At 42.7% G+C, this 43,938-nt stretch carries 35 protein-coding genes and 2 pseudogenes; 30 read left to right on the top strand and 7 right to left on the bottom strand.

Annotated elements, in window-relative coordinates:
* Nucleotides 1-504 (bottom strand): IS110 family transposase (locus tag BM210_RS32220; protein WP_143101139.1); only part of this gene is annotated, 504 nt, incomplete at its 3' end.
* Between the two features lie 437 nt (nucleotides 505-941).
* On the opposite strand from BM210_RS32220, the gene BM210_RS32215 reads away from it, so the two are divergent.
* Nucleotides 942-2,522: a multicopper oxidase family protein gene (locus BM210_RS32215; RefSeq protein WP_091176782.1), complete on the top strand. Its 1,581-nt coding sequence runs from the start codon at nucleotides 942-944 to the stop codon at nucleotides 2,520-2,522.
* Nucleotides 2,523-2,977: 455 nt separating this feature from the next.
* Here the strand turns inward: BM210_RS32215 and BM210_RS32210 are convergent, their stop codons facing one another.
* Nucleotides 2,978-3,409, bottom strand: coding sequence for a hypothetical protein (locus BM210_RS32210; protein WP_091176781.1), 432 nt, complete (start codon nucleotides 3,407-3,409; stop codon nucleotides 2,978-2,980).
* Nucleotides 3,410-4,125: 716 nt separating this feature from the next.
* On the opposite strand from BM210_RS32210, the gene BM210_RS32205 reads away from it, so the two are divergent.
* The 6 genes from BM210_RS32205 (at nucleotide 4,126) to BM210_RS32180 (ending at nucleotide 11,145) form a co-directional block, all read left to right on the top strand.
* A protein-coding gene (locus tag BM210_RS32205) for an IS3 family transposase (protein WP_091176780.1) occupies nucleotides 4,126-5,246 on the top strand; the annotation gives its coding sequence in 2 pieces (ribosomal slippage) (nucleotides 4,126-4,375 and nucleotides 4,375-5,246; 1,122 coding nt in all).
* Between the two features lie 575 nt (nucleotides 5,247-5,821).
* Complete coding sequence (locus BM210_RS32200; RefSeq protein ID WP_091176779.1) at nucleotides 5,822-8,149, top strand: xanthine dehydrogenase family protein molybdopterin-binding subunit; 2,328 nt, start codon at nucleotides 5,822-5,824, stop codon at nucleotides 8,147-8,149.
* Nucleotides 8,136-8,969: an FAD binding domain-containing protein gene (locus BM210_RS32195; RefSeq protein WP_091176778.1), complete on the top strand. Its 834-nt coding sequence runs from the start codon at nucleotides 8,136-8,138 to the stop codon at nucleotides 8,967-8,969. The genes BM210_RS32200 and BM210_RS32195 overlap by 14 nt, the downstream gene beginning before the upstream one ends.
* 3 nt (nucleotides 8,970-8,972) lie before the next feature.
* Nucleotides 8,973-9,437, top strand: coding sequence for a (2Fe-2S)-binding protein (locus BM210_RS32190; RefSeq protein ID WP_091176777.1), 465 nt, complete (start codon nucleotides 8,973-8,975; stop codon nucleotides 9,435-9,437).
* A 48-nt stretch (nucleotides 9,438-9,485) separates the two neighbouring features.
* Nucleotides 9,486-10,529: an XdhC family protein gene (locus BM210_RS32185; RefSeq protein ID WP_091176776.1), complete on the top strand. Its 1,044-nt coding sequence runs from the start codon at nucleotides 9,486-9,488 to the stop codon at nucleotides 10,527-10,529.
* Nucleotides 10,516-11,145, top strand: a complete 630-nt coding sequence (locus BM210_RS32180) for a nucleotidyltransferase family protein (protein WP_091176775.1) — start codon at nucleotides 10,516-10,518, stop codon at nucleotides 11,143-11,145. The genes BM210_RS32185 and BM210_RS32180 overlap by 14 nt, the downstream gene beginning before the upstream one ends.
* On the opposite strand, the gene BM210_RS32175 is transcribed toward BM210_RS32180, so the two are convergent.
* A complete protein-coding gene (locus BM210_RS32175) occupies nucleotides 11,103-12,134 on the bottom strand; it encodes an FUSC family protein (protein WP_091176774.1) in 1,032 nt (343 codons plus the stop codon). The genes BM210_RS32180 and BM210_RS32175 overlap by 43 nt on opposite strands.
* Nucleotides 12,135-12,155: 21 nt before the next feature.
* Nucleotides 12,156-12,377 carry an SDR family oxidoreductase gene (locus BM210_RS32170; protein WP_256224190.1) on the bottom strand — a complete coding sequence of 74 codons (222 nt, stop codon included), beginning with the start codon at nucleotides 12,375-12,377 and terminating at the stop codon, nucleotides 12,156-12,158.
* A 989-nt stretch (nucleotides 12,378-13,366) separates the two neighbouring features.
* Between BM210_RS32170 and BM210_RS32165 the strand changes: the two genes are divergently transcribed.
* Complete coding sequence (locus BM210_RS32165; protein ID WP_091176773.1) at nucleotides 13,367-13,930, top strand: RNA polymerase sigma factor; 564 nt, start codon at nucleotides 13,367-13,369, stop codon at nucleotides 13,928-13,930.
* Between the two features lie 177 nt (nucleotides 13,931-14,107).
* Complete coding sequence (gene spoIIP / locus BM210_RS32160; RefSeq protein WP_143101138.1) at nucleotides 14,108-14,863, top strand: stage II sporulation protein P; 756 nt, start codon at nucleotides 14,108-14,110, stop codon at nucleotides 14,861-14,863.
* Nucleotides 14,864-15,219: 356 nt separating this feature from the next.
* On the opposite strand, the gene BM210_RS32155 is transcribed toward spoIIP, so the two are convergent.
* On the bottom strand, nucleotides 15,220-15,477 hold the full coding sequence (locus BM210_RS32155; RefSeq protein WP_091176771.1) for a hypothetical protein: 258 nt from the start codon (nucleotides 15,475-15,477) through the stop codon (nucleotides 15,220-15,222).
* Between the two features lie 1,061 nt (nucleotides 15,478-16,538).
* Between BM210_RS32155 and BM210_RS32150 the strand changes: the two genes are divergently transcribed.
* The 17 genes and pseudogenes from BM210_RS32150 (at nucleotide 16,539) to BM210_RS32060 (ending at nucleotide 38,153) form a co-directional block, all read left to right on the top strand.
* The gene (locus tag BM210_RS32150; protein ID WP_091176770.1) at nucleotides 16,539-18,326 is read left to right on the top strand and encodes a sensor histidine kinase; all 1,788 of its coding nucleotides are present in this window, start codon (nucleotides 16,539-16,541) and stop codon (nucleotides 18,324-18,326) included.
* 4 nt (nucleotides 18,327-18,330) lie between these two features.
* A complete protein-coding gene (locus tag BM210_RS32145) occupies nucleotides 18,331-19,830 on the top strand; it encodes a response regulator (RefSeq protein ID WP_091176769.1) in 1,500 nt (499 codons plus the stop codon).
* Between the two features lie 15 nt (nucleotides 19,831-19,845).
* A complete protein-coding gene (locus tag BM210_RS32140) occupies nucleotides 19,846-21,090 on the top strand; it encodes an ABC transporter substrate-binding protein (RefSeq protein ID WP_091176768.1) in 1,245 nt (414 codons plus the stop codon).
* 180 nt (nucleotides 21,091-21,270) lie between these two features.
* Nucleotides 21,271-22,548, top strand: a complete 1,278-nt coding sequence (locus BM210_RS32135; RefSeq protein WP_091176767.1) for an ABC transporter substrate-binding protein — start codon at nucleotides 21,271-21,273, stop codon at nucleotides 22,546-22,548.
* Between the two features lie 36 nt (nucleotides 22,549-22,584).
* The gene (locus BM210_RS32130) at nucleotides 22,585-23,511 is read left to right on the top strand and encodes a carbohydrate ABC transporter permease (protein ID WP_256224189.1); all 927 of its coding nucleotides are present in this window, start codon (nucleotides 22,585-22,587) and stop codon (nucleotides 23,509-23,511) included.
* Nucleotides 23,508-24,332: a carbohydrate ABC transporter permease gene (locus BM210_RS32125; protein WP_091176766.1), complete on the top strand. Its 825-nt coding sequence runs from the start codon at nucleotides 23,508-23,510 to the stop codon at nucleotides 24,330-24,332. Before BM210_RS32130 ends, BM210_RS32125 begins: the two co-directional genes overlap by 4 nt.
* A 23-nt stretch (nucleotides 24,333-24,355) precedes the next feature.
* Nucleotides 24,356-25,816 carry a serine hydrolase domain-containing protein gene (locus BM210_RS32120; protein WP_177238133.1) on the top strand — a complete coding sequence of 487 codons (1,461 nt, stop codon included), beginning with the start codon at nucleotides 24,356-24,358 and terminating at the stop codon, nucleotides 25,814-25,816.
* A 133-nt stretch (nucleotides 25,817-25,949) separates the two neighbouring features.
* Nucleotides 25,950-27,353, top strand: coding sequence for an NAD-dependent malic enzyme (locus BM210_RS32115; protein WP_091176764.1), 1,404 nt, complete (start codon nucleotides 25,950-25,952; stop codon nucleotides 27,351-27,353).
* A gap of 227 nt (nucleotides 27,354-27,580) precedes the next feature.
* Complete coding sequence (locus tag BM210_RS32110; protein ID WP_143101137.1) at nucleotides 27,581-28,363, top strand: hypothetical protein; 783 nt, start codon at nucleotides 27,581-27,583, stop codon at nucleotides 28,361-28,363.
* A 65-nt stretch (nucleotides 28,364-28,428) separates the two neighbouring features.
* Nucleotides 28,429-28,632, top strand: a complete 204-nt coding sequence (locus tag BM210_RS36435) for a transposase family protein (RefSeq protein ID WP_371263575.1) — start codon at nucleotides 28,429-28,431, stop codon at nucleotides 28,630-28,632.
* 235 nt (nucleotides 28,633-28,867) lie between these two features.
* Complete coding sequence (locus tag BM210_RS32100; RefSeq protein ID WP_091176762.1) at nucleotides 28,868-30,073, top strand: stalk domain-containing protein; 1,206 nt, start codon at nucleotides 28,868-28,870, stop codon at nucleotides 30,071-30,073.
* A 1,267-nt stretch (nucleotides 30,074-31,340) separates the two neighbouring features.
* A pseudogene (locus BM210_RS32085) lies at nucleotides 31,341-31,484 on the top strand (sigma factor-like helix-turn-helix DNA-binding protein); the annotation flags it as partial.
* Between the two features lie 593 nt (nucleotides 31,485-32,077).
* Complete coding sequence (locus BM210_RS32080) at nucleotides 32,078-33,094, top strand: LacI family DNA-binding transcriptional regulator (RefSeq protein WP_091176759.1); 1,017 nt, start codon at nucleotides 32,078-32,080, stop codon at nucleotides 33,092-33,094.
* Between the two features lie 125 nt (nucleotides 33,095-33,219).
* Nucleotides 33,220-34,533 carry an ABC transporter substrate-binding protein gene (locus BM210_RS32075; RefSeq protein WP_091176758.1) on the top strand — a complete coding sequence of 438 codons (1,314 nt, stop codon included), beginning with the start codon at nucleotides 33,220-33,222 and terminating at the stop codon, nucleotides 34,531-34,533.
* 102 nt (nucleotides 34,534-34,635) lie between these two features.
* A complete protein-coding gene (locus tag BM210_RS32070; RefSeq protein ID WP_091176757.1) occupies nucleotides 34,636-35,937 on the top strand; it encodes a carbohydrate ABC transporter permease in 1,302 nt (433 codons plus the stop codon).
* A gap of 12 nt (nucleotides 35,938-35,949) precedes the next feature.
* Nucleotides 35,950-36,777, top strand: a complete 828-nt coding sequence (locus BM210_RS32065) for a carbohydrate ABC transporter permease (protein ID WP_091176756.1) — start codon at nucleotides 35,950-35,952, stop codon at nucleotides 36,775-36,777.
* Nucleotides 36,778-36,809: 32 nt separating this feature from the next.
* Nucleotides 36,810-38,153, top strand: a complete 1,344-nt coding sequence (locus BM210_RS32060; RefSeq protein WP_091176755.1) for a sulfatase family protein — start codon at nucleotides 36,810-36,812, stop codon at nucleotides 38,151-38,153.
* 308 nt (nucleotides 38,154-38,461) lie between these two features.
* Here BM210_RS32060 and BM210_RS32050 read toward each other — a convergent pair whose 3' ends face one another.
* Together BM210_RS32050 and BM210_RS35190 are read right to left on the bottom strand one after the other, a co-directional pair.
* Nucleotides 38,462-39,055 carry a recombinase family protein gene (locus tag BM210_RS32050; RefSeq protein WP_091176753.1) on the bottom strand — a complete coding sequence of 198 codons (594 nt, stop codon included), beginning with the start codon at nucleotides 39,053-39,055 and terminating at the stop codon, nucleotides 38,462-38,464.
* Nucleotides 39,052-39,210, bottom strand: a complete 159-nt coding sequence (locus BM210_RS35190) for a hypothetical protein (RefSeq protein ID WP_177238131.1) — start codon at nucleotides 39,208-39,210, stop codon at nucleotides 39,052-39,054. Before BM210_RS35190 ends, BM210_RS32050 begins: the two co-directional genes overlap by 4 nt.
* A 187-nt stretch (nucleotides 39,211-39,397) precedes the next feature.
* On the opposite strand from BM210_RS35190, the gene BM210_RS32045 reads away from it, so the two are divergent.
* From BM210_RS32045 to BM210_RS35990, 4 genes and pseudogenes are all read left to right on the top strand, one after another.
* Entirely contained in the window at nucleotides 39,398-40,012 is a 615-nt protein-coding gene (locus tag BM210_RS32045; protein ID WP_091176752.1) for a helix-turn-helix domain-containing protein, read from the top strand.
* Nucleotides 40,013-40,925: 913 nt separating this feature from the next.
* Entirely contained in the window at nucleotides 40,926-41,279 is a 354-nt protein-coding gene (locus BM210_RS32040) for a BlaI/MecI/CopY family transcriptional regulator (protein ID WP_256224187.1), read from the top strand.
* A gap of 9 nt (nucleotides 41,280-41,288) precedes the next feature.
* On the top strand, nucleotides 41,289-42,953 hold the full coding sequence (locus BM210_RS32035; protein ID WP_091176750.1) for a M56 family metallopeptidase: 1,665 nt from the start codon (nucleotides 41,289-41,291) through the stop codon (nucleotides 42,951-42,953).
* A gap of 543 nt (nucleotides 42,954-43,496) precedes the next feature.
* A pseudogene (locus BM210_RS35990) lies at nucleotides 43,497-43,901 on the top strand (glycoside hydrolase family 95-like protein); the annotation flags it as partial.
* Between the last annotated feature and the right edge of the window lie 37 nt (nucleotides 43,902-43,938).

The raw sequence follows: 43,938 nt of genomic DNA, 5'->3' as shown, positions 1-43,938 counted from the left end.
CACCCCATGATACTCCGGAAAAACCTGATCCAGCACTGCTTGGAATTGTAACTTTGCTTGAACGTACATATTCGTTAGAGACTCGTGTTGCCTTGTCAGGTAACGCAAATTCATCAGATATTGACCACGTTTTTTGTAAGGCTCCAGCTCTTCTTTGTAGAACATTTCTCCCAACTGGTATGCATCAGCGGTATCCGTTTTTACCTTGCGTAAATTAGCCTTTTTCGCTTGGTGTGAAAGTAACGGATTTATGACGATATGCAGAAACTGATGCTCATCCAAGAATTGAACAACTGGACTATGATAATGACCCGTTGCTTCTAATACGACGGTCGCACGCTTCCCCGTAAAGGATTCTAAATTTTGAGCATAACGAAGAAAAGACGCAAGTCCATCAAGATCATGTTTAAAACGGAAAATCTTTCCATGTGGCGTTCCTCTGTCTGCAAAAGCTTTTGCATGACTTTCCCCCTTGGATACATCCAAACCAATGACAGGATTCACACAATCACTCCCTATATATTTTCACCGGTAACCCCTGACCTTCTTGTTGTCCACATTATCGCATGTGATTCGGGATCATCGTCCCAACCAGCCTAATCATGGTATAACAAGCAGGGGGGATGAACTGTATAGCTCTCGGGATCCAACTCCCACGGGCAGAAACGTTCGATCCCCGGCTACCGTTATCTTACGACCACACAAAAATGAGGTCTACCAGAAAGATCTGGTGACCTCATAATACGAACGGGCAGGATACTTTCATGGTTTCCGCGAAGAATATTCCAAAACTACGGAATGTAGAAAATGATGCATCTATAAAATTATTAATTGTTAGGGAATGGATTAAGGAAAAATCCAAATCCACAATTAAACATAGTTGGACATCTGTCGTTCATATGCTTTCTTAAGGTATTAAACGTGAGGAGGTCTCCACTCATATGCCCGCAAAAGTAAAACTACAGAAATTCGTCGATAAACTGCCGATTCCCAAAACCATTTCCCCGATCAAGCGATACAAGAAAGGTTCGTATTATGAAGTGACCATGAGGGAATTTACCCAAAAACTACATCGTGATCTAGGGCATACCCGTTTATGGGGCTACAACGGTATGTACCCGGGCCCTACTTTCGACGTAATGAAGGGTGAAAAGACATATGTCAAATGGATGAATGATCTGCCCAAAAAGCATTTTCTCCCCATCGATACGACCATTCATGGTGCAGAAAAAACACTCCCACAGGTTAGGACTGTGGTTCATTTACACGGTGGAAAACAGCATGACCATAGTGATGGCTACCCTGATGCTTGGTTTACGAGAAATTTTAAAAAAACAGGACCTATGTTTCAAAGAAAAGTATGCGAGTATCCCAACCTTGAAGCCACAATGTTATTTTATCATGACCACACAATGGGTATTACTAGATTGAACAATTATGCGGGACTTGGAGGTTTTTTTATTATTCGTGATGAGCATGAACAATCCCTGAATCTACCATCGGGAAAATATGAAATCCCTCTTATGATTCAGGATCGCTCGTTTCACCCGGACGGTTCCCTCTTTTACCCCGCTACTCCGGATAAAAACAATCATCGTCTTCCTTATCCTTCAATCGTCACACCGTTTGACGCAGATTACATTTTGGTAAACGGCAAAGTATCCCCCTATCTTGAATTAGAACCAAGAAAATACCGATTTCGTATGTTAAATTACTGTAATAGTCGAGCCATTACATTCAAACTGGACTCTGGACAACCATTTTATCAAATTGGAACCGATCGCGGATTACTGGAGAAACCCGTGAAAATGAATGAGATCCTCCTTCTAACGACCGAACGTGCGGATGTGATCATTGACTTTTCTCGATCTTTTGGCAAGACGATCATTCTTAAAAATGTATTCAAGGGTGCCTCCCCCGAAACAACCGAAGTCATGCAGTTTAAAGTAACCACTCCGTTAAAAGGCAAAGATACCAGTTCCCTTCCGGATCAATTAACGAAAATTGATTTTCTTTCTAGAGAGATGGCAACAAGAACAAGAGATCTCACACTCGTTAGGGTGGAGGATGAATATGGAAGATCGCTGAATTTACTTAACGGTAAAATGTGGAATGATCCTATATCCGAGAAAATGGACTTAGGAACTATTGAGATCTGGCGGTTAATCAATCTGTCTGCGGATGACCACCCCATTCATCTACATGTCGTTGACATGCAAATTCTTGAGCGCCAGCCTTTTGACGTTGCTCATTACCAAGCCACAGGAGTACTCAAGTTTACAGGACAGGTGACTCCTCCTGATCCGAATGAAAGGGGATTTAAAGATACGATTCGTGCTCCCGCTGGTTACGTTACCTCTTTTATCGCGAGTTTCGATCCTTTCGCCGGTCTTTTTGTATGGCATTGTCACATGCTCGAACATGAAGATTACGAGATGATGCGACCATTTGAAATCCTGAAGAAAAAAAACAAACTTAGTAATATACTAATGAAAATGATTTACCCCTCACGGTTCAAATGAATTGTTGTGGTTTTCATGGCTTCTTTTAATGCATGAGCAATGATTACTAAGACTCAGGTGAGATTGAACTACCATGAAAGAACGGACTAACTTTCATGCGCTGTGGTGCAACGCAGGGAATGCATGGGAGACTAACGGGCAACGATAGTTCAATGAAACCAGCGGCAGTCTAAGACTTTTTTCAAGTCTTGGTCCGCCGCTGTTTAAAAAAGGATCAACCAGTAAGTTCTGGCTGATCTCATAATACGAACGGGCAGATTAGTTGAACAAGGATTTTTCAAAAATGCAAAGAAGATGTCCGATTTTAGTGGGTATCCTGGAAGATGAAAGGGGTAATTCAGCACATAAAAGAAGCCCTCAAATTATATAAATCTGAGGACTTCTTTGAGTACCAGTATGAACGATTATATTAACTCTACTAGCATGGGATGTAAATTAGGAAGATCCATCTCTGTTCAATTCCCAACTCCCCCATGAAGTAAATTTGATGTTAAAAAGACTCCAACAGGAGGCAAGGCATTACTAATAATGGGAGATCCAGTGAGACCTGTATCGGTTGTAGCAAGCCAAGTTCCATACTCACCTGCTTGTAAAGAGGGGGGCTTCATAATAAGCCGTCCACTTAAAATAAAATGTCGAATTCTAATCGAGGGATCATCGGATATAGTTAAATTACCAGAATACGAGGCATAAGGTGAATCCACTCTTATTTGTTTGGTGCTTTCTTCCCAATATCCATTAATTGGAATATATCTACCACGAAAATTAATTGAGCCAGCTACCCTGTTACCTGTTACAGAGTTGATGTTGAATGTGCCATAAACGACGGGTCTACCACCTACAGAAGCGTGGATACCCCACTGTGAGGGGAATGGTACACTAACCATTTTAATCTTCTTCTTATATTTAAATAATTAGAAGTACACAAAATTGGAATGATGGATAAGATAATTCAGATGTTTATTTACTACCCTGTTGAAAGGACCAATAAAGTATATGCATTTAGTATCAAATTGGGAATACAGAAATGTTTAAAGATAAAAACTCCTTCACAATAGTTGGTACATCCATATTTCGGTAATTAATCAATGGTCGATGTTATTCAACTAATGGCGAACTATAGCTTAATATACAACCAAGACGCGGCTGCTTAAATGGATCGGCAGCCGCGTTATGCTAACGGGCGGGATAATTAGAACATATAACCAATATCGAAGGTGATAAATAGGTGAATATAGATAAAGAGTTTCTAACCCAAGTAATTAATGACTGGGACCCTGTAGGTCTTTTAGCGGGAGGTGCTCCAGAAAACGAATATAGCATTGAAGTAAGAGAAATCTCTTAGAAACCCTCGTCGTGTAAGTCTGAAACAGACTTAGCGATACTTATTTACAGTGTGTTCAACGAAAAAATGGGGGTAAAATTAGATCAACTTGCTTGCTTAAAGCAGGCATTTAAAATAACTGAATACGGAAAATAAGTGCAACAAGCGATTAAACTCCCATGAAAATTAAAAAGCTCTATGGATCGGCTACACTAAGTTGGACAGAAAAAATAAGGGCTTGTAGAATAAACCTATCATGCAAAGGAGCGGATCTCTACAATGCCTGAAAAACAACGACGCACGTTTACAACCGAATTCAAAAAGCAAATGGTGCAGCTCTATGAAAATGGGAAATCCAGATCAGCCCTTGTGGAGGAATATGACCTCACAGCTTCTGCTTTAGACCGCTGGATCAACCAAGCTCAGACAACGGGCTCCTTTAAGGAGAAGGATAATCGCTCATCAGAAGAAGAGGAATTGATTGCTTTACGAAAAGAGAACCAGCGTTTGAAAATGGAGGTGGATATTTTAAAGCAAGCCGCGCTGATCATGGGACGAAAGTAGCTATCATCCAGAATAACCGTGATAAATACTCGGTATCAGCAATGTGCGACGTCCTGCAAATGGCAAGAAGTACATTTTATTACGACGCCCAAGAACGAGCCACTGAAGATGATGTCACTGCAGCTATTGTAGACATCTTTCTCAAGAACCGAAAAGCCTACGGCACACGCAAGATTAAAGTGAAGCTTCACGAGCGCGGGTTCATCGTCTCCAGACGTCGCATTGGACGCATTATGAAAGAGCAAGGGCTTGTTTCCACTTACACGGTGGCACAATATAAGCCCCATAAAAGGGCGTGTAACGAAGCGACAACGGCGAATGTTCTAAAACGGGAGTTTGAGCAAACGGAAGCTAAACGCTTCGTCGTCAGTGATTTGACGTATGTGAAAGTCCAGAACCGATGGCATTACATTTGTGTGCTGGTAGATCTGTTTAATCGAGAAATCATTGGCCATAGTGCAGGACCGAACAAGGACGCTGCTCTGATTACCCATGCCTTCGCGACCGTTAAGAGTGATTTACGCCAGATTCAATGGTTTCATACCGACCGTGGCAGCGAGTTCAAAAACCAAAAGATGGACGAGCTCTTGGAGACGTTTGAAATCGGTCGATCGCTAAGTATGAAAGGCTGTCCGTACGACAACGCTGTGGCTGAAGCCACTTACAAGATCATGAAAACAGAGTTTGTGAACCAGGTGAACTTCCAGAGCCTTCGCCATCTGGAATTGGAATTATACGATTACGTCAACTGGTTCAACAAGCATCGCATCCATGGAACTTTAGACTATATGACGCCTGTTCAGTATCGACAAGAAGCCCTTAAAAAAGTTGTCTGATTTACTGTTGACAATCCACTAAACCTTAAAAAAGAGCAAATCAAAGTAGACCCTGGGTAACACTTTTTTTAAAAAACAGAGTCTCTGATTGAGTATTATGGAGTTGAATTGGTAGCAATCGACTTTCTTCTAAATATAAAGGTAAGGCTGGTGCAACCAGTCAATAAGGATTAATCTCCCACAAGTGCTACCCGTAATGGGTGCGACAGTCTGTGATGCACCGAGATGGTTGGAGTCAGACTAATGGTTGGGCTCAATGGCACCATAGTTCATAGACCTTCATCTCCCAGCCTCAGTAGAAGTATGGACAGATTTTATCCATTTTCATCCTCTGTGGTGCAGCGCTGGTCTTGCGCTGTATGAATGACTAACGAGGAACGATAGTGGAGGAGCTTGCTTGATGGCAGTTTCTCTTTTTGTTTACTGAAGTAACGATCTGTTAAGTTACATTGTAGGATGTCCCCATGATGGAAGATCATTCATTAATTTAAATAATACAGACAACATATCTTGTATATACATAGGCTATGAAGTAGTTGAACGTTGTAAGGCTTTTTTTGAAATAGGAGGGGGTCATGATCATTAACTCGGTTGGTAAAAGCATTCCGAGAAAGGAAACATGGGAGAAAGTTACAGGGACAACCAAATATGTAAATGATATTTCAACACCAGGGCTATTACATGTAAAAATAGCTATCAGCCCCCATGCTCACGCTAAAATAAAAACGATCGATTCGTCCGAAGCAATGAAAATTCCGGGTGTAAGGGCGGTCGTAACAGGACAATATTACCCGATGTTGACCGGGTCACCTCTGGCGGATCGGCCACCAATCGCAATTGACAAAGTAAGATATTATGGTGAGCCCGTCGCCCTTGTTGTTGCAGAACAAGAATATATTGCAGAGATGGCGGCAACCCGCATCAAAGTGGATTACGAGCTTTTACCGGCCGTCCTTTCTCCAAGGGAAGCTTTTCAGAAAAATGCTCCGCTCGTACATGAGGGTCTTGCCGAGTACAAGAGGCATGAAGAGGTTTACCCGGAGCCGGGAACCAACATCGCGAACCGAACAAAAATACGCAAGGGGAATATGGAGGAAGGATGGAGGAATAGTGATCATACCGTTGAAGTCGAGGTCACTTTACCGCAATCGGATCACGCTGCAATGGAAATGCGGTGCAGTACAGCAGAGATTATGCCAGACGGCAAAGTGATCATCCATTCCGCTTCACAATCGCCTTATGTTATTCGAAGTGCAATCAGCCAATTATTTCATATTCCGCTTCATAAAGTGATTGTTCACACGCCATTGGTCGGAGGCAGTTTCGGTGGAAAAGCCGCGATTCAGATGGAATTTCTTGCTTATTTGGCTTCCCGTGCTGTTGGAGGAAGAGCTGTGAAATTGGTAAACTCCCGGGAGGTGGATATGATCTCTTCTCCAGTCCATATCGGATTGGATGCCAAAATCAAGCTTGGCTGTACCCGTGAAGGGAAAATGATGGCAGCCGAAATTTTGCATCTGTACGATGGTGGTGCGTACTCGGATCGGGGTGTGGTCATGAGCCGGGCGGGAGCCGTCGATTGCACGGGGCCTTATCGGATCGATAACGTTCATTGCGATTCTTTATGCATGTATACGAATCACCCATATTCCACTTCATTTCGAGGATTCGGACATCCTGAACTAACGTTCGCCATAGAAAGAACGATCGATTTATTGGCGAATCGGGTGGGCATGGACCCTTTGGAATTTCGTTTTTATAATGCTATAGGGCCGGGGGATACGTCCCCGACACAAACTTTACTGGATAAGAGTAATTTGGGGGATTTGCCCATGTGCATTGCAAAGTTGAAAACATTAATCGATTGGGGCGACCACCCGCTGCGGGAAACCGATGCCCATCTCATTAAGGCAATAGGGGTATGCTGTTTTTGGAAAAATTCGAGTACGCCGACTGATGCTGGAGCGGGAGCTGTTATCGTATTTAATCCCGACGGAAGCGTTAATTTGTTGTGCGGCGCTGTTGAAATTGGTCAAGGAACGAGGACGGCACTGACTCAACTATTGGCCGAAAGGTTACGTATGGATGACCAGATGATACATATCTCTACGGAAGTCAACACCGAGACCGATCCCCATCATTGGAAAACAGTGGCGAGCCGCAGCACCTTTTTAGTGGGCAATGCGATTCTGAATGCTGCCGACGATGCCATCGTACAATTAAAAAACATAACTGCTATTGTATTGCAATGCTTACCGACAGACTTAGAAGTCGGAGCGGGCAAGGTTTTTTTAAAAGATCGCCCCGATATGGGGATAGCAATTGAAAAAATCGCAAACGGCTACAAATTCCCAAACGGGAATACGATCGGCGGTCAAGTCATCGGACGCGGGAGCTATGCGATGCGGAACTTAACTTTATTGGACCCTGAAACCGGTAAAGGAAATCCCGGTCCGGAATGGACGGTAGGCGCTCAAGCGGTAGAAGTTGAATTGAATACGAAAGAATACACGTACAAAATCGTTAAGGCGGCAACGGTTATCGATGCTGGCAAGGTGATCAATCCGAAATTTGCCCGCAGCCAAATCACAGGCGCTATGAGCATGGGCTTAAGTTTTGCCAGCCGGGAAGCTTTCCTCTTCAATGATAAAGGCGCCATATTGAATTCGCAATTTCGAACCTATAAGTTAATTCGTTACGGAGAGCAGCCACAATACTTCGTTGATTTCGTCGAGACGCCTCATTTGGAAGCGCCTTACGGATTGCGAGGAATCGGCGAACATGGCTTGATTGGCATGCCCGCCGCATTGGCGAATAGCCTGACCATCGCCGCCGGGGTAGATCTGAATCATTTGCCTCTGACGCCCGAGATGATCTGGAGGACGATCCATGATTCCGTTTGACTTTGAATACTACAAACCATCTTCCGTTCAGATAGCTGTGGAATGGTTTCAGTTTCTGCAAAAGCAGGGGAAGAACCCGATATATTACGCCGGAGGGACGGAAATCATCACATGGGCTCGAACAAATTCCATTCATCCGGGAGCTGTTATCGATTTGAAGGCCATTCCGGAATGCAATGTATTGGAAATGCGGAGTGATGAGCTGATTATTGGTGCTTGTGTCTCGTTATCGGCATTATCAGCGGCGAATCCGTTCCCCCTGCTCAGTGAAACGGCTCAGGGAGTCGCCGACCAAACCGCCCGGAACCAAATCACGCTCGGTGGAAACATTTGCGGCAAAATTTATTACCGGGAGGCTGTGCTGCCGCTTTTGTTGGCAAACAGCCGTATGGTTATAGCAGGAATGAAAGGGATAAGAGAAGCTTCCATTAACCAAGTTTTCTCACAACAAATGAGATTGGACAATGGTGAATTTCTAGTGCAGACATCAACAGACCGAGGTTATTTTTCATTGCCGTTCGTTCATTACAAAAAGCGGCAGATTGGAAACGTCGGCTATCCTCTCGTAACAGTAGCTGCTCTTAAGAAAGATAATCAAATTCATACCGCATATAGCGGCGTCTGCTCATTCCCGTTTCTATCCAGAGAAATGGACCAGGCGTTGAACGATTCTTCAATAACGTTGACAGCAAGAATTGAACAGGCGATCTGCAAATTACCCGCTCCATTACTAAATAATGCTGAAGGCTCCGCACCTTATCGGAAATTTGTTCTTAAGCAAACGATGGCTGACACGGTACATACATTGGAAAGAAGGTGAGGCATGTCATCGCGCGATTCCGCAATGTATCCGGTTGAATTCAAAGTTAACGGTGAGAAGAGAGCTATTCGAGTAAGGGCTGCGGATATACTAATACATACACTTCGAAACACTATCGGACTGACGGGGAGCAAATCCGGTTGTGAAAATGGCGACTGCGGTACGTGTACAATATTGGTAGAAGGTTTACCCATAAAATCGTGCCTCATGCTCACCGTAGAAGCCGATGGAAAACAAATTACTACGATCGAGGGTTTGACGAACTCACCGATACAAAATGCCTTTGTTCAAAATCAGGCGTTCCAATGCGGTTACTGTACTCCCGGCTTTATTGTGAACTGTGTAGGCTTGCAGAACATGCTCCCGCATGCAGATGAAGAAACCATCAGGGTATGGCTTGAATCCAACATTTGTAGATGTACGTCCTATGAAGAAATACACAATGCAGTGAAGGACGTTTTTCGCTGAAATAATGATGGGAACCCATGCTTTCCGGGAGCCTAAGGAGGGGCGAGTTTGGAAGAAATACATCGTATTTTAGAGACCATTCAACGTATCGACCTAAGAAGTGTGCTTGCGACGATTACCCAAGTGGAAGGGAGCACTTACCGTAAAGAAGGAGCATCCATGCTGTTTCTGGAAGATGGTTCACAATTAGGGGTATTAAGCGCCGGCTGTCTTGAGGCTCATCTTTCGGCCTGTGTACCCGATATTTTGGAAACAGGCGTTTCTCGAAGCTTTGTGTTCGATATGCAATCATTTGAGCCGCTATCCTGGGGGGAAGAACCGGGGTGCGGCGGTGTTGTTCATGTAACGATGGAGCCAGTACATGATGTGTTTGTGGATCATTTATATACATTGAAGCATTATTTGGATCAGCAGATCGAGGTCATACTCGTTAAAAGATTCGGTTCGGATGGCTCTGTGACCGATTATGGTTTCTTGACCACTGATAGGCACCAGTTCGGGGAGTGGCGGGGAGAATTTCCGAAGTCACTCATACATTTGATGTCCTCCGAAGATTCTCGCAGGAGCGGAATGAGATTTGTCTCATCCATACAATCGGACATATTCGTTCATACCTATTATCCCAAACCGCGCCTGATAATATTTGGCGCGGGACCGGACGCGAGGCCGCTTGCTGCATTAGCGGCAGCCACCGGCTACGCCGTTGTCGTCTCCGATTGGAGACCCGCTTTATGCGATCGACGTTATTTTCCGGATGCTGAATCATTTATTTTGGGGTTTCCGGAGGAAACGATGAAGATGACTCATTTTACTCCTGATGATCATGCAGTTGTAATGACTCATAATTTCAGGAGGGACCAGCAGCTGGTTCAACTTCTTGCGGAGCGGCAGCTTTGTTATCTCGGCATTTTGGGATCGAAAAGTAGAACCGAACGTTTGTTAACAGGCATGCCGGTACCGATGAAAGTTTATTCTCCCATCGGACTTGCCATTGGAGCAGAGGGGCCGGAGGAAATCGCAGTGAGTATTGTCGCAGAACTAATACTTAGAAAAAACAAAAAGCAAGAAGTTGTGAACCATGAAACGGAATAATATCGTTGGCATTTATTTAGCGGCAGGCCAAAGTACCCGAATGGGTTCGAATAAGCTTCGACTTCCATTGGGGCCAATGAATTTGGGGAACTATGCGTTGGCTGCGGCTTTGAGCTCCAATTTGGATTATGTTTTGGTCGTATCCAATGACGTTGCAGCAGATTGGATAGATCATACATTTTACCTGAATCGGATCCACCGGAAATGGTCCGTTATTCGCTGTTCCGAAGCGCATTTGGGGCAAGCGCACTCCCTGCGGTGCGGTATACAGGCAGCACTCGCGGTGGAAGCGGCAGCCGTGATGATATTACTGGCGGATCAACCTTTCATTACAAAAGAGATGATCAATGAGCTGCTTATAAGGTTTCAAACGAACACCAACCTCGGTTTTGTGGCCTCAAGATATGACGGTTTGGCAAGACCGCCGGTTATTTTTAGTCAGCGAATGTTTCCGGAACTCCTACGATTGCAGAACGACCAGGGAGCGAGACATCTTATCCGAAAAGAATCATCGGGCATTTGCATCGATTTCGCAATCCCGGGCTTGTTCATGGATGTGGATACTGCTGAAGATTACAGGATTTTATTGGAAACATTCGCAATTTGGAAATCTTGAATAACTTGTTCGGCGTTCATATATAACGCAAGCGGGTATTGGTAGTTCTCCATATGGGTAGGCACTTTAATTTGCAGAGCTGATTCTTTGGAAACTGAGCTAACTGCATTCGAATCATCTAAAGCTTTTTTCCATTGCTTTACAAGGTTCGCTAACAAGTTTAAATGATCGGCCCATATTCGTTGATTTTCATTCGCAAAATGGCCGCTTTCCGACCATTTTGTAAAAACTCGTATCATGTCGGCAAGATTGGCATAACCAGATCGAAGATGTTTCATTTGTCGGGTTAGTTCTTGCAAGCTAGCGCGTTTTTTGGTACCTAAAGGATTGTAACGCAAACTTTGCTCCGCATTATCCAACTCGGTTGTCGCTTGATGAAGCTCCTGGAATAACGTTTGCAATTTTGTTTGCAGGATTTGAGTTTTACTTGAGGAACAGCCCTCTTGAACCCAAAGAGCAGTGTTCATAAAGTGGTTGGATAGGTGATCTGCGAAATGTATCATCTTTTTTCGGGCTTTGTTAACGGAATCGGGAGGGAAAACCATGATATGGATCGCGATAGCAATAACTGCTCCGATAATCGTATCGCGTATCCGATCAAGGGAGTAACTCGGCATCTTGCTTTGAAAGTACATAACCAATAAAATGCTTAGAGTAACTTGAACTAAAATGGCATGATCCAATTTCAGCCACATTACTATGAGAGCCCCAACGAGAAGGAGGAGTCCTATACTCCAGCCGTTTAAGCCGACATACGGTGCTATCGTTATTGTAAAAAGAACGCCTGCAATGGTCCCCAAAACACGCTGCCATGCAAATTGTATGGATTTGTCGACGGTTAATTGGATAGACAAAATGACCGTCAGAGGAGCCAAGTACGGATGTTTGGACCCAGCCCACTCAGCGAGTTCCCATGACAATGCTGAAGCTATTGGGATTTTCCATATAACCCCTTTGTATTTGATAAAGTCGATCATTTTATTCGCCATTTTGTTCGCTCCATCTTCAGCTTATTCGTTCATTATGACTCCGCCGGTGACATGAATAAATCGCCCTGTAACGTAAGAAGAATTGTCCGAAGCCAAGTATTCAAAAGCGGGTGCGATTTCATAAGGTTGTTCTGCCCGCTTTATTGCAGTCTTCAAGCCCCAATTGGCCACATGATCCGCAGGGAAAGAAGCCGGGATGAGCGGAGTCCAGATGGTACCGGGAACAACACCATTAACGCGTATGCTCTTGGTTTGTTAGTATTTAGACAAGGGGTGCGTGAAAATAACGATCACTCCCTTAGTAGCAAAGTATTCCATCAATTGTTCGTTTCCTTCGTATGCAGTGAATGATGCGGCATTAACAAAGAACCCCCTTGTTTTATATGAGGCAAACCCGCCCTTTGTTAAATAAAAGATCGACAATTATTTCTTTTACCAAAATAAGCGAAAAATATAGATATTTAGTTAAAAGATATGTAATACAATGATTAATAGATAACGATAGTATTCGTTGGAACATCGCGATTCATGCAAAATACGCGAAATCTTCATCCGGACTATCCATGAGACAATGCATTCTAATACGATTTCTTGTTTATTAAAAGTTATTAAACACGAGCAAGGATAACAATCATTAGCCCTAGAGATAGGGCCTTTTTGTTGTTCATATTTAGTTGAAATGTTAATTTTATTTACTCATATAAAGTGCTGTTTGAGGTTAAAAAACCTTCACTCCGGTTAAATTTGTTCTTAATAATCTGATCGTACTCAGCAACTTCAAATGTATCAAGTACATGATGTTAAAGTAGATCAAAAAGATTATCGTAGATTTTTCATGTACCTTGTATCTTTGTCCAATCAATGGATAATTACGTACATAATATAAAACGTAGTTGAATCCATTAAAAGGAGTGGAGATGAATATGGGAGAAGTCCTTCATCATCGTATCAATTCTGCACAAGTTTTAGTCCTCTTTATTCTTTTGGTGATCGTGTCTATGTGTTGTGTACTATAAGCTCTCTTTAATTCAGGAAAGAAACGGCTCATTTATCGTATATGTCTAAAAACAAATTAATTTTGTAATGTATCGATACAAAGAACGGTTCTTCCAATATACAAAATAGGCAGCCGATTAGTCATACGGCTGCTTTTATTTCTGGAAAATTTTTGTAACTTTCTAGTGCGCTTATTCGAATGTATAACTGAAAATCAAATGGAGGTGACGAGCTGAATGAAGACAGAGACTGTTAGTTATAGTTTTTTGAAGGATGGGAAGATAGATCTAGATCTTACCATAGATACGATCTATGAAGAACATTATAAATCGGTTTATGGATTTTTAATTTGCTTCACTGGTAATAAAAGTGACGCAGAAGATTTAACACACGAGGTGTTTATACAAGTTATTAAATCAATTACTACATTTAAGCAAAATTTTCATTTAAGATCATGGATTTTATCAATTGCCAAGCACGTAGCTATTGATCATTATAAGCGAAAAAGGTTTTACTCATTATTTAATGATAATTTTTTCACCAAAATGATTGCTAACACAGGATTGCCACAAGAAAACTTAGAAGCAAAAGAAACTTATAAAACTATTCAAGATTCTTTAACCAAATTAAAACCTAATTATAGATCAGTATTTATTTTACGAGCTATTAACGAGTTGTCGATAAAAGAAACTGCCAAAATCTTAAATTGCTCTGAATCAAAGGTTAAAGTTGATTACCACAGGGCATTAGCATTACTTCAAAAAAAATTGACGAGCATGAAAGGGGAGTTTGATTTATGACTAAAAAAATTGATGAAGAGTACATAGTTAATTTTTTTGAAAAAATCTCCTGATTTGAATCCGCGCATTGAATTTGTAAATAAAACCAGACAAGACTTAAGGCGGATTGCTAGTAGTAAATTAAACAAAGGGACTTTCTTGAAAAAGTATCTCCTGATTTCAGGGATATCCATTGGCATGATAATCTTGACAACTTGGTTAACGTATTTTTCAGGTAGCCAACAAATAAATTCAGCAATTTATGCAAGCTTTAACTCAATAAAGGCCGCTAAGCATCCCAATAATATAACACCACAAGAGAAAACTGAGCCTTTAGTTTTTATTTACCATACTCATAATCGTGAATCCTTTGTTCCTGAACTACAAATAACTTCACCAGAAGAGGCCCAGTCAATTGATATTAATAAAAATATTACATCGGTAGGAAAGCACCTCAGTGAGAAACTGGAGGGACTTAAGATAAAAGCGCTCGTAGACAGAACGGATTATGGTTCCGAGACTAACTTTAGCTATGCAGATTCTTATAAGTTATCAAGAGTGACAGTAGTTAACGCCTTAAAAATAAATCCATCACTCAAAATGGTGTTTGATATACACAGGAATTCATTACCGAGAGAAAAAACTACTATTAGTATCAATGGTAGTAATGTAGCAAAAGTCCAATTTGTAGTAACTAGATCAAATACGAAATATCAAGATAATATAAAGTTTACGAATACACTACATGATAAAATTCAAACAAATTATCCAGGTCTTCCTCAGGTTTTAATAAAAGATGCTTCCCCAGAAACAAGTTTGTCATATAATCAAGATCTGTTGCAAAATTCCCTCGTAATTGAAATTGGTGGTCCAGAGAATAGTCTTGAAGAAGAATATCGAGCAGTTGACATATTAGCTCAAACGATAGCAGAATTAGCGCCCAACCTACACTAAAAACACACAAAAAAGACCCCAAAAAAAGAAAGCCGCATTTATTATATTTGCGGCTTTTTAAAACTTATTTTTTATTCGGGGACGAATAGAACTTATATTGGGTATGACACCATATATAAAACTGTAAGAGGACAAGAACATATATCCATACTATTATGGGAGGTTGTTCCCTGAGAGGTCACTGCACAATTATATATACGCCTATTATGTGCCAATTCCTTCTAAATAACGTACCAGTTACCACAAATACTTTATAGAAGTCTTTCTAAGCTCCACATTAGACTCAGAGGTTAACTGGTACTAATGTATTTTAGCATGTTGCTCAAAAGTGGTAAAAGCCATTTTATTGAACTAATTTACCCGTTAGCGGAATCACTCGGAGGCTTGCCACCGTCGTCAGTCTTCGGCTGTTGCTGCCGGAGCTTGACTAGCTGTTCGTACCGCTCTCGGATCTTCGGTATTGCCTCCTCGAGTAACTTTTCGTGCCTCTCAGCTGATAGACGATCGAGTTCCTCTTTCTGCTCCTGGCTGACCTTGTACACTTTCGCCGTTATGATTTCGCCTGTTTCATATATCGTTGTCGCTTTCTCCAGAGCCTTTTTCTCCTTGTCCATGTTCTCCTGCCTCCCAACTTTGTTTCCCACTTTTCTATTATTACGTCTGACTGACCTTCACGCAAATTCAAAACTATATAGCCTCTTTTTTTGCGTTTAAACTTCCCGGTTAATAAAAAGAACGCTCCCGCGCCTTCGCTTGGGCTACGTCCTCATCATTATATTCCATTTCCAATTACCTATTAAAGAACGTACGCGGGTAGCATGTAGTGCTTAAACAAGGGACTTATTTTAACCTAAGTACTAAGAAAATACTTTATTTTCTTTCTACACCAACGTTTACTATCACAGGGATTATGCGCATAAGTTTGTTTCGTGGCCTCGCGACACATGGAAGAGAAACGGTCAGGAAGTCGATTTGTTAAAAGCCGTTGAGAATATATGTAAACAAAGCAGAATGTGATTTTCAAGTCAAAGTGATGTATTGAAAGTAAGACACTCGTATTAGAAGCTATGCAATCGAAGATATTGAAAAAATGCTACACTATCTTGAAAGTGAAGGAGCTCAAATAAAGTATTAGACTGGCGATTGGCGCTGTCTTAACATAACCTTCAAAATATAGCTCGTAACTTTTCGCATGTTCGGTCGTCTATCTGTAAAAAGGAAGGAGTTGGGAGTTGCGAATGAAACGAGGATATTTGTATGCCGTGCTGCACTCAGCACTTATGTTGGCTACCATTGTATACGCGTCACCAGCAAGCGCCAATTTAAGCACTGCCGCTCATGGGCAGTGAAACCGACCAATGTGGAAGAGCGCTTGCATGGCATACAAGAAGTCGGCAGTTCGATCCCGCTAGTCTCTATAAGTGTTCAGTGAGAAAACGGCAGAGATGTCGTTTTTTTGTTATACTTCGGAAGTAAGAATTTATGCTTTTCGTGTTTACAACAAATTTAACGTTGATGAATGTGATTCCGTGAGAGATCTTAAATTGCAAAAGCTACAAGATATCATTTATATGGCAACAACCTAGCTGACTGAGATGCGTATATTATCTTCGAAAACCTATCTATAGTCATCGAACGGAGGGAATTAACAATCTACTTGAAGGGATGAAACAGGATGAAAAAATTGAAAGTCCGGGCAAGCTCGTTTCAAAAGAAACTTATGCTCTCTTATGTCATAATAATTTTAATACCTGTTCTTTCTGCCCTGTTAATTTTTGGGCTTGATTATTATAATCAAACGAAGAAAAGTTATGAAGATATTATGAATCAATTAAATAAAAGGACTAGCCTAGTTGTAACTGATTTTTTTTCAAATATCTCTAGAAATTCCTATTTTTATTTAACTGATAATCGACTCAAACGGATTCTTGAAAAAAAGACGAGACTTAATAGTCTAGAATTCATTGATGATTCAAATTATATGCAGCAGGCGATGGATCAAATCTTATTAATGAATGGACAATTGGTCGGCATTACGATTTCTGACTTGAATGGCCGGGTCTACAGCAGTACAGGGGCCAATACCGGATACTTGTATCCATTGTTGGATGAAATGCCAAAGGAGAAGCTACAGGAGGGCAAAGTATTCATTTCCAATGTCTATGATAGCAAATTTACCAATAATCAGGGGAAAGTCGTTTCCATTATCCGTTATTTATCTGATTTAGATGGTGTTAAGGAGCGGGACGTATATGCCAAGTTGGACATCAAGTTTAAGCTTATCGAAAATTTGTTTGGTGGTGTTTCGGAATCCAACAGTGAGGTAGGAACGATTGTTACTGCTGGTGATAAGTTAATTTATAATTCAGTCAAATTGGCATTCGATGCCCAAGAAATCAAGCAAATTTTGTCTTATTTTGAACAGAGAGAAAGCCAGGTTAATGAATTGGTTCAACTGATGATTAACGGTGAAAAGTATATGTTTACTGAGACACTAAATGAGCAAACTGGATGGTCCATCATCCAATATGTTCCTTCAAGAATCATTGATAATGCTTTCAAAAAAAATGTAAGTAAATATGTAGTTATCAGTTTACTTTGTCTGTTGACCGCTTGTATAATGGCTATTTTATATTCCAGACGGTTTTTCAAGCCCATATATAATCTGATTAAAATGATGAAAATTGTAGATTCGGGTTCCTTGGACCAAATGGTCGATGAGAAGCGTAACGATGAGATTGGAAAATTAGTACAAAGTTATAATTTAATGATTAGCCGGTTAAAGGAAAGTAGGGAAAAGGAAATCCTATCGAACCAGCTTCAAAAGCAAGCGGAATTAAATATGCTCCAGGCGCAGATCAATCCTCATTTTTTATACAATACACTGAACACCATTAATTCTATCGCTGAACTCCATCGGATTGTTCCGATTTCGGTGATGACGAAAAGCTTATCTAACATGTATCGTTATAACGTTAAATCGAAAAATCATGTAACGATTCAAAGCGAGCTAGAGCAAATCAAAAACTATATTCATATTCAACAAATTCGTTTTCTTAATAAATTTGAGATCATTTATGATATTGACGAGAACGTATTAAAGTATAGTATCATGAAATTTCTACTGCAACCGATCATTGAGAATTCATTTTACCACGGTCTAGAGCCCAAGGGGGGGAAAGGAACGCTTCTACTATCCATTAAAAAACAAGGACATACGCTTCACATCAAAGTCCAGGATGATGGGATCGGAATCAGTGAAGACAGGTTGAAGGAAATACATCGTTCTATTCTGCATCCTACATGGACAGTCCAACAAGAATCCAGAAATCATATCGGACTTCAAAATGTCAACGCAAGAATTAATAATCATTATGGTGAGGAATATTGGTTACGTATTACTGGTAAATTACACGAAGGTACATGCGTTCAGATGTTGATTCCCGCACAATTGGAGGCGTAGTCGGTTGCGTATTCTGGTGGTTGATGATGAATATTATGCTCGGAAAGCGCTTATACAAACGATCGGTGATTGGAGTGCCGAAGTCGTCGTGGAAGAAGCGGAGAATGGGGAAGAGGCACTAGAAAAATTAAAATCACAACAATATGATTTACTATTCTCGGATATTCGTATGCCGATACTGGATGGACTCCAACTTGCTGCTATACTTTTTGAGCAATACCCTTCGGTATACAACGTCATTGTAAGCGGTTATGAGGATTTTCAATACGCTCAACAAGCAATTGTTTATAAGGTTGAGCATTATTTACTCAAACCCGTAGAAAGAAAAGATATCTTTACTATTCTGGATCGTATACAGGGTCATTTGGCTAAATTTACTCAAGATTCGATTCAGGAGCAGTTAATTTCACTCTTCCACGAGGAGCAGAGCTTAGTGGATCGTGTCATAACGCTCCCCACAATGGAATCCTACAACACGTTGGTCATTCAAGCAGCTGCAATCAATGAAGAATGGCTTTCCTTACACTTAACAGCAAAGCTCAGGGAGAATGGGTTAGACACTTATTTAATCCGTGACCAGCGATATGCCCATACCTTCATAGCCTTACTTATACAAAATCAGATTAAGCTTCATCGCACGACCCTCGTAGAGATGTGCAGCCATATCGTCAAAGAGTTTACCGTAGAGACCAGTTCTCATATGTCTATTGGCATCAGTTCGAACTACAACAGTCACGAGGATATGATCAAATCATATAGTGAAGCTAAGAATGCAATCCTATACAGGCTCTTTGACGATAACCATGTGGGCGTCTTCTTGTATGATGAGATAAATCAGACTTATCGCTATCGCTTCGAACTTCTTGATGAGCTTCTGCAACCATTGTATAACAAAATGATTAGTAATCAAGAACAAGAGGCCAACGAGATCATAGCTCGGCTCATTAAACTTATCATAGAGTTGAAGTTATCGGTTCATACCCTACATGATACATGTGCCAAGCTGATCGCCGTATTGAATTCTATAATTGAAATGGTCAATGAGAATGATTCCGTACCGAAGCCGTATTTGAATCCTTTGGATCTATATGAGTTCAACCATATCGGAGAAATCATAGGCTACTTTTCGCAACATGTACATGAGGTTACAACCAAGCTCGCGCAAGTCAAGAAAAAAATTGATATGGCAGATCAAATGAAGGACTACGTGGAAAAAAATTACCCGCACAATATTCTTCTTGAGGATATAGCGAAAAATATGTTTTATTCGGATGTGTCTTATTTAAGCAGGTTATTCAAGAAAAAGATCGGAAGCAGCTTTTCTAATTATCTCCTGTCGGTTAGAATGTACAATGCGAAAAAATTGCTTGAAACAAACCCCCAGCTATCTGTAGCGGAAATTGCTACCGCTGTAGGGTTTAATGATTATTCCTATTTTATCCAAATGTACAAAAAATTTTACGGAGTCACGCCGGGGCAAAGCAGGAAGAAGGATCCAGGTTAGAAAGGAGTAGGGCAGATGTTTAAAATAATTAATCTGATGATAGCTCTTATAATTATTGCCATCCTATCCTCATGCTCACACTCACCAAAAGCGATCGAGAATCCGAATTCCTCCCAACAGATCACGCTTGAATTGCTTTCCAATAAAATGGAAACTACTGAAACACTTGAAAAAATAATCGCAAAATTCCAAGAACAGAACCCTACTTACGTCATTGAACAAGATGCGCCGCCTAATATGTTGAAGGTTCTCACCATGCGTTTTTCCACAAATACGGCACCATCTTTATTCATGGTCTATCCTTCAGCTCCCAGCATACGTCATCCCATAAAAAATGGTTATATTGAGGATCTTACTGGTGATCTGATTCTTAGCAATGTGAAGCCTGAGTTTGTTGAATTTAGTAAGACCAGAGGGAGAAACTATGCGGTTCCTCTTGCATTGGAGGGCAATGGTATTATATATAATATGGACATATTCCGGGAACAGTGTCTGAACATACCTCAAACCTACGCTGAATTACTAGCGACTTCAGAAAAGTTAAAATTATCAGGAAAGACACCCTTCATCTTTCCTGATAAGGACCATACTTACGTAAGAAGAGTTTCTACAGTGCTACTAGGATTAGATAATCCTGATATTATCCCTTATTTTGAAGATGTAATAGCAGGAAAAAAGCATATCATCGATAGTACTCCATTGGTTAGTATGGTAAATAAAACACTAGAATTAAGAGAATATGGACAGAAAGATTCACTCGGCACTTCCAATGAGGCCGCAATTCGGGAGTTTGCAAGCGGAAGAGTGGCTATGTTTTTCACAGGGATGTGGGAGATCAACTCCATCAAAAAGGCCAATCCTACCATGGAAATTGCAATGTTTCCGTTTCCAGCGGAACGAATGGAAGATACAAAGGTAGCTACACAGGTGGGAACTGCCATAGGTATTCCCAAAAATTCTAAAACAATGATGGAATCGAAAAAGTTTTTGAGCTTCTTAGCTTCCACGGAAATGGCGCAGTTATTTTCAGATGAAACAGGAAATATTTCTGTGATTAAAGGTGTGCAGCATCATGTAAAAGAAAACAAAGGGATTGCCGAATATGCGCTGGCAGGAAAGCTATTCAGAGCTGCCGATTCGCCTTGGACACCCACCATGCAGGATGATTTCGGAAAATCAGTACAACAGATCATAGCCGGGGGAGGGATTGATTCCTTTTTGAAAAAGATGGAGGAACTTTTTTATAATATGGGGAATTAGCAGGCTTAAGGATATGATCTGAGGATACCCTCACATGATATCCTTTTTTTTGTATGAGATGATAACGGTTACAAATGTCAGATTTCTTATATCGTTGAAGTCATGATAATCATATAATTGTGATTTGTAAATTGATAAGCTCTTAAGCGTATACAAAAGAAATTACTAGGGGGAAGTAATATGAAGAAACGTCATGCTTTGAAAAAAATCACTTTACTTGGAACTGTGGTGGCTTTAGCTGTAACGGCAGGCTGCTCTGCTGGTGGAGAAACCGGAACGGGCAAGGAGGCTACCAAAGACAATAAAGGGAAAAAATTAAAGCTGGAGCTGATGTCCAACAAAACGGATGTAACAGAAACTTTTAACAAAGTCATTGCTAAATTCCAGGAGAAAAACCCTGACATTGAAATTGAAGTCAATGCACCACCTAACATGCTGAAAGTTCTTGCTCTGCGTATTGCTAATGATGATGCACCGGCTTTGTTCACCGTATATCCTTCTGCACCGAGTATGCGCCAGCCAGTGAAAGATGGCTATTATGCCGATTTAACGGGAGACAAAACACTGTTTAACAATGTCATTCCGAGCTTTGTTGATTTTAGTAAAACAATGGGTAAAAACTATACCGTACCCTATGCATTAGAAGGATATGGTGTAACTTACAACGTTGATCTGTTTAAAGAACTGGGACTGAGTATTCCGAAAACGTATACAGAATTGATTCAAGTTGCTGAAAAGATTAAAGCTGCGGGTAAAACGCCGTTCTTATTTCCAGACAAAGAGTATTCGGTCATCCGTCAAACTACAGCAGCCTACTTAGGGTTGGATATTCCTGACGCAAGCCAATATTTCGATGATGTAATCAATGGTAAAAAACATATTGCGGATAATCAGGAAGTACGCAAGGTCGCTCAAAAGGTTCTTGATCTAAGAAAATATGGTCAAAAGGATCCGCTTGGTACTGCCCAAGATAATGTCATTCGGGATATGGCAGCTGGTAAAGGCGCAATGTTCTTCCATGGAATGTGGCAAGCCGTAGCGATTAAAAAAGCGAACCCTAGTTTGAACGTCGATATTTTCCCATTCCCAGCTGAAAAAGCAGAGGACACCAAAGTCGCGATGCAAGTGGGGACAGCGCTTTCTATTCCGAAAAACGGGAAAAATAATGCCGAAGCCAAAAAGTTTATGGAATTTTTCTCTACAACGGAAATGGGGCAAATGTACGCGGATGAAACCGGCAATATTTCTGTAATCCAAGGCGTAAAACCGAATTACAAGGAAAATAAAACCATAGCTGAATACGCTCTCTCAGGGAAGCTGTACCGAGCGGCCGACACCAATTGGACCCCAGCTATGCAGGATGATTTCGGTAAGGCTACACAAGAACTGATCAGTGGTTTAACAATCGATGATTATATGAAAAAACTGGAAGAAATCTTCTACAAAAAAGGCAACTGATGAGTAACTATCAAAGTAATTTTGGAGGATGACAGAATGGAAATAATCCGTTCAAAAGAAAACCAACTTGTAAATAAAAAGAGCTCTGTTCTAGGTTCTAAAAAAATGGTTGTCTATGTTTTATTTACCGTTCCGGCATTACTGCTTTATATTGGATTCTTTTTTTATCCGGCCTTAATGGGCTTTAATTATAGTTTTACGAATTGGGATGGCATGGCTCGGACCTACAAGTACATCGGCCTAGAAAATTATTTTGCCATTTTTAAAGATACTCGGTTTCTCCATTCATTGGTCTTCACGTTCAAATACACAGTTATAGTCGTTATCCTAAAGACAATAATCGCTTTAGGCTTGGCACTGCTATTAACAAGTAACTTAAAGATGCGGGGATTGTTCAGGTCCATTTATTTCTTCCCTGCGGTATTAAGTTTAATTACGATTGGATTGATCTTCAATGAAATTTTCCTTACCGTTTTACCGCAAATAGGCGAAGCGTTAGGAATTGAAGCTTTGTCTAGAAATATTCTGGGAAACAAGGATACGGCAATCTACGGTATTATCATCGCTAACGTTTGGCACGGAGTATCCATTCCCATGATTATTTTTATGGCAGGCTTAGCAAGTGTACCTAAAGACTTGCACGAAGCTGCAACAATTGATGGAGCGAGCACTACACAAAAATTCTTCTCCATCACTTTGCCTTTTTTGATCCCGATGTTAAATGTTAACTTGGTGCTGCTGATAAAGGGGGGGCTGACCATATTCGACTCTATTGTGGCTATGACGGACGGAGGACCTGGTACATCGACAGAATCGATCGGTTTCTTAATTTATCGTCATGGGCTTTTGGAATACAAGTTTGGTTATGCCACTGCTGAATCCATTTTTGTATTTGCTCTTATCGGACTTATCTCCTATGTACAGATTAAATGGCTCAACAAAAAGGAGGTAGGTCAGCAATGAAGGAAGGTCTGCTTTCCAGAGCCATCCAATATGTTATTTTGCTAATGGGGGTCCTTGTTATCATGATCCCTGTCTACTTGACGATTAATTTGTCCTTTAAATCACAAGTCGAATCGGCGCAAAGCTTTTTTGCACCTCCAGCAGGCTTTTATCTTGGAAATTTCGCTGCGGTTGTAAAAGGAAAGTTTTGGATCAATTTGGGCAATTCCGTCACGATAACGCTTGTTTCTATGGTATTCATCATGATATTAGTACCGATGGTATCTTTCGCTATATCAAGAAACTTTAAACAAGGTTACTTTAAATTTGTTTTCTACTTTATTCTTGCAGGTATTTTTGTTCCGTTTCAAGTGATTATGCTGCCGGTGTTAAAGCACATGTCGAATTTGCATCTCATGAATCAACTGGGGCTCATACTCATGTATGTCGCATTGTCCTTTACACAGGGCATCTTCCTGAGCGTTGGATTTTTGAAAAATGTGCCGATAGAATTGGACGAAGCTTCCACGATCGACGGCTGTAGTATTTGGCAAACTTTTACTCGGATCATTTACCCAATGATGCTTCCGATTATTGTCACAATCGTTACATTAAACAGCTTGTGGATTTGGAACGATTTCCAGCTGCCGCTTATTCTATTGAATAGAAGTCCAAATTATTGGACATTGCCGTTATTTATTTACAATTTTAAATCTGATTACGGGGCTAATTATAACGTTGCATTTGCTGGATTTCTTTTGACCATGCTGCCGATTATGTTGTTATATGGTGTTTTGCAACGTCATCTTATTTCAGGGTTAACAGAAGGTGCCTTAAAATGATGATCTTGAGGAGTGAGCTATCTATGCCATCTGAGTATTCTCTGCCCCGATCTACACCGGAAAAGCAAGGGATTTCTTCACAAGCCATCCTCGCATTCTTGGATGCACTGGACCAAGAAAAGCTGGAGCTGCATGGTTTCATGCTCCTTCGAAATGGTTATGTAGCCACAGAAGGCTGGTGGGATCCATATGGGCCTGAACAGCCCCATATGTTGTTTTCGTTAACGAAAAGCTTTACCTCCACAGCTGTAGGATACGCCGTTTCGGAAGGTCTGTTGAACATAGAGGATCTGGTGGTTTCATTCTTTGCGGAGCATGTAACGGAGCCGATTGACGATAGGCTTGCATCGTTGCGTGTCAAGGATTTGCTGACGATGAGTGTTGGCCACGCCATGCCCACAATGGGTTCCGAATGGCGCCAGATCAATGGCGATTGGGTTCCATATTTTCTGAATAAAGAGATGGACCATCAGCCTGGGACTCGATTTATGTACAATAGCGGCGCTACATACATGCTGTCCGCTATTATGCAAAAGGTATCAGGACTGTCATTACTGAATTATTTGCGCCCGCGTTTGTTCGAACCTTTGGGTATACATGCCGCGTCTTGGGATAGTTGTCCTTCGGGAATCAACGCCGGAGGCTGGGGTCTTAGCTTGAAGACAGAGGATTTGGTCCGCTTCGGACAGCTTTACCTACAGAAAGGGATGTGGAATGGTAAGCGGATTTTGCCGGAAGCATGGATAGTGGAAGCAACCTCTTGTCAAATTTCCAGTGGTATGGATGATCAAAGCGATTCCCAGCAGGGGTACGGTTATCAATTCTGGCGATCACGTTTTAACACGTATAGGGCCGATGGTGCGTTTGGTCAATTTTGCGTAGTGATGCCTGATCAGGATGCGGTCATCGCCATACACGGCGGTCTGAGTAATATGCAGGGTGTGCTGAATCTCATCTGGGAGCATTTACTGCCCGCTATGGGGAACCAATCCTTAGAAGAAAATCAGGAGATGACTTCTTTATTACAGAAAAAATACCAACAACTTACGATGCTGACGCCTACGCTGCAATCAAGTTCTCCTATTCGTGATCACGTATCACGTAAACATTTTGTTTTGGAGGAAAATGACGACCAAGCAAAGGCAGTTGCGTTTACGTTTGAGGATGACGGCTGCCTATTTACTTTATCGGACCACCGAGGTGAACATCGGATTCAATGTGGTATGGGGACTTGGATCATGAGTGATACCACCATGAGTGGCAAAGCACTGCATCATCAATACGAGCCACCCGTCATGCGAGTTGCAGCAAGTGGTACTTGGCATGATGCAAGTACTTATGTCATGACTTGGTGCTTTGTAGAAACGCCTTTTACCGATACAGTCATTTGCCGTTTTGAGGCTGACCGGGTTCGATTGGAGCGTGCGGTCAATGTAAATAGTGAGGAGAGGAAGCGTTCTGCTCTTCTCGGAAAATGGACTTGATATAGAAGGTTACATACGGCACCCTGTTAAAGGGTGCTGTATTGTTACGCAAAGACGTCTCCTCGTTGGGAAGACGTTATAAGAAGAGACTGGTGATTATCCAGAAAAAAGAAGAGTGGGGGATCGTATTTATATGTCATATAATAGCTTAATTCTTCGTATTGAAATCAATCATTTCATGTTGAATTTTGGTGATGTTGCTTCTGCTATCAACAAGGCTGGTGGGGATATCACCTCTATTGACGTGATTCGTCCCGGACAGGAAACGTCCATTCGTGACATTACCGTTCATATAGCGGATACCGTAGAATCGCGAGTGGTTGATACTGTCAAGGAAATGGTAGGAATCCATTTGGTTAATGTCTCGGATCGTACATTTCTCGCTCATCTGGGTGGTAAAATTTCCATACAGCCGAACATGCCCATCAAAAACCGAGACGATCTTTCCCGAGTGTACACACCAGGGGTTGCGTGTGTATGTATGTCTATTCACGAAAATCCGCAAAAAGCGTATTCACTCACTATCAAAAAAAATACAGTCGCTGTCGTGACCGACGGTACAGCGGTACTCGGCCTAGGCGACATCGGGGCAGCTGCGGCGGCGCCTGTAATGGAAGGTAAAGCAATGCTGTTTAAGCAGCTTGCGGGGGTAGATGCATTTCCTATATGTTTGGACACCCAAGATACGGAGGAAATCATACGGACAATAAAGGCGATTAGCCCGATTTTCGGCGGTATTAATTTGGAAGATATCAGCGCTCCAAGATGCTTCGAAATCGAAACCCGGCTGGCTGAAGAGTTGGATATACCTGTGTTTCATGACGATCAGCACGGTACAGCCATAGTCGTTATTGCAGGTCTCCTTAATGCATTAAAGGTAGTAGGCAAAAGAATGGATCAAGTTCGTGTCGTTGTGAATGGAATAGGAGCAGCGGGTGTATCCATCTGTAAGATGCTGCTGGCTGCTGGAGTTAAGAATCTTGTTCCGGTCGACCGGGATGGTGCTATTGTAGGGAATAACACGTACGAGAATCCGATGTGGAACTGGCTTGCTCAGCAGCCACAGGTTGAGTCTGTTGCTGGCAATTTATATGAAGTCATTCAAGGAGCCGATGTATTTATCGGCGTTTCTCGAGGAGGTTTACTTCACGCTGAAGACGTTAAGAGAATGGCACCTAACAGTATCGTATTCGCTATGGCGAATCCTAACCCGGAAATTTCCCCGGAGGAAGCATTACCCCATGTTAAAATTTTCGCTACAGGAAGAAGCGATTATCCCAACCAAATCAACAACGTGCTTGTTTTTCCTGGCCTGTTCCGAGGCGTACTTGATTGCCGTGCGCGACGCATCAATGAACCCATGAAGTTAGCCGCAGCGCAAGCTATCGCATCTGTTGTATCTGAAGATGAGCTCAGTGAGCAATATATTATTCCGAGTATCTTTAATGAGCAGGTGGTCACCAAAGTAAGAAATGCAATCGTACAGACGGCAATTTTCACGGGTACATCCCGTAGGATCCCACCCGATTTTAGATAAATTTCTCAAGAAAAAACAATAACAACAGTGGAGGCTGCAGACTGAAATGGAACGTCAGCCCCCCTGTTGTGCTATACGAGAGGGCAGCATAATGTAAAAGACATACTCTGGAATTTGAAGGAGGGAAATTAAATCTGAATGGAGATACTTAGCGTGTACAGGACAAACTGCGGGAGATTCTTAGAGTTAAAAGGTCTCTCATGGACTTGAGTCAGGTATTTCAGTACTTGGGTATTAAAGAGAATACCGAATTCTCACAGTCAGAGCAAATGGGTCTATATCCAGCATTCGATTTTCTAATCAGGGCTATTCTCCATAACGATATCCGAGGAATACAAATGCTGGATAATTCCGAAACGGGATCTCTAGTCAATTTTCCTATTGGAAACCAGATCGTGGTGTTATTTTATAACCCTTCAGGAAAGAAGAAGCTTACAAATGCATTCTCCGAAGACATGTTAAAAATATTATGCCACTTCCAGTACACTGATGAACCCTTTCCACATAGTATCTACGCCATGCTGGTCACTGAGTCTTTAGCCCATGGGATTAACCTTGACCCTCTGAAAATTTGTGAATCATTTGATCAATTTGATCTCTACCTCCACGAAGAAGCAATTTACCGTACCACTTTGTTTTGTTTGATGTGTAAAACCGCCTATGATCAGTCCGGAGAATCGCGGCTGCTTGATATAGCCTTGTATATTTATGATAAATACCAACTGAAACCTGATGCATCAGATTCATTTGAACCCTTTGTGTTGATCAACAGATTACAGATTCGAAAGCGCAAAGGTTTACAATTTGGTGATGTGGACATTGATCGCCTCTATCTTCACAAGAAAGAAGCAATATTAGCTGATGATTTCGAGCTCCTATCCTGCATCAATGTATTGCTCGATAATCATGTTGAGGCCGGGATATCATACCGATCATTAGAACTTGAACAAAAGGAGTGTATCCAAACACTTCCAATATTTGAATTGTACCAAATGCAAATCAGCAAGTAATTCGGAACTGTTAGCTAATGGACTTACTTAATTGGTACACTTCACTATTTTGAGTGTTGCGTAAAATGAACATGACTTTCAAATTAAGGTGGAGACGAACTCTCCACCTTCGTCATGTCCTCATTTGTGGTTGCGTAGCAAATCTATACAAACACAGTAACAGAGAACATATTTGTATGGACTTACCGATCCACGGAAAGCGTGTAGGGCTTCTTATAAGGCGTCAGCGGTATAAATGCTGTGTTAATCGATTGGGGCGAGGATATTAATTTGAGTCTCTACGAGCCAAAATACTCTTTACAGAGGGGCTTGCAAAAGAGCGTAGACCTAAATATCATCAGCGGATCGATAACTTCGAGCAGGAAGAAAACCTCCTGGTGTTCAAGATCCCTCCTGTCTGAAAAAAACTAAGAGGTATTGTGAATTGCAAAAACGTCAATGTCCTGTATAAAATGAGAGATATCTTCTGGTAATCTAGTTACCATATAATTAGGAGGACTTACATTGAGAGGAAAAATACTTTGGGTCGTAGCCCTGCTGTGTCTGCTGATGGCACCAACTGCTACGGTCGCTGCTTCGACAATTACTGTGAATCTGGACGGAGAAGCCATTAGCTTCGATGAAAAGCCAGTTATTCGGGAGGCGATGGTCTTCGTGCCGCTGCGGACGATCTCCGAGAATCTAGGGGCTCAGGTCCAATGGAATGAAACTACGAGGAGCATTACCCTGATCAAGGGAGATGTGACCAACGCGCTTACGCTGGACCGTACGGAAGCCGTTAAACGCGTGGACAGCACAGGGACCAGTAAAACCATAACACTGGCTTCCCCTCCGGTTCTGCTGAATGGAACGACCTTCGTGCCTCTGCGCTACATTGCCGAAGGATTCGGCGCCTTAGTCGATTGGGAGGAGAGGAGTAATGGAGGCCTTGTCACCATTACAAGCCCGAAGAAGCTGACCGTCGGAAGCAAGACGGTTACTCTGGGGGAGTCTTTGCAGGAGGTGAGGAACCGTCTAGGTCCGGCCGACCGGATCGATGAAAGCATTTATCCGTTTCAATGGCATGTGTACAATAAGGATTATGCATCGTTTCTTATGGTCGGCATTGATGATTCAGGGACGATTCGTGGGTTCTATACAAACAGCAAGCTATTTCGCTACAACGATGAGCTAGCCTACGGCGATTTGCATGTGACAACGGTGAAGGGCGGTGGGACCCTGTTTACAGATAAATATGAGCAGAACAAGGTCCATGCCATTCTGGTTACCGTCGGGAGACTCGATTCCAATAAATTTGTAGACAAGCCGGAGGTACACCGGGCTAATGAACTGGAGAATTGGGATGCGACCAATGCATTCCGGTTCAACTATGGCCTCCGTCCGCTCGGCTATGACGAAACCGCGGCTATCACAGCCAGAGGCCACAGCCAGGATATGGCTGATCAAAATTACTTCGAACATACCGGGTTGGACGGTCGGTCCCCATGGGACCGGTACAAGGACAACAAGGGGCCGTACTTCGGCAGCGGGGAGAATATATCGGCCGGCCGCATCTCCGGAATCGAATCTTTTAACGGATGGCTGAACTCCGAGGGACATCGAAATAACATGCTCTCTGAGAATCATACGCGGTTTGGTGTGGGAACAGGGTATAACCCGAAGTCAAAGTACAGGTACTATTACACACAATTTTTCTCCAGCGGCGATTAGACGGCCGGAGAGCATATCTTGCATAGGGGCGGTCGGGATTCCCACCACTCCTCCATTTACAGTGAATATTCAACTCAGAATTGACGACGAATCTGCCTTGTAAATCGTGGCTTTTGTATTTTATGGGATCAAGTTCTTGTCACAAGCCAATGACAAGAACTTGATCCCATTGCCGATACTGACAAGAAATTGATCTCATTCCCAACGTAATCAATTCGGTCAGGATGTTGAGGATTTTCTGCTAACTGTAGTATCGGGTAGATGGTACCTTCAGAGAAGGAACGAAAGAAGTTATTCGAAGCCTGTTTAGGCTGCGGACAACTTCTTTCTTCAAATTTCCCAAAATATAAGATTTGGCTCATCATTAAGAAGAACCTTGTAAAGCCCAAATCGGCAACCTGTTCCACTGAATGGGGAGCCGCGTCCTTAGTCGCGGTCGATCGCTCCGACCGTCGTCGGGCCGCCGGCGGGGATGGCTGAACCAATCGATTATTCGAGGAGCTCCTCAAAGATTGTTTCTAATTTCTCGCATATCTTACCAATTATCTCACCCCATGTCTCCATATCTCCATATCATCTTCTGTTTGATAGCTTTCCGGAAATGAGTCGAAATCGGCTTGGCATTCGGAAACCGCTCGCTTGACCAACTCGTTAAACTTCGTCTGGCGGATTTCGGATAATTTGCTGTAGATTTCGAATGCGTCCTCAGCTTGTGTATCCCAATCCAAATCCAACCGTTCTGCGATTTTATCATTGATTCTGTAGGAGGGGATACGCTCGCCGCTCTCTTCCCTCAGTTAATTCCCCCAAGGCATCTGCGTTTCACTGAGTCATTCCTCATCGGAAAACACAACTTTGAATATTCTCGGCTTGGGCGAAAGAACACTATATAGCTTTTTTCTAGGTGAAGAATTCAACCGCCACGAGCCCGCGCCAGATCTTGCCATGCTTGCACGGTTGGTTACTAAAGGGAAATTTCAAACCATAATCCAAGTGCAGAAGTCATGGGAGGAAATTGACGCAGTCGCACATCAATTGAAAGATCGCCAATTTGTGGGTAAAGCAGTACTTACGATCTAGAGATTCTAGCCAATACAGAAATTTTACGTATTTGCCACTCCGTTTTGATGTCGATACTACTAACTATAAAGTTTCCTGGAACCGTCGATACGCAAGGTTGTCCTTACCTCTGAGAGAAGAATTAAAATAGGCAACGGCTTCCTCTGCATCGCGCGGTGGGGCGATACGTGTTGGCAGTCAACCACACATTTATCGAAATTTGGATATTTTGGAGGAGCGTACACAGCAGGAGATTGCTAAGTCGCTCGGGATTTCGCGTTCGTATGTATCAAGAATTGAGAAACGGGCTTTGATGAAGCTGTATCATGAGTTTTATAAAGTGAAACGGTAGGGAGTAGGATAATAAGGTTTAATGGGTCTGCCTTTACGGCAGGCTCTAATGAGCTTAAGTCAATTTGCTCGTATTACCTTTTTTTCAAACGCATAAGGGGACTTGTAACCTTATGTAAAATGGATTCGAATTCAGTTGTAACCGAGCTCATATATCCATGGATGGCGGCATAGGTTTTTTTATAGGTGCGGAATTTGGTTTGTTAAACCAGTGAGCTTTGCCCTTGTAATAACCGCTTCAAGCGACTCCAATCGTGCTACATAACTTCTTGATCCGGTTCCTGAAGCGGTGTTTGTGAACAAACGAGCCTTCACCAGGTCTTCCATTAAGGTGTGTCAGCTAAATAGTCTGTTAAGAAGCAACATCTCACGACCGATTTAATTCTCCAATCAAGTATAAAAAGGAGCTCAGCCGTACGTATCAAAAGAACTATCTGAGAAAAAATCATTTACCTATTGAAAAACTCATAATTCAGAGTATAATACTTGGTATAACTGTTGAACATCCTTCAGTATTAATAGTGGTTGAACTAAAAAACCTTTGTTATAATGGTTGTGAAAAGCTTTTCATGACAAACATAAGGTGAAACTAAAATGAAGTCAACCATTAAAGATGTAGCCCGGATGGCTAATGTCTCAATCAGTACCGTTTCACGAGTGCTGAATAATCCAGATCTAGTTGTTAAAGACAAGCGTGATAAGGTATTACAGGCGGTCCTGGAGCTCAATTATTCTCCTAATGCATTAGCCCAAGGCCTGATTCACAAACGAACTAAGACATTAGGTGTTCTCATTCCCGATATTTCCAATTTATTTTACGCGGAAGTGATAAAGGGTATGGAAGACGCTGCCCATGAATGCGGTAATAACCTGATCATTTGCAATACGGATAATAATCAGCAGCGTAGGCTATCCAGCCTGAAAGTGCTCAGTGAAAAGCAGATTGACGGCATTGTATTCACGAGTGAACCCATATTTCCAGATAGCTACGAAGTGTTCAAACGTTTAAACATCCCGATTGTTCTCGCGGCCACCCACAGTTTGGAATATGATTTTCCATCGGTCAAGGTTGATGATGAGCAAGCTGCTTACGATGCGACAGAATATTTGATCAAGAAAGGTCATACCATGATTGGGATGATCAGCGGTTCGATGCTGGATCCGATATCCGGTTTACCGAGAATTCAAGGTTTTCTGCGTGCTTTGCGTACGCATGGCATCGAATTTGTTCCGGAAAGCCGCATCGAATATGGCAACTACCTTTTTAAAGACAGTTACAAAGCAATGAAAGCATTACATACGAAGTTCCCAGAAATGACTGCCGTATTTGCAACAAGTGACGAAAGAGCACTTGCGGCGATTTCCTATCTGCACGAGCACAATGTAAAGATACCAGATGAAGTATCAGTAATCGGCTTTGACAACACACGTATGGCAGGAATGTGCTACCCGAAGCTGACGACGGTCGCCCAGCCTCTATATGAGATGGGTTCGCAGGCGATTAGAATGCTGGATCGCTTAATAAATGGCGTTGTGTTGGATGAAAAGAGGTTCTATATGAACCACTGGATCCAGGAGCGGGATTCGGTTAAAGAAATAAACCGTTTTTAACAGTGGAGAGCGGAAGTTGGAGCGGGGTTCTGATCAAGAACCTTCCCAGATCTGAAAAGCTTTTCAGAGTTCCATTCTCTCTTTTTAAATACTAAACAAAACCAATCTGGAGGTCTGAAAAACAAATGATGAAAAAATTATTGAACACAACACTGATTTTATCAATGACTGCGGGGCTTGCCGCCTGCGGTGGAGAGGCTCCCACCAAACAGGCTGTTCCTCAAGACAGCAACCAGCCCAAAGAAACCAAACCAGCTGCTGAAAAGGTGAAAATTGTATTCGGACAAGGTGCGGATCAAACCGAAGGAACGAAAAAACTTGTTGCTGCTTTCCAAACCAAGTTTCCAAACATTGAAGTGGAATTACGCGACTTCCCGAACGACTCCTCCCAAACGCATGACCAGCTCGTAACGATTTTTGGAGGTAAATCGGCTGAGGTGGACGTTGTAAATCTGGACGTGGTATGGCCTGCGGAGTTCGCTCAAGCCGGATTTGTCCTACCGCTTGATCGCTTAATTAAAGATGATAATGTGGATCTTAGCAAATACCTCAAGGCAGGAGTCGAATCCGGTTATTTCAATGGCCAACAGTGGGCGCTTCCTCGTTATAATAACTCAGGACTGCTATACTACCGGAAGGATTTGGTGAAAGAAGTTCCGAAAACCTGGGATGAATTGATCACACAAGCAGAGCAATTGAAGGGCCAAGGCGGTACGCAGTACGGTTTTGTTACACAAGCGAAGCAGTATGAAGGATTATCGGTCAGTTTTACGGAGTTGGTTAGTGCTTACGGTGGTAAAATCATCGATGATAAGGGCAACGTTACCGTGAACAGCCCCGAATCCCTTAAAGGGTTAAAGCAGCTGGTGAGAATCGCCAAGTCTCCTGCAGTACCTTCTAACCTTAACACCTTTACGGAAAAAGAGACCTTGACCGCATTTATGGAAGGAAGTGCCGTGTTCGCCCGTCATTGGCCAGCTCTATACGCACAAGCGAATGATCCGAAAGTATCTAAGGTGGCAGGCAATGTAGGTATCGCTCCGCTTCCTTCAGGAGACGCGCGTTCGGCAGCAGCACTCGGAGGTTGGCTTGCGGCGATTAACAAGTACTCCAAGCATCCGAAGGAGTCTTGGGAGTTTCTGAAATTCATGGTCAGCGCCGAGGGTGAGAAGATTATAGCTATTAACAGCACCCAAACTCCTACTTATCTTCCACTGTTTGACGATGCCGACGTACAGAAGGCAAGCCCATTGTTTGCTAATCGTGACTTTGTTAACGGTCTGAGCAGCGCTATTCCAAGGACGATAACACCGCAATATGCGAAAATCTCTGGTATTATCCAAGTGGAAGTATCCAAAGCGATCGCAGGAGAGCAAACGCCGGAACAGACTCTAATTAACCTAGATACACAAATTAAGCAGGCAGTTGCTGCGAAGTAAGATTAAAAGGCAAAATAACAAATATAGAATGAAGGGTCATAGAGCAGGATGACTCTTCATTCTTTTCCTGTTATGATGCGCCAAGAGGTAGGTGACCCCGAAATGTTTAAACGAATGGGTTTAACAAAAGAAAGCAGGACGGCCTATATTTTGATTTTGCCTGCTATGCTGTTAATATGTGCTATTGCCATTTGGCCGGTCATGCGCTCCTTCTGGATCAGTTTATATGATATTCGTCTAAACGATCCGACAAAGAGCGAGATTCATACCATGCACGCGTTGGATATGGAGAAATACACGGAAACATTACCAATATTGTTAAAAGCACTGGAGACCGAAGCTGGCACAGGTGGTCCAACGGGTGCCCAATTGGAGCCGTTAAGATTGAAGACGGAGCAAATTCAAAAGGATCTGGAGACAGATCCGGCGGTAAAAGATAGGTATGAGCTGATCGACAGGCTATTATATGATTTTAAACCAGTACCTGAGCAGCTCAAATATATGAAACTGGATAATGACAAGGCAGGCCGGATGAAGTCTGAGCTTAATGAAATTCGAAGCAGCTTGGTGCAGTTGAAAGAGAAGGGTATTATGAAACGTCCTGACGATGCGATTGGATTAACCAGCGCACTCCAAGGAACCTTTATCGAACCGAACTTTGTCGGACTAGGCCATTATAAGAAATTTATGACGGATACCCGTTTATGGCAATCTATCGGCAACACCTCATTGTTCACGGTATATGCCGTTTCGATGGAAATGCTTTTCGGCCTGCTTATAGCACTCCTGATCAACCGCTCCTTTCGGGGACGTGGACTTGTGCGGGCGGCGGTTTTGATTCCTTGGGCAACACCGACTGCCATTTCAGCTATGATCTGGCACTTTCTTTATGACGGCCAGAATGGTATTGTGGCAAAGCTGTTTGCTGAAGCCGGTTTTATTCCGGAAATGAGCGCATTGCTGTCTACCAAGACTGGAGCGATGTTCTCTATTGTTCTAGCAGATACTTGGAAGACCTCCCCCTTTGTTGCTTTGCTGCTGTTGGCAGGACTTCAGACCATATCTGGTTCATTATATGAAGCTGCCCAAGTTGACGGTGCGACACGGTGGAAACAGTTCATTCATATAACGCTGCCCTCTTTAAAAACCACGATCCTCGTTGCGGTGATGTTCCGTACACTGGATGCCTTCCGTGTATTTGACCTGATTTATGTGCTTACGGGTGGCGGGCCAGCCAATTCGACGGAATCGATATCCATTTATGCTTACAAAACGATGTTTTCCGAGCTGAACTTTGGTGCAGGATCTGCATTGTCTGTTATCGTGTTTCTATGTATCGCCATCATTTGTATGATCTATGTAAAAATATTAGGCGCCGATGCAGTCAGCAAACGCGGGAGTTAGGGGGTATACGAAATGGTTAAAAAAGCGGGTTTCCTTTTCTATACAGGTATCACGATTTTTGTGGCGGTGGCCATGTTTCCTTTCATGTGGATATTCCTGGCCTCCATTAAGCAAACTGCGTATCTGTATGGGACGTATGCTTTTGATATATTCGTACCCGGGTATACACTGGATAATTACGTACGCGTATTCGTTAATCATCCGTTTGGCCGTTATTTGCTCAACAGCTTTTCGATAGCAGGCCTGACGATGGTTTATAGTCTGATCGTCGCTTCTTTTGCGGCTTATGCGATTGCCCGGCTTCAATTTTGGGGGAAATCCGTCTTTTTGGGCGTACTGCTTGCTGTTTCGATGTTTCCGCAAATTGCCACGATTTCTCCGATTTTTTTGTTTATGCAAGCCACGGGTCTGCGGAATACTTATCTGGGACTCATAATTCCTTACACGACGTTCGCGCTGCCGTTATCAATTTGGTATATGACAACTTTTTTTCAAAAAATACCATACGAGCTTGAAGAAGCGGCTAAAGTCGATGGGGCATCGATTATGCAGACCTTTTGGAGGATTCTGCTTCCTTTGGCAGCACCTGGACTGTACACGACTGCGATTATTGTGTTTGTTGACGCCTGGCATGAATTTTTCTTCGCTTTAACCATAAATTCCAAGCAAAACATGATGACTGTACCTGTAGGAATTGCCATGTTCCAAGGAGAATTCACTTTTCCGTGGGGCGAGATTTCGGCAGCCGCCATAACTGTAACGATTCCGATCGTTATCCTGGTACTTATATTCCAAAGGCATATTATTTCAGGCTTAACCTCCGGTGCAGTGAAAGAATAAAGAGCCGGCAACAGCCATGAGGAGAGAAAATAATGAAAAAACCCAACATCTTATTCATGATTTCGCACGATACAGGACGGTATTTGGGCTGTTACGGCCGAACGGTAGAAACCCCATCCATTGATGCTTTGGCGGAAAAGGGAGTACGCTTCGATCGTTATTTTTGTCCCGCTCCTCAATGTAGTCCGAGCCGTGGAAGTATTTTGACCGGGTTATACCCGCACAACCACGGAATGATAGGTTTGGCTCATTTGGGCTTCTCGATGAATGCGGGCGTAGCGACCTTGCCTAAGGAGCTTGGCAAACTAGGTTACGAAACAGCGCTGATTGGCTTCAGCCATGAAACGATAGACGAGCCGAACAGTCGATTGACCTCCTCTACCTCCAAGCTTGGTTACGACCAGGTACTTCCGGTTTCCGGAGACAGGGGACCCCAAGTCGCCGATAAGGTCTTGGATTATTTACACAAAAAGGCTGAAGCCAAGGATGAAAAGCCTTTTTTCGCGTCAGTGGGTTTCTTTGAAACGCACCGTGACTTTGATGAATATGAATGGATCGCAGACCCTGTGGATACGGTTATGCCGCCATCATACCTGCCAGACACACCTCAAGTTCGGGAAGACTTTGCGCTTCTGCACGGATCCGCCAAAGTGCTGGATCAAAGCATCGGCCGCATTCTCCATGGATTGGAGGAAAGCGGATTAAGTGACAACACGCTTGTGATTTATACGACCGACCATGGCATAGCCTTCCCAAGAGCAAAGGGGACGCTGATGGATGCAGGCTTGGAAACGGCATTGATTATGTATTATCCCGGACAGATTGCCGGTGGACTTGTGATGAACGAGCTGCTTTGCAATATAGATTTGATGCCGACGTTGCTTGAATTTGTAGGAGCGAAAATTCCTCAAGGGCTTGATGGAAGCAGCTTTCTCGGCTTGTTTAATCAGGAGTCAAAAGTGAAGACAAGAGACCATTTCTTCTCAGAATTGACCTGGCATGATCAATACCATCCGATGAGAGGCGTAAGAACGGAAAAGCATAAATATATTCGTAACTTTGAAGAGGGTCCTTCCATTTACCTCCCTTTGGACATTCACCGAAGCCTTTCGGGGCAGATTGTACGGGATGAATATTATATTCCTAATGTGCCGGAGGAGCTTTATAATCTTCAGGATGATCCTCTTGAATCTAATAATCTTGTTCATGATATAGAATATCAACAGGTTTTGGAAGAGCTTCGAGATAAGGTGGATGTGTGGATGAAGACTACGAATGATCCCCTCTTAAACGGAAAGGTAACCGGCCTTGCAGCGCCGGAATGGCAGGAGCAATTTGATAATGGCTCGGCTTATGGGTCTAAAAAGCAGCCGTAGACGGAAAGCAAGGCCATAATGAGCTCAACTTTGGAACTTACATCGGTTCGTGTTCATATCGTCAACACGATGAACACGAACCGATGTAACTTATTGATTTGGTGGACAAGCTAGCGTTCCCGCATACGACACACGTGGAGGTTACAGTAAGACTTGAAAGAAAAGATACAGCCCGATAGACTGTACCTTAGTTGGTGGCGTAAGGATTGGAAAGGTTATAGTGAATCTTAATCCTTTCGCCTTCAAGCACTTCGATTTTGTGGATTAACCGTTGCAGGACTTGTTTCATTACTTGCTCGTCGTCGAAGTCAAGCGTAATGAAACGTCCTACTTCTTTTATGTTGGTAAAGTCGGAAAATCTCGCGTACCACAGGCGCAGCGACTTCATCGACTTCGTATTTCTTCGTCGTTGGATTAACCGTATACCCGAAAGGCGGAACGGATACCCTACGATTGCCTTCCCTTGCGCTTGCCTGTAAACCAAGCTTGATACGTTCCGACAATTTGGCGTTCTCGTCTTCTGCAAGAATAGCTTTCAAGTTGAACATTAACCTACTCTTGCTTGTGTCGGTGTCGTAACTGTCTTCGGGCAGGATAAGGCGTACCGGGATACGTTCCAGTTGGTCGGCAAGTTGCATACTGTTTAGCGTATTCCGTCCAAGACGCGAAACCGACTTTGCATTTACAACGTCAAACTTTTTGCGCTTTGCATCCGCTAACAGGCGTTGTATTTCTGAACGATTCTTAAAGCTGGAACCGCTTATTCCGTTGTCAATGTACCGTTCAACAACCGTAAAACCGTATTCCTTGGCGATATTTTCCGCTAAGGCTATTTGGTTTTGTAAGCTGTTTTTCTGTCCTTCTCTCTTGGTGCTTACTCGTGCGTATATGACGCATTTCATTGTTTTACCGCTCCTTCCGATTTGGAAGGAATGGCATTTGCCCTTTCTTCATCGTACTTAGTTGAAAGAATACTGTCAATTCGATTCCGAAGTAAAGCTGTTAATACATCTTCAAGTCTATCGGTTCCGATAAACGTTCTTTCGATGATTATCATAGTACGCAACCCCTTGTCATGTTTGGTTGCGTCCTTATGTCGCGGCGATCATTCGATTTGTGACACGCCGCCCTATGTAAAGAATCGCCGACATTCCTACCAGAAACGCCGTCACAAACATGCTATCCCCTACGACATAAGGTTACGTGATTGATTAACGAAAACTATTACCGGGGGGACGATGTAAATGAGCGTTAGAATTTTTTTCAAGATTGACGTATTGGCTATTCGGGAGGGGCGTCTTATTTCGAAAGTAGGCGCGGACGGATGGGCGACCCTTTGCGCGATCGCGTCGTTCATGGATGAAGACGGCGTTTGCTATCCAACGCAAGAAACGCTTGCTGATTTAATGGGAGTGACGCGACAAGCCGCAAATGCACGTATAGGAAGGTTGTTAAAAATTACGATGGAAGACGGTTCGCCGCTTCTGGAACGTAGTTGGAAAGGACACGGACTAAGTAAGCGGTCAGTCTATCGTATTAACAAGGCTTGCGGTGTATTTATGGGGCGCGAATTGGATATGTCGGACGATGCGCCGGGGACTAATGTCAAATCCAGTAGCATCAAATCCAGTAGCATCAAATCCAGTAGCAATGTCAAAGATCGCCGACATTCCCGCCCGATACGTTGTCAAGATTCGTTGACAAGCAATGCAACGATAACGGACGTTACCCTACGCAACGACAGCGGACATAAAGAAGAACCAGAACTTAAAGAAGAACCAAAAAAAGAAGAACCAGACGCCAAAAGTCTCGAAGAGGAATGGAAAAATCTTTTTGACAAAGAAGATCGTCTCCAATAATCCAACAAAGAACGTTGTCTTATTAAAGCCGAGCGCAAGCGCTTGCCCTTTCTTCAATTCATACAATATTCACAATACTGGAATAACGTTAGACCTTCAAAGAAAAAGATAGACCAAAGGTCAAGACCGTGTTCCGCCCGCCACCGCGCCGCTCGATTCAGAAGCCGCCAGAGTGCCCGCAATACGCCCGTTCTAACAAGCCCGAGGTTAACGCGCCAGAAGCGTAGGAAGGCGTCGTTCCATTCGTCTAAAAGGTTGCGTCAAACATTGATATTACCCGTGATGAGTGGCGAAAATGTCGGGTATTGAAAATATCATTTTGTGTAAAAAAACGCTTCACCCCCTTGCCGTTATTGAGTTTTTGGCGTGTCGCATTTCATGAAAAATATGTTCAATCGGACATTGACTCGCTTCCCCGGTTTGATCTTCAAGTTTCAAAGTCCCCCTCTATATCCCCGGTACGAAAACGATGATTTAACGGGCGTTACGAAGGGGTCGTTGTACCGCGAGATCAACCGCCGCAAGGGGGACGCCATAAATGATTAATACGGCGACAATCTTCATTGAAGGGGATACCCGGCGATACTGAACGGCGCCCCTAACGCCTTCCACGTCATCGAGATCGACGCCAAGATACGCGAAGTCCTTATCATCGTATGGGTGGACGATGGAACCGAAGAATGGGCGTCTTTGGACGATATGAAACGATGGATTGACGTCGAATAATCGGCGTCTTTTTTGTTTTGGATATTAAAATTCAAAGACAATCAAGAAGGGCTACATGGGCAAGAGAGAATTGGTGTAAGAAAAACACAGGACTATATAGACAAAATTATTCTACTGCAGTAGAATATAGATGTGTGATTCTACAGTAGTAGAATGATAATAATAAATGAGGTGTATTCATTTGGTTATGAAGCTATTCGATAGCGAACTTAATATTATGGAAATCCTGTGGAGAGATGGCGATACCCCCGCAAAGAGAATTGCAGAAATTACAAAAGAAAAAGTAGGTTGGAGTAAAACAACAACGTATACCATCATCAAGAGATGCCTTGATAAAGGGGCGATTGAACGACGGGAACCTAATTTCGTTTGCCATGCGGTTGTTACACGAGAGCAGGCGCAAGAACACGAAACAACGGAACTGATAAATAAAATGTATGATGGCGCCCCCGACAGACTGATTGCTTCATTGTTGGGACAGAAACGACTGTCGACAGAAGAAATTAGCCGCTTGAAAAGTCTTATCGATAGCATGGAATGAGGTGAGGGAATGTCGTTACTTCAAACAAGTATTTCGGCTTCTGTCTTTATTCTTGCCGTTATTTTCTTACGTTCTTTGCTTATTCACAAGCTGCCCAAAATAACCTTTATGTTTCTTTGGGGTGTGGCATTAGTTCAATTGCTTGTACCTGTTTCAGTTCAATCGCAATTTAGCATTTTTACGGCAGTGGAACATCTAAGCAGAATGTTAACAGTGCCAAAATTGATTCCTACGTCAGAAAGTTCAACATTTATTAATGGAACTACGGTAATCATGCCACCAATTACAGAACATGTGACCGCGCCGATTATGCCTTTGGAGACGGCTTCACAAATATCGTCTATTGTATGGGTATGGTTAGTTGGTTTTACGTTATGTGCTTTATTTTTTATCATTCCGCATTTAAGGTATCGCAAAATCTACAAAATGGCTGTTCCTATTAGAAATGATTTTATAAGAAAATGGCAGCATTCAAATTTGTTATGGAGAGATGTTCAAATCAGGCAACTAGATCATATTTCAACTCCGCTTACATACGGTATTTTTCAGCCTGTTGTACTCTTGCCGAAAAATTTAGATTATGACGATAATAAACTACTTGCGCTTATCCTGACCCACGAATTTACGCACATCAAGCGATTCGACACACTAAAAAAATGGATTCTTGCCACTAGCGTATGCGTTCATTGGTTCAACCCTTTTGTATGGGTCATGTATATTCTTGCTAACCGTGATATCGAGCTATTCTGTGATGAAACAGTCATACTAAAATTGGGGGAAAACACGAAACCTACTTATGCTAGGGCACTTGTACGTTTGGAAGAAAAGAAAATCGGTTTGTCGCCGATGATTAGTAGCTTTTCCAAAAACTCAATCGAGGAAAGGATTATATCGATCATGAAAACTAAGAAAATCACGATCACCACGGTGCTTCTTGCTATTGGGCTTGTAGCAGGTGTCGTTATCATCTTTGCGACTTCTGCATTGGACAAAACGGATGCTTCTACGGGTTTCGACGAACCTATAGCCTATAGTGAGCCCTCGCTATATCAAGGTGTCATCACAACCGAAATAGTACCCGCATTATCTCAAGGTGCCACCATTACAGATTTAATGCCGCACGATTTATCATTCAACAAGAAATATGATGTACCGAAGTTGATAGACAACCTTATGTCTTCAAAGTATCGTGCAGTTTATATGGACAACGAAATATATCTTCGTGTCATGATGGATAACACAGTACAGATAAGCAAAGATGATGGAGCGGTTTGGAAAAAATATGATACAGATGAAGTTGATGCAAAAGAATTTGCAAAATGGCTGCTGATAAATGACCCGAATCCAGGCTATTCAATGAAAGAAGCTCAGACTCGCTTGGCAAACGGGGCAGAAGTAAAACATTTAGTGTTTGAAAATGTGAAGGAGATGTATTTCATAATCGACAGGAACGGCGTACAAATTGAACTTGTACAGCCTGAAAAAATATCTTCTGTTCTGATCGATGGTCAAAGAATGATGATTACTTCCGCTATATCAGCCCAAATGCTGAAATCATTTTATGACTTGTTAGTGTCGAACAATATACTGTCGGAAACTCATGCAAAACAAGATTATTCGGAAAGAATTAAGTATCTTGAAAAAAATCTACCTAACTATATCGTGACGAAATAACTAATCGGCGTCGGTCTAAATGATCGGCGTCTATTTGTTTTGAAACTGAAATTCAAACGTAATTGCGAAGGGGGTACACAGGGGGAATGAGTGTATGTCGGCGCCACAAACGGCGTACTTAATTTATGCGCAATTTTTCGAAATGTCGTGTTCCATATTGTGACATGCCCGGCTATCTTAACGTTTCGCCTTTCGATCGGAAGCGAAAGGACGACGTTCCCCGCCGAACCGTCTTCTTCTTTCGTTGACAGTAGCCCACATTCGCCGCATATGACGTTGTACGTCACCGGGAATACTATTTACCGAATAAAGAAAAAACGCCCGATAGGGGCGTCAATAATGACAAGGGCAAATGCCATTCCAGTTCGATTTTAATGTCTGTACTCCCTGTCAACTCGACACATGTGGAGTGCGTAATATTGTTGGTTCTGAATAATTAGTGAGGTGTGACAGTATTGCTCAATAAAGTACAACGAGAGTGAGCCACCAAGCAAGTGAAGTGCAGTTTTCAGGGACAAGGCCTACTTTAACATTAAAGAGCTGCTGCGGAAATCAACGCTTTCCAACCTGTTTGATAACCACCCACCATTCCAGATTGACGGCAACTTCGGGGGTACGGCGGGAATTGCCGAGATGCTACTGCAAAGCCACTTGGATTGCATCCAACTCCTGCCTGCCCTTCCAACGGAATGGGGAGAGGGCAGCGTTACAGGCTTGAAAGCGCGCGGTGGATTTGAAGTCGACATTCATTGGGAGCAAGGTCTGCTGCGCAAAGCGGTTGTGCGGTCCTTAAAAGGTGGCGTCTGCCTCATTCGATCGGCACAAGTCGTTCGGATCGTGGATGGCAGCGGAAAGGAACTGCCGTATATCCGGGAGGGCTCCTTAATTACTATAGAGACTGTTCCTTCGCAAATCTTGCAGGTGGTTTCGACTTTAACCGAGGAATAAGAGGATGAATGTCTAAAATAGCCATAATCAGGAAGCG

The organism is Paenibacillus sp. 1_12 (genome assembly GCF_900114475.1).
Lineage (GTDB): Bacteria > Bacillota > Bacilli > Paenibacillales > NBRC-103111 > Paenibacillus_S.
Note: the sequence above shows the minus strand (reverse complement) of the source record. Positions and strands in the feature narration are given on the sequence as shown.

Bases quoted from the DNA above. Each gene is read 5' to 3' on its own strand.
- BM210_RS32215 (WP_091176782.1), top strand. From the start codon at position 942: ATGCCCGCAAAAGTAAAACTACAGAAATTCGTCGATAAACTGCCGATT.
- BM210_RS32210 (WP_091176781.1), bottom strand. From the start codon at position 3,409: ATGGTTAGTGTACCATTCCCCTCACAGTGGGGTATCCACGCTTCTGTA.
- BM210_RS32200 (WP_091176779.1), top strand. From the start codon at position 5,822: ATGATCATTAACTCGGTTGGTAAAAGCATTCCGAGAAAGGAAACATGG.
- BM210_RS32195 (WP_091176778.1), top strand. From the start codon at position 8,136: ATGATTCCGTTTGACTTTGAATACTACAAACCATCTTCCGTTCAGATA.
- BM210_RS32190 (WP_091176777.1), top strand. From the start codon at position 8,973: ATGTCATCGCGCGATTCCGCAATGTATCCGGTTGAATTCAAAGTTAAC.
- BM210_RS32180 (WP_091176775.1), top strand. From the start codon at position 10,516: ATGAAACGGAATAATATCGTTGGCATTTATTTAGCGGCAGGCCAAAGT.
- BM210_RS32175 (WP_091176774.1), bottom strand. From the start codon at position 12,134: ATGGCGAATAAAATGATCGACTTTATCAAATACAAAGGGGTTATATGG.
- BM210_RS32165 (WP_091176773.1), top strand. From the start codon at position 13,367: ATGAAGACAGAGACTGTTAGTTATAGTTTTTTGAAGGATGGGAAGATA.
- spoIIP (WP_143101138.1), top strand. From the start codon at position 14,108: ATGATAATCTTGACAACTTGGTTAACGTATTTTTCAGGTAGCCAACAA.
- BM210_RS32155 (WP_091176771.1), bottom strand. From the start codon at position 15,477: ATGGACAAGGAGAAAAAGGCTCTGGAGAAAGCGACAACGATATATGAA.
- BM210_RS32150 (WP_091176770.1), top strand. From the start codon at position 16,539: ATGAAAAAATTGAAAGTCCGGGCAAGCTCGTTTCAAAAGAAACTTATG.
- BM210_RS32140 (WP_091176768.1), top strand. From the start codon at position 19,846: ATGTTTAAAATAATTAATCTGATGATAGCTCTTATAATTATTGCCATC.
- BM210_RS32135 (WP_091176767.1), top strand. From the start codon at position 21,271: ATGAAGAAACGTCATGCTTTGAAAAAAATCACTTTACTTGGAACTGTG.
- BM210_RS32130 (WP_256224189.1), top strand. From the start codon at position 22,585: ATGGAAATAATCCGTTCAAAAGAAAACCAACTTGTAAATAAAAAGAGC.
- BM210_RS32125 (WP_091176766.1), top strand. From the start codon at position 23,508: ATGAAGGAAGGTCTGCTTTCCAGAGCCATCCAATATGTTATTTTGCTA.
- BM210_RS32120 (WP_177238133.1), top strand. From the start codon at position 24,356: ATGCCATCTGAGTATTCTCTGCCCCGATCTACACCGGAAAAGCAAGGG.
- BM210_RS32115 (WP_091176764.1), top strand. From the start codon at position 25,950: ATGTCATATAATAGCTTAATTCTTCGTATTGAAATCAATCATTTCATG.
- BM210_RS36435 (WP_371263575.1), top strand. From the start codon at position 28,429: ATGAACATGACTTTCAAATTAAGGTGGAGACGAACTCTCCACCTTCGT.
- BM210_RS32080 (WP_091176759.1), top strand. From the start codon at position 32,078: ATGAAGTCAACCATTAAAGATGTAGCCCGGATGGCTAATGTCTCAATC.
- BM210_RS32075 (WP_091176758.1), top strand. From the start codon at position 33,220: ATGATGAAAAAATTATTGAACACAACACTGATTTTATCAATGACTGCG.
- BM210_RS32070 (WP_091176757.1), top strand. From the start codon at position 34,636: ATGTTTAAACGAATGGGTTTAACAAAAGAAAGCAGGACGGCCTATATT.
- BM210_RS32065 (WP_091176756.1), top strand. From the start codon at position 35,950: ATGGTTAAAAAAGCGGGTTTCCTTTTCTATACAGGTATCACGATTTTT.
- BM210_RS32060 (WP_091176755.1), top strand. From the start codon at position 36,810: ATGAAAAAACCCAACATCTTATTCATGATTTCGCACGATACAGGACGG.
- BM210_RS32050 (WP_091176753.1), bottom strand. From the start codon at position 39,055: ATGAAATGCGTCATATACGCACGAGTAAGCACCAAGAGAGAAGGACAG.
- BM210_RS35190 (WP_177238131.1), bottom strand. From the start codon at position 39,210: ATGATAATCATCGAAAGAACGTTTATCGGAACCGATAGACTTGAAGAT.
- BM210_RS32045 (WP_091176752.1), top strand. From the start codon at position 39,398: ATGAGCGTTAGAATTTTTTTCAAGATTGACGTATTGGCTATTCGGGAG.
- BM210_RS32040 (WP_256224187.1), top strand. From the start codon at position 40,926: ATGAAGCTATTCGATAGCGAACTTAATATTATGGAAATCCTGTGGAGA.
- BM210_RS32035 (WP_091176750.1), top strand. From the start codon at position 41,289: ATGTCGTTACTTCAAACAAGTATTTCGGCTTCTGTCTTTATTCTTGCC.